The organism is Rhodococcus sp. OK611, from assembly GCF_003050885.1.
In the GTDB taxonomy this organism is placed as follows: Bacteria; Actinomycetota; Actinomycetes; order Mycobacteriales; family Mycobacteriaceae; genus Rhodococcus_G; species Rhodococcus_G oryzae.
In genome coordinates, this window is record NZ_QAOZ01000002.1 from 1 (window position 1) to 57,087 (window position 57,087).

The 57,087-nt window shown below is 70.2% G+C and carries 49 protein-coding genes (1 of these 49 only partly in view); 29 read left to right on the top strand and 20 right to left on the bottom strand.

The features are described from left to right. Window positions 1–1,280, bottom strand: a 1,280-nt coding sequence (locus C8K38_RS01860; RefSeq protein ID WP_143548369.1) for a (Fe-S)-binding protein, incomplete at its 3' end; no start/stop codon positions are given. Window positions 1,281–1,638: 358 nt separating this feature from the next. Here C8K38_RS01860 and C8K38_RS01865 point away from each other — a divergent pair. After that, window positions 1,639–2,316, top strand: a complete 678-nt coding sequence (locus C8K38_RS01865) for a hypothetical protein (RefSeq protein WP_097209999.1) — start codon at window positions 1,639–1,641, stop codon at window positions 2,314–2,316. Window positions 2,317–2,771: 455 nt separating this feature from the next. Here the strand turns inward: C8K38_RS01865 and C8K38_RS01870 are convergent, their stop codons facing one another. From C8K38_RS01870 to C8K38_RS01885, 4 genes are all read right to left on the bottom strand, one after another. Continuing rightward, on the bottom strand, window positions 2,772–4,070 hold the full coding sequence (locus tag C8K38_RS01870; RefSeq protein WP_097210000.1) for a S1 family peptidase: 1,299 nt from the start codon (window positions 4,068–4,070) through the stop codon (window positions 2,772–2,774). 141 nt (window positions 4,071–4,211) lie between these two features. Then, on the bottom strand, window positions 4,212–5,561 hold the full coding sequence (locus C8K38_RS01875; RefSeq protein WP_097210001.1) for a S1 family peptidase: 1,350 nt from the start codon (window positions 5,559–5,561) through the stop codon (window positions 4,212–4,214). Window positions 5,562–5,660: 99 nt separating this feature from the next. Continuing rightward, entirely contained in the window at window positions 5,661–6,575 is a 915-nt protein-coding gene (locus tag C8K38_RS01880) for a DMT family transporter (RefSeq protein WP_097210002.1), read from the bottom strand. Between the two features lie 32 nt (window positions 6,576–6,607). Further along, window positions 6,608–8,344: an Hsp70 family protein gene (locus tag C8K38_RS01885; RefSeq protein ID WP_179800423.1), complete on the bottom strand. Its 1,737-nt coding sequence runs from the start codon at window positions 8,342–8,344 to the stop codon at window positions 6,608–6,610. Window positions 8,345–8,515: 171 nt separating this feature from the next. Here C8K38_RS01885 and C8K38_RS01890 point away from each other — a divergent pair, with 171 nt between their 5' ends. From C8K38_RS01890 to C8K38_RS01900, 3 genes are read left to right on the top strand one after another with little or no spacing between them, the layout of a single operon-like run. Next, on the top strand, window positions 8,516–9,556 hold the full coding sequence (locus tag C8K38_RS01890; protein WP_097210004.1) for a Dyp-type peroxidase: 1,041 nt from the start codon (window positions 8,516–8,518) through the stop codon (window positions 9,554–9,556). Further along, window positions 9,553–10,356: a family 1 encapsulin nanocompartment shell protein gene (locus tag C8K38_RS01895; protein ID WP_097210005.1), complete on the top strand. Its 804-nt coding sequence runs from the start codon at window positions 9,553–9,555 to the stop codon at window positions 10,354–10,356. The genes C8K38_RS01890 and C8K38_RS01895 overlap by 4 nt, the downstream gene beginning before the upstream one ends. A 3-nt stretch (window positions 10,357–10,359) precedes the next feature. Continuing rightward, entirely contained in the window at window positions 10,360–10,875 is a 516-nt protein-coding gene (locus C8K38_RS01900) for a nitroreductase/quinone reductase family protein (RefSeq protein WP_097210006.1), read from the top strand. A 25-nt stretch (window positions 10,876–10,900) separates the two neighbouring features. Here the strand turns inward: C8K38_RS01900 and C8K38_RS01905 are convergent, their stop codons facing one another. The 4 genes from C8K38_RS01905 to C8K38_RS01920 all read right to left on the bottom strand — a co-directional run bounded on the left by C8K38_RS01905 (window position 10,901) and on the right by C8K38_RS01920 (window position 16,600). Then, window positions 10,901–11,368, bottom strand: a complete 468-nt coding sequence (locus C8K38_RS01905) for an RDD family protein (protein ID WP_097210007.1) — start codon at window positions 11,366–11,368, stop codon at window positions 10,901–10,903. Beyond that, a complete protein-coding gene (locus tag C8K38_RS01910) occupies window positions 11,365–12,138 on the bottom strand; it encodes a hypothetical protein (protein ID WP_143548370.1) in 774 nt (257 codons plus the stop codon). Before C8K38_RS01910 ends, C8K38_RS01905 begins: the two co-directional genes overlap by 4 nt. Window positions 12,139–12,245: 107 nt before the next feature. Then, window positions 12,246–14,699: a LuxR C-terminal-related transcriptional regulator gene (locus tag C8K38_RS01915; protein ID WP_179800446.1), complete on the bottom strand. Its 2,454-nt coding sequence runs from the start codon at window positions 14,697–14,699 to the stop codon at window positions 12,246–12,248. 59 nt (window positions 14,700–14,758) lie between these two features. Then, entirely contained in the window at window positions 14,759–16,600 is a 1,842-nt protein-coding gene (locus C8K38_RS01920) for an Hsp70 family protein (RefSeq protein WP_097210009.1), read from the bottom strand. Between the two features lie 370 nt (window positions 16,601–16,970). Between C8K38_RS01920 and C8K38_RS01925 the strand changes: the two genes are divergently transcribed. The 3 genes from C8K38_RS01925 (at window position 16,971) to C8K38_RS01935 (ending at window position 23,192) form a co-directional block, all read left to right on the top strand. Then, the gene (locus tag C8K38_RS01925; protein WP_179800424.1) at window positions 16,971–19,736 is read left to right on the top strand and encodes an IniB N-terminal domain-containing protein; all 2,766 of its coding nucleotides are present in this window, start codon (window positions 16,971–16,973) and stop codon (window positions 19,734–19,736) included. Between the two features lie 133 nt (window positions 19,737–19,869). Continuing rightward, a complete protein-coding gene (locus C8K38_RS01930) occupies window positions 19,870–21,723 on the top strand; it encodes a dynamin family protein (RefSeq protein WP_097210010.1) in 1,854 nt (617 codons plus the stop codon). Beyond that, window positions 21,720–23,192, top strand: coding sequence for a dynamin family protein (locus tag C8K38_RS01935; RefSeq protein WP_097210011.1), 1,473 nt, complete (start codon window positions 21,720–21,722; stop codon window positions 23,190–23,192). The genes C8K38_RS01930 and C8K38_RS01935 overlap by 4 nt, the downstream gene beginning before the upstream one ends. Before the next feature lie 24 nt (window positions 23,193–23,216). On the opposite strand, the gene C8K38_RS01940 is transcribed toward C8K38_RS01935, so the two are convergent. Beyond that, window positions 23,217–23,801: a hypothetical protein gene (locus C8K38_RS01940; RefSeq protein WP_097210012.1), complete on the bottom strand. Its 585-nt coding sequence runs from the start codon at window positions 23,799–23,801 to the stop codon at window positions 23,217–23,219. Window positions 23,802–23,847: 46 nt separating this feature from the next. Next, window positions 23,848–24,228 (bottom strand): hypothetical protein, encoded by a 381-nt coding sequence (locus C8K38_RS01945; protein WP_097210013.1) that lies wholly within the window; start codon window positions 24,226–24,228, stop codon window positions 23,848–23,850. Window positions 24,229–24,561: 333 nt separating this feature from the next. Between C8K38_RS01945 and dnaK the strand changes: the two genes are divergently transcribed. Genes dnaK through C8K38_RS01965 form a run of 4 tightly spaced genes read left to right on the top strand, consistent with a single transcriptional unit; the run spans window position 24,562 to window position 28,610 of the window. Next, window positions 24,562–26,406: a molecular chaperone DnaK gene (gene dnaK / locus C8K38_RS01950; RefSeq protein WP_097210014.1), complete on the top strand. Its 1,845-nt coding sequence runs from the start codon at window positions 24,562–24,564 to the stop codon at window positions 26,404–26,406. Continuing rightward, the gene (gene grpE / locus C8K38_RS01955; RefSeq protein ID WP_097210015.1) at window positions 26,403–26,957 is read left to right on the top strand and encodes a nucleotide exchange factor GrpE; all 555 of its coding nucleotides are present in this window, start codon (window positions 26,403–26,405) and stop codon (window positions 26,955–26,957) included. Before dnaK ends, grpE begins: the two co-directional genes overlap by 4 nt. A 34-nt stretch (window positions 26,958–26,991) precedes the next feature. Then, window positions 26,992–28,194, top strand: coding sequence for a molecular chaperone DnaJ (dnaJ, locus tag C8K38_RS01960; RefSeq protein WP_097210016.1), 1,203 nt, complete (start codon window positions 26,992–26,994; stop codon window positions 28,192–28,194). Next, the gene (locus C8K38_RS01965) at window positions 28,194–28,610 is read left to right on the top strand and encodes a heat shock protein transcriptional repressor HspR (protein ID WP_077040431.1); all 417 of its coding nucleotides are present in this window, start codon (window positions 28,194–28,196) and stop codon (window positions 28,608–28,610) included. Before dnaJ ends, C8K38_RS01965 begins: the two co-directional genes overlap by 1 nt. A gap of 89 nt (window positions 28,611–28,699) precedes the next feature. Here the strand turns inward: C8K38_RS01965 and C8K38_RS01970 are convergent, their stop codons facing one another. Further along, window positions 28,700–29,275, bottom strand: a complete 576-nt coding sequence (locus C8K38_RS01970; protein ID WP_097210017.1) for a putative immunity protein — start codon at window positions 29,273–29,275, stop codon at window positions 28,700–28,702. A 203-nt stretch (window positions 29,276–29,478) separates the two neighbouring features. Between C8K38_RS01970 and C8K38_RS01975 the strand changes: the two genes are divergently transcribed. Both C8K38_RS01975 and C8K38_RS01980 read left to right on the top strand, forming a co-directional pair. Then, window positions 29,479–30,117 carry a response regulator gene (locus C8K38_RS01975; protein WP_077040433.1) on the top strand — a complete coding sequence of 213 codons (639 nt, stop codon included), beginning with the start codon at window positions 29,479–29,481 and terminating at the stop codon, window positions 30,115–30,117. 1 nt (window position 30,118) lies between these two features. Continuing rightward, window positions 30,119–31,303 (top strand): sensor histidine kinase, encoded by a 1,185-nt coding sequence (locus C8K38_RS01980; RefSeq protein WP_097210018.1) that lies wholly within the window; start codon window positions 30,119–30,121, stop codon window positions 31,301–31,303. Window positions 31,304–31,307: 4 nt separating this feature from the next. Here C8K38_RS01980 and C8K38_RS01985 read toward each other — a convergent pair whose 3' ends face one another. After that, window positions 31,308–32,432 (bottom strand): nitric oxide synthase oxygenase, encoded by a 1,125-nt coding sequence (locus tag C8K38_RS01985; protein WP_179800447.1) that lies wholly within the window; start codon window positions 32,430–32,432, stop codon window positions 31,308–31,310. A 263-nt stretch (window positions 32,433–32,695) separates the two neighbouring features. On the opposite strand from C8K38_RS01985, the gene C8K38_RS01990 reads away from it, so the two are divergent. The 11 genes from C8K38_RS01990 to C8K38_RS02040 all read left to right on the top strand — a co-directional run bounded on the left by C8K38_RS01990 (window position 32,696) and on the right by C8K38_RS02040 (window position 45,673). Next, entirely contained in the window at window positions 32,696–33,859 is a 1,164-nt protein-coding gene (locus tag C8K38_RS01990) for a globin domain-containing protein (protein ID WP_179800425.1), read from the top strand. A 109-nt stretch (window positions 33,860–33,968) separates the two neighbouring features. After that, entirely contained in the window at window positions 33,969–35,624 is a 1,656-nt protein-coding gene (locus C8K38_RS01995) for a flavin-containing monooxygenase (protein ID WP_097210021.1), read from the top strand. 246 nt (window positions 35,625–35,870) lie between these two features. Beyond that, window positions 35,871–37,088 carry an ABC transporter substrate-binding protein gene (locus C8K38_RS02000; protein WP_097210022.1) on the top strand — a complete coding sequence of 406 codons (1,218 nt, stop codon included), beginning with the start codon at window positions 35,871–35,873 and terminating at the stop codon, window positions 37,086–37,088. A gap of 67 nt (window positions 37,089–37,155) precedes the next feature. Then, complete coding sequence (locus tag C8K38_RS02005; RefSeq protein ID WP_097210318.1) at window positions 37,156–38,013, top strand: branched-chain amino acid ABC transporter permease; 858 nt, start codon at window positions 37,156–37,158, stop codon at window positions 38,011–38,013. Window position 38,014: 1 nt separating this feature from the next. Then, the gene (locus C8K38_RS02010; RefSeq protein WP_097210023.1) at window positions 38,015–39,874 is read left to right on the top strand and encodes a branched-chain amino acid ABC transporter ATP-binding protein/permease; all 1,860 of its coding nucleotides are present in this window, start codon (window positions 38,015–38,017) and stop codon (window positions 39,872–39,874) included. Beyond that, window positions 39,871–40,611 (top strand): ABC transporter ATP-binding protein, encoded by a 741-nt coding sequence (locus tag C8K38_RS02015; RefSeq protein ID WP_097210024.1) that lies wholly within the window; start codon window positions 39,871–39,873, stop codon window positions 40,609–40,611. The genes C8K38_RS02010 and C8K38_RS02015 overlap by 4 nt, the downstream gene beginning before the upstream one ends. Before the next feature lie 255 nt (window positions 40,612–40,866). Next, entirely contained in the window at window positions 40,867–42,009 is a 1,143-nt protein-coding gene (locus C8K38_RS02020; protein WP_257017009.1) for an ABC transporter substrate-binding protein, read from the top strand. Continuing rightward, window positions 42,009–42,896, top strand: coding sequence for an ABC transporter permease (locus C8K38_RS02025; RefSeq protein WP_218840945.1), 888 nt, complete (start codon window positions 42,009–42,011; stop codon window positions 42,894–42,896). Before C8K38_RS02020 ends, C8K38_RS02025 begins: the two co-directional genes overlap by 1 nt. Further along, the gene (locus C8K38_RS02030; protein WP_108168796.1) at window positions 42,884–43,798 is read left to right on the top strand and encodes an ABC transporter permease; all 915 of its coding nucleotides are present in this window, start codon (window positions 42,884–42,886) and stop codon (window positions 43,796–43,798) included. Before C8K38_RS02025 ends, C8K38_RS02030 begins: the two co-directional genes overlap by 13 nt. Then, window positions 43,795–44,892, top strand: a complete 1,098-nt coding sequence (locus tag C8K38_RS02035) for an ABC transporter ATP-binding protein (protein WP_097210026.1) — start codon at window positions 43,795–43,797, stop codon at window positions 44,890–44,892. Before C8K38_RS02030 ends, C8K38_RS02035 begins: the two co-directional genes overlap by 4 nt. A gap of 25 nt (window positions 44,893–44,917) precedes the next feature. Then, window positions 44,918–45,673: a GntR family transcriptional regulator gene (locus C8K38_RS02040; RefSeq protein ID WP_097210027.1), complete on the top strand. Its 756-nt coding sequence runs from the start codon at window positions 44,918–44,920 to the stop codon at window positions 45,671–45,673. Here C8K38_RS02040 and C8K38_RS27340 read toward each other — a convergent pair. The 4 genes from C8K38_RS27340 to C8K38_RS02050 all read right to left on the bottom strand — a co-directional run bounded on the left by C8K38_RS27340 (window position 45,660) and on the right by C8K38_RS02050 (window position 48,161). Next, window positions 45,660–46,220, bottom strand: a complete 561-nt coding sequence (locus tag C8K38_RS27340) for an HD domain-containing protein (protein ID WP_209928446.1) — start codon at window positions 46,218–46,220, stop codon at window positions 45,660–45,662. The two genes, C8K38_RS02040 and C8K38_RS27340, sit on opposite strands and share 14 nt — an antisense overlap. Further along, window positions 46,217–47,347, bottom strand: a complete 1,131-nt coding sequence (gene tmpA, locus C8K38_RS02045) for a 2-trimethylaminoethylphosphonate dioxygenase (protein ID WP_218840946.1) — start codon at window positions 47,345–47,347, stop codon at window positions 46,217–46,219. Before tmpA ends, C8K38_RS27340 begins: the two co-directional genes overlap by 4 nt. An 80-nt stretch (window positions 47,348–47,427) precedes the next feature. Next, entirely contained in the window at window positions 47,428–47,580 is a 153-nt protein-coding gene (locus C8K38_RS27020; protein ID WP_179800426.1) for an antibiotic biosynthesis monooxygenase, read from the bottom strand. Window positions 47,581–47,609: 29 nt separating this feature from the next. Beyond that, window positions 47,610–48,161, bottom strand: coding sequence for a nuclear transport factor 2 family protein (locus C8K38_RS02050; RefSeq protein ID WP_097210028.1), 552 nt, complete (start codon window positions 48,159–48,161; stop codon window positions 47,610–47,612). A 152-nt stretch (window positions 48,162–48,313) separates the two neighbouring features. On the opposite strand from C8K38_RS02050, the gene C8K38_RS02055 reads away from it, so the two are divergent. Next, window positions 48,314–49,114, top strand: coding sequence for a mycofactocin-coupled SDR family oxidoreductase (locus C8K38_RS02055; RefSeq protein WP_097210029.1), 801 nt, complete (start codon window positions 48,314–48,316; stop codon window positions 49,112–49,114). A 2-nt stretch (window positions 49,115–49,116) separates the two neighbouring features. Further along, entirely contained in the window at window positions 49,117–49,971 is an 855-nt protein-coding gene (locus tag C8K38_RS02060; protein WP_097210030.1) for a mycofactocin-coupled SDR family oxidoreductase, read from the top strand. A gap of 68 nt (window positions 49,972–50,039) precedes the next feature. On the opposite strand, the gene C8K38_RS02065 is transcribed toward C8K38_RS02060, so the two are convergent. After that, complete coding sequence (locus tag C8K38_RS02065) at window positions 50,040–50,795, bottom strand: FAD-binding oxidoreductase (protein WP_097210031.1); 756 nt, start codon at window positions 50,793–50,795, stop codon at window positions 50,040–50,042. Window positions 50,796–50,939: 144 nt separating this feature from the next. Between C8K38_RS02065 and C8K38_RS02070 the strand changes: the two genes are divergently transcribed. The 3 genes from C8K38_RS02070 to clpB all read left to right on the top strand — a co-directional run bounded on the left by C8K38_RS02070 (window position 50,940) and on the right by clpB (window position 55,934). Continuing rightward, window positions 50,940–52,517: an AMP-binding protein gene (locus tag C8K38_RS02070; RefSeq protein WP_097210032.1), complete on the top strand. Its 1,578-nt coding sequence runs from the start codon at window positions 50,940–50,942 to the stop codon at window positions 52,515–52,517. Between the two features lie 27 nt (window positions 52,518–52,544). Next, window positions 52,545–53,240, top strand: coding sequence for an alpha/beta hydrolase (locus tag C8K38_RS02075; RefSeq protein WP_097210033.1), 696 nt, complete (start codon window positions 52,545–52,547; stop codon window positions 53,238–53,240). A 141-nt stretch (window positions 53,241–53,381) separates the two neighbouring features. Continuing rightward, window positions 53,382–55,934: an ATP-dependent chaperone ClpB gene (clpB, locus tag C8K38_RS02080; RefSeq protein WP_077040447.1), complete on the top strand. Its 2,553-nt coding sequence runs from the start codon at window positions 53,382–53,384 to the stop codon at window positions 55,932–55,934. Between the two features lie 194 nt (window positions 55,935–56,128). Here the strand turns inward: clpB and C8K38_RS02085 are convergent, their stop codons facing one another. Together C8K38_RS02085 and C8K38_RS02090 are read right to left on the bottom strand one after the other, a co-directional pair. After that, window positions 56,129–56,806, bottom strand: coding sequence for an MspA family porin (locus C8K38_RS02085; RefSeq protein WP_097210034.1), 678 nt, complete (start codon window positions 56,804–56,806; stop codon window positions 56,129–56,131). 98 nt (window positions 56,807–56,904) lie between these two features. Beyond that, a protein-coding gene (locus C8K38_RS02090) for an MspA family porin (protein ID WP_097210035.1) crosses the window boundary here: on the bottom strand, window positions 56,905–57,087 show its 3' end. 489 nt of this gene lie beyond the right edge of the window; only the last 183 of its 672 coding nucleotides appear in the window; its start codon lies off the right edge, out of view; its stop codon occupies window positions 56,905–56,907.

Consider the following 57,087-nt stretch of genomic DNA (forward strand, 5'->3'; position numbering starts at 1 on the left):
TGGTAGCGGCGCATGTCGATGATGTGGTCGACGTGTTCGATGTCGACGGGGCACTGCTCGACGCAGGCGCCGCAGTTGGTGCACGACCACAGGGTTTCGAGGTCGATGACCGGAGCCAGCTCGCCCTCGACGGTCTCGCCGACCAGCTTGCGGCCGGCCTCGGTGAGCGCGGCCTCGGGGATCTTTGCCAGCGCGGCCTCGTTGACGTTGCCGTCGGCGTCGACCAATCCGACCTCGTCGCCACCCATGTCCTTGCGGCCGCCGGCCAAAAGATAGGGCGCCTTCGCGTAGCCGTGGTCTCGCAGCGACATGATCAGCAGCTTCGGCGAGAGCGGCTTGCCGGTGTTCCAGGCGGGGCACTGTGACTGGCAGCGGCCGCACTCGGTGCAGGTGGTGAAGTCGAGCCAGCCCTTCCAGGAGAAGTCCTCGATCTGGCCGGCGCCGAGGGTGTCGGTGTCGGGGTCGACGTTGTCCATGGTCAGGGCCTTGCCCTTGGACATCATCGGCTTCGCGGCGCCGAGGGCGACGCCGCCGTCGTTCTCACGCTTGAAGTAGATGTTCGGGAACGCGGAGAAGCGGTGCCAGGCGACACCCCAGGTGATGTTGCGGCCGACCACGTACAGCCAGATCATGCCGGACATCAGCTTGACGAACGCGAAGATCGAGACCATGACCGCGCTGGCGGGCAGCAGCTTTGCGACGTTCATGGTGAAGAAGTCGGTCCACGGGTTGGCGTGGCCGTAGGTGGCGATCTTGCCTGCCTTCACCATGACCATGCCGAGGCCCTCGACGAACACGACGATCTCGACGAAGTAGGCCGGGCCGAACTTCGAGCCGCCGAAGCGCGAGAGCCGCTCGGGGATCCGCGGGTGGTTGAGCTGGCGGATCACGATCAGCACGGTGATGCCGACGATGGTGCCGATGCCGAGGAGCTCGTCCCAGAGGTGCCACATCCAGGTGTCACCGAAGATCGGCCAGTGGAACTCCGGGTTGAAGGTCTGGCCATAGGCCTCGAACCACAACAGGAAGCCGCCGAGGAAGCCGATCATCACGAGCCAGTGCGCCCAGCCCACGGTGCGGAACTTCTGCATCCGGGTGTGCGCGATGAACTCGATGATCATCTGCTTGAAGCGGGGGACGAACGGGCGCCAGCGGTCCGGGGCTGGTTGACCGAGCTGCACCGTCTTCCCCATGGTCCAGGCCCCACTCAAGAATGAGGCCCAACACACAAGGCTGAGCAGTGCGCCGATCGTGCCCAACGTGATCGTCAGGGCGTTCATGTCACGGCCTTTCCTTCTACGACGGCAACGCCAACGAACTTCTCGGGCGGAGCCTCGGGGCTTGTCACAGCTAAGTTACTCGTCGGTAGCATCCCGAGCCAACGTCGAGTCCATGGTCGCATCGCCCGGGGGTCGACGCGAGGCACAGGAGTTCTCACGCTCACCGTAATTTGTGCCCCTGTGGGGGGTTCAGTGCAGGTCAACCTAACTTCGCCGGATGACCTGCGGAGAAGTGAGCGGAACGAAAGGGTCGGCGGCCAATTGCTGCGCCTTGTTCTCAGAAGAATCACAGATTAGTGTCCACCGAGACTGTGTTGTGACCCATGTGTCAATTTTGGTTTCCAGAGGGGATTTGTAGATGAGGCTGAAGAAGTTCGCGGCGACGTCGCTGATGGCGATCGCGGCGCTGGGTGTGGGTGCGGGCACCTCGTACGCGGCACCGGCTGCGCCCGCGCCCGAGACCATCGACTGGAACTCGAAGGTCGAGGGACAGTCGGTCGTGACGACCATCGACGCGGGCGGCTTCAAGGTCTCCGGTGACGGCCAGAACATCGAGCTGCAGGACAACGCGGGCAAGGCCGTCGTCAGCCTGCCGCTGGCGTTCCAGCTCAACAGCCTTAAGTTCCCGATGGAGCAGAAGATCAGCGAGGACGGAAAGACCGTCACCCTGACCCCGATCTTCGACCTGGGCAAGGCCAAGCCGGTCACCCCGGCCGATCGCGGCGACCGTACCGTCGGCAACATCGCGATCAAGGACATCGCCTCGCCGGCCGAGAACCTGAGTGCGCAGCAGACCTTCAGTGCGCAGCTCGCGGTTGCCACCGCCTCCGGTGGTCTGATCGGCACCATCATCGGTGCAGTCGTCGGCACGTTCATCATGCCCGCCGTCGGGACCGTCGCGGGCGCAGGCATCGGTGGCATCGCCGGAACCATCCTCGTCGGTGGACCGACCCTGATCGCCGCCGGCATCGGCCTGGGCCAGACCCTGCTCGCCGAGCCGGGCACGAGCATGTACGCCGAGCACCTGCAGAAGTAGTACTCGCAGAGCAACGAAAGCGGCCCGTCACCTCTACGGAGGGGACGGGCCGCTTTCGTTTGTCGTGGCCTCGTGGATGGCGCCGCCCGAGTGGGGTCGCCGAGGTCGCGAGCGTGGAGGGTGCGGACCAGCGGTCCGCACCCTCTCAGTCGCTCAGGACGCGGTGCCCGCGTTCGTTGCGATGGTGACGATGTAGCCGAACGACTTCATCACGATAGGGAGCAGATCCTCCATGGAACTTCCTTCTGTACGCCGGCGCGAGTGCCCGGCAATGTTCTGACTGGGCCCCCCAGTCAGGTTGTCGCTGGCGCGCGCAATCCTCCCCGCCCCAGGAACAACGGGATTCTACCGTTAACCCGCGGTTCGGTGGGGTGTTACCCCGGAATGCGAAAAGGGGCCTCGAACGCGAAAGTCTGCGTCCGAGGCCCCTTTTCGTGAGGCCGTGAATCCTCGATCTAGCCCGTGCGGACCTTCAGGCCCGGGTTGGCCGCGAGGATCGCGTTGATCGGCGTCCCGTACAGCTGGGGGCTGTCACCGACCAGCGTGGTGACCACGGAGGCCAGCTCGCAGTACATCATGTCGCCCACGTTGGAGGCGCTCGAGATGCCAAGCGCCCTGGTGCCGGTCACGATGGCGCCGCCGCTGTCACCCTGCAGCGCACAGATGTTCGCGGTGAAGCCGTTCTTCAGGGTGCGGGTTCCGACGTCCACGATCTGGTTGACGGAGTTGATGGTGCCGCAGCTGAAGCCGGTGGTGAGGCCGGACTTGCACACCGGCGCCCCGACCACGGGATCGGCGGTGCCGGTGATCGGCACCGGGTTCGCGCCGGGGGCGCGCACGAAGTTGTTCTCGAACCGCTTGGTGGCGGCGTCGTCGATCTTGATCACCGAGTAGTCGAGGCCCTCGACGGTCGACTTGGCGAAGGTGCCGAAGCGATCGCCGAACGCGGCGCCGTGCGTCTCGAACGCGATCGAGGCGGCACCGGTGCCCGCGGCATCGCGGTTCGGGTCGCAGTGGCCGGCGGAGATGTTCACCGCGCGGCCGGAACCGTCCGTGCCGTTGAAGCCGAGTGAGCAGCGGAACGCACCGTCCGCGTTCTCGGCGGCGTAGGCGTCACCACCGAGGCGGGCATCGGCGGCAACCGGGCTCTCGGCGACCGGCGGCGCGGACGAGCCGAGCGCCGGGGCCAGCACGACGCGAGCGGACTCCAGGAAGTCGGGCAGCTGCAGACCCTGGCCCTCGGCGGTGTTCTGGACGCGCAACACGACGTCGTTGTTGACCGTGTCGATCGCGGCGCCGCTGATGAGACCGGACAGCGGTGCGGGGAGCTTCTCGATCCAGCTGTTCATGTGGCCGAGCTGATCGCGCAGCGCGCGCTCGCTGCGCGGCAGGTCCTTCACCTTGTAACCGGCTGCCTCGACGGCCGCGCGGGCGGCTACCTTGTCCGGGCCGTCCGCCAGACCGATCAGCGGCGAGCCGGCCGGGTCGAGCCACGCGCCCGCGAAGGACTCGGGGAACTTCCCGCGCATCGTGTTGGCGAACTCCACCAGCTTCTGCCCGGCCTCGGCCTTGTCGAGGTACTGGGCGGGGCTGAGGCCGAGATCGCGCTGGATCGCGGCAACCAGGTCGGCGGGCAGCGCGGTCGCGGGCGCCGGGGCGGCGGGCTCCGCGTGCGCGAGGGCCGCGCCGGGCGCGATCAGGAGGAGGGCCGCAGAGCCGATCATCGCGGCACGGCGGGCGCGAACGCTACGCATGGGGACCTTTCGGATTGAGGGCATGCGGGCATGACCCATCCGTTTAGGCCGGGTCAGTTGTAGCGACTATATGGGTTACGCCCGCCGTTGCCTACCGGAAACCATCGGATGATTCGGCGCCGCGGCGGCGCCGCTGATGTATCAGGGGCGCGCGTTTCCGGCCCGGACCTGCAGGTCGAGGCCGAGAGTCGCGTTCGCGTGGTTCACGATCTTCTCGATCGGGATGCCGATGCTCGCGGTGCCGCCCTCGGGCGCCAGCACGAGGTTGGCCTCCGTGCAATTCGGGGCACCGCCGGAGTTGGAGCCACTGGTGATGCCGAGGGCCCTGGTCCCGGTCAGGATGGCGCCGCCGCTATCGCCGCCGAGGGTGCAGGTGGAGCCCGCGAACCCGCGGACCAGGCGGGTGCTGCCGTCCGCCATGTGCAGCGGGGCGTCGACGCTGTCGGCGAGGACCATGCCGCAGGTGAACGTGGAGGTCTGGCCGGACTTGCAGATCGGCGCGCCGATGACCGGACGCGCCGTGCCGGTCACGGTGACGGTGGTGCCGTTGGCCCCGCGGACGGTCGGCTTGTCCAGCCCGGCGGCGGTGCCCGCCTCGTTGAGCTTGATCACCGAGTAGTCAAGGCCGCCCGCGGCCTCGCCCATCGCGGAGTGCCGGAAGGCGCCGATCTGCGTGCTGCGGGAGACATCGGCGAAATCGGGCAGGTAGACCGGGGCGCCCGCGGGCACCTTCGCGTTCTCCTGCGAGGGATCGCAGTGGCCCGCGCTGAGGTTGTAGGGGGCACCGGCGGCGTCGACGGCGTTGAAGCCGAACGAGCAGACCCCGATCTCGCCCGGGTCGATGTCGCGGGCGATCGGGCGCGGAGTGCTGATGTAGGTGTCGCCGCCCTGCGCGTGCGGGTCGACGGGCGGCTGGCCGCCGGGGCTCAGCACGACCTTCAGCCCGGCCAGCAGCGTCGGCAGGTTCAGTGCCCGGCCGATGGGGCTGTTCACCACGTCGATGACGACCCGGTTCTCCAGCACGTCGATGGAGCTGGAGTTGATCTGCGAGGAGACGTCCTTCGGCAGCCCGAGGATCCACTTGTTGACCTCTGCCAGCGAACCCTCGAGATCCTTCGCGGACACCGCGGCGAGGTGGGTTGCATAGCCGTCGCGGGCCACCCGCTGCGCTTCGGCGGTGGAGGTGACCGCGACGACGGGGACGCCGTCGACGCCCATCCAGGAACCGGCGTAGGTGGCGGGGCTGCCCTCGCGCAGCGTCTGCGCGTAGCCGGCCAGTCGCTGCGCGGCCTCGGCACGCTCGATGTACTGCTGCGGGGTCAGCTTCAGGTCGCGGGCGATCGCGTCGACGAGCTCTGCCGGCAGCTGCTGCGCGACCTCGGCGGGCGAATTCGACTGGGGTTCATGCGGTTCGGCCTGTGCAATAGCGGAGAACGGGAGCAGGGTGGCCGAGGCGAGGATTGCGGCGCGGAACGCCAGCGGGAGACGCATGAAGACCCTTCGTCGAGAGCGCGGATGTATCAGCGCTCCACCTTAGGGCAAGTGTGGCTTTGCCGCCCGTGTGCCTGATAGACCGGTTGGCGAACGCATCTATGCCGTCTCGACGCTCTCGGCCGGAGCCTTCGAGGGCTTCGGCCGGGAGCGCGAGACGGCCACGCCCGCCAGGCACAGCGCCCCGCCCGCGAGCGGGAGCAGCCCCGGCAGCTCGCCGAGGAACACCCAGGCCATGGCGACGACCAGAGCGGGCACGGCGTAGGTCGTCGCGCCCATGCGGCCCGCCGTCGTACGGGCCAGGGCGTAGGCCCAGGTCGTGAAGGCCAGGGCGGTCGGGAACACCCCGAGGTACACCATGTTCAGCGTCGCGGAGAGCGGTGCCCGGCTCGCCTCGTGGACGAGCTGCCCGGCAAACGGCAGACACGCCACCGCGCCGACGAGGCACCCGAAGGTCGTGATCTGCAGCGCGCTGCCGTGCGACAGGGCGGGCTTCTGTGCGACGACGCCGCCCGCATACGCAACGGCCGCCAACAGGCAGAGCAGGACGCCGAGGACCGAGGAGTGCCCTTCGCCGGACATCGACAGCCCGACGGCGATCGCGCCTGCGAAGGACACCGTCATGCCCGCGATCAGCCGGGGCGGCAGAGTCTCGCCGAGGAACCGGGCGCCGAGCAGGGCGATCAGGATGGGCCCGATGTTCACGATCATCGCGGCCGTACCCGCGTCGACCTCCCGCTCACCCCAGTTGAGCGCCACCATGTAGACGCCGAACCACAGGAGGCCGGACACCACGATCCCCCTCCAGGCCGCCCGCGACGGCAACCCCTCCCGCCGGATCAGCAGGACCGCACCGAGGACGAGAGCCCCGGAAAGCAGCCGACCGAGGGCGAGCGCGCCGGGGGAGTAGGCGGCCCCGGCGCTGCGGATCGAGACGAAGGCGGAGGCCCACAGGACCACGGTGACACCGGCGGCGGCGAGCGCCAGACGCGTGGTGGCACGAGTGTTGGTCATGGGGTGACCGTAGGCAATTCGCGCCCGGTGTGTCAGGCGACGGCCGCTCCGTCGGCGGGGGTGGTCGTGGTGGTCGTCGCCTTCGGGGCGGTCGTGGTCGTTGTGGTGGTCGCCTCGGTCGTCGTGGTGGGCTTGGTTGTCGTGGTCGTCTTCGGGGTGGTCGTGGTCGGCCGGTGAGAGGGGCTCGGCTGGGCGGGCGGCGTCGTGACGACGGGCGGCGGGGCCTGGGTCGTCGGGGCGACGGTGGTGGTGGGCGCGGTCGAGGCGGGGCTCGATGTCTTGCTGCTCCTGGCCGTTGTGGACGCGGGCGCCTTGGTCGTCGTGGTGGTCGGCCGAAGCGAGACGGTGACCTTGGGCGTCGCGGACGGGGCGATGACGGGGACCGCGGTCGCGGGGGCATCGGCGGAGCGCAGGCTCACCACCAGACCGACCAGCGCGACGGCGAGGATCACGCCGGCCGCCGCCGTGATCGCCGTGGTGCGTTGGAACCGGAAGCGGGGCGCCGCGGCCGTCGGTGTCGCCGCAGCAGGGGCGAGCGGCACCGGATCCGGGTCCAGCAGGACGGGGAGCACCGGACGGCCGGGGCCGGCCTCGGTGAACGCGGTCGGTGGGCCCGCGACCGAGACCGCGGGCATGATCACGGTGTCGGCGTCGCCATCGATGTCGGTGCGGACCGCCGCGACGGTGGCCGCGGCGACCGCCGTGGTGATGGCGCCGCCCGCCGTACCGCCCGCCGCGATGATCGCGGCGCCGTGCGCGCCCGTGTATCCCGGCCGGGGCGGCAGCACGGTCGGCAGGCCGACGGTCGCCTCGGCCAGTCGCGACACCAGCGGCATCGCGGATCCGCCGCCGGTCAGCAGCAGCGCGCACACGTCCGACAGCGCCAGGTCATGGGCGCCGATGGTCTGCTCCACGAGGTCGAGCGACCCGGTGATCGACGATTCCAGCAGCTCCTCGAGCTCGCTGCGCAGCAGGGTGACGGTGGCGGTGGCGCCCGCGAGCTCCACGGCGAGCTGAGTCTCGGTCGCCGTGGACAGTGCTTCCCTGGCCTCGGCGCACCGGCGTCGCAGCACCGACAGCTCGGCCCTGGTGGCCGGATCGCTCAGGTCGACCTGCCCGAGGTCGCCGGCGGCCGAGCCCAGTACGTGCTCGAGGATCGCCTGGTCGAAGGTGTCGCCACCGAAGCGGGTGGTGAAGGTCGACGGCCGGAGGAGCCCGGCATCCGTGCCCGTGCGTACCAGGGAGATGTCGAGCCCGGCGCCGCCGAGGTCGAAGACCGCGACGATCGCGTCGCCAAGCGTGCCGTGCGCCGCCTCGAGCCAGGTCACCGCGGCCACCGGCTCGGGGACCAGCGTGACCCCGGCCAGCCCGACGTGGGCGAGGGCCTCCCGCATCGACTGCGTGGTCGCGTCGGACCAGCGTGCGGGGTGGGTGGCGATGATCTCGGGCTGTTCGGACAGGCCGGGGAATGCCTCGGCCGCCTCGTGCACGAGGCTGTGCATGGCGGTGGCGACCAGGTCCTCGGCCAGGTATGCGGAGCCGTCGCCGATCACGAGTCCGGCCGGATCGCCTGCGTGCGCGGCGAACCCGGAGATGACGTCGGGCGCATCGACGGGTGAGCCGAGTATCGCCTCGCCCGCCGCCGTCAACTGCAACGTCGCGCGACGAGCGATGGTGGCAGGCTCGGCGCCGGTACGAGGACTTTCGGTGGTGTGGAGGACCGCAACGGCGTTGGTGCCGCCGACCCCCAGCCCAAGCCCCGCGGCCATGTCTCTCCCCCATCTCATTGCTGTCGCGCTCGCCGGGGGTTCGCGCGTCGCGCTGCCGGACCGACGCGCGATCTCGGGCGACAGCCTATCTATTCGCCTACGCTCGATCCGGAGAGCATCGACGCAAGCGGGGTGGTGATCCTTGGCCCTGCGCGAGGTACTGGGAGAAATATGACCGATCCCGAATCACCACCGGTGCCGCAGCCGGTCCTGGAGCCGCTCAGCGCGGCGGCCCTCTTCCTGGTGATGACGGCAGGCCCCGGCGCCGAGGACGCGGTCACCCTCCGCGATGTGGCGTCGGACGTCGGGTCGCTGGTCCGGGCGGTGGGATTCCGGGAACTCGCCGGGTCCCTGTCCTGCGTGGTGGGTTTCGGTTCGGAGTTCTGGGATCGGGTGGGGCCGGGCGCCACACCGGCCGGGCTGCATCCCTTCGTCCCGCTGCGAGGCGAGGTGCACAGCGCGCCTGCCACCCCGGGGGACGTGCTGTTCCACATCAAGGCTTCCCGCGCGGACCTGTGTTTCGAGCTGGGGCGCCTGATCCTGGCGGCGCTCGGCGACGCGGCGACCGTCGCGGACGAGGTGCACGGGTTCCGCTACTTCGACGCCCGCGACCTGCTCGGCTTCGTCGACGGGACCGAGAACCCGACCGGTGCGGGCGCGGGCGCGGCGGCCCTGATCGGGGCGGAGGACCCCGCTTTCACGGGCGGCAGCTACGTGATCGTCCAGAAGTACCTGCACGACATGGCCGCATGGGCCGAGCTGAGCACCGAGGAGCAGGAGCGGGTGATCGGGCGGACGAAGCTCGAGAACGTCGAACTCGACGACGCGGCCCTGCCGAGCAACTCGCACGTCGCGCTCAACACCATCGTCGACGACGACGGGACCGAGCACGAGATCCTGCGCGACAACATGCCGTTCGGTTCCCTCTCCGCGGGCGAGTTCGGTACCTACTTCATCGGTTACGCGAAGGACCCCGCCGTCACGGAGCTGATGCTGCGGCACATGTTCCTCGGCGATCCGCCCGGCAACCACGACCGGATCCTGGATTTCTCCCGGGCGGCGACGGGGACCCTGTTCTTCGCGCCGAGCCAGGACCTGTTGGAGGCGCTGGCCGACATCCCCGTGCCGGACGTCGAGGAAGCGGAGCCGGAAGAGGTTGCGCCGCGCGACCTGTCCCTGAAAATCGGTGATCTCAAAGGAGTGTCTCAATGACTGATTCGAGCAATCTGCACCGGAACCTCGCGCCGGTGACCGAGGCCGCGTGGGAGCAGATCGGTGAAGAGGCCGCACGCACCTTCAAGCGTCACGTCGCCGGGCGCCGGGTTGTCGACGTGGCCGGGCCGTTCGGGTACTCCTATTCCGCGCACAACCTCGGCCGGGTGCGCTCGATCACCGCATCGGACAGCAGGATTCGGGCACAGCTCCGCGAGGTGCACCCGCTCGTCGAGCTGCGCTTCCCGTTCACGCTCAGCCGCGCGGAGATCGACGACGTGGCCCGCGGGTCGCTGGACTCCGACTGGCAGCCGGTCAAGGACGCGGCCAAGGCGATCGCGTTCGCCGAGGACCGCACCGTCTTCGCCGGCTTCGAGGAGGCCGGCATCGTGGGCCTGGGGCCGTCGAGCAGCAACCCGCCGCTGTCGCTGCCCGAGGACCCGCTGCTGGTCCCCGACGCCGTCGCCTCCGCGCTGTCGGCGCTGCGACTGGCAGGCGTGGAGGGACCGTATTCCCTGGTGCTCGACGCGGATACCTACACCGCGGTGAGCGAGACCAGGGACGAGGGCCACCCGGTGTTCCATCACCTCAAGGACCTCGTCGGCGACATCATCTGGGCCCCGGCGGTGGCGGGCGGCTACGTGCTGTCCACCCGCGGCGGCGACAACCAGCTCACCCTGGGGACGGACCTGTCGATCGGGTACGACAGCCACACCGCCGAGTCGGTGACGCTGTACCTGGAAGAGACGCTGACCTTTTCGTCGTTGACGGCGGAGGCCGCCGTCGTGCTGGGACGCTGACCGATGTCGGGGTCGTCGAGGTACCGCGACGTCAACCCGCTGTACCGGGCGATGCGCGACCTCGCCGGGACCAAACCGATGGCGTGGTTCTTCGCCCGCACGCTCCACCACGTCGACGGCCCCGTCTACCGGTTGACCAAGGGGCGCAACACCTTGACGACCCTCCTCACCGGACTGCCGCTGGTCATGCTCACCACCACGGGGGCGAAGAGCGGGGCGAACCGCACCGTCCCCCTGGTGGGGATGCCGGATGGGGACCGGATCGTGGTGATCGCCTCGAACTACGGACAGCATTCGAACCCGGCCTGGTACTTCAATCTGCGCAAGCATCCCGAGGCCACGGTCACCGTCGCGGGCGGTGAGCCCCGGCAGGTGGTCGCCTACGAGGCGGAGGGGGAGGAGCGGGAGCGACTGTGGCGCATGGACCTGGAGGTCTATCCCAGCCGTGCCGCCTACAAAGAACGCGCCACCGACCGGCGGATCCCGGTGATGGTGCTCGAACCCGGGGCAGGCGGCTGAGCCCGACGACGCGAGGGCTCACCACTCAGCCGATGAGCTCGCTCGATTCCTTCCGCCAGTCGTAGACGACCCGGGTCCGCAGGACGATGTCCTGCAACGACCGTCGCCGGGGGTCGACGGCCGCCCACAGCAGGCCGACGGCGAACAGGACGCAGAGCACGGCCCGCACGGCGGCGCGGGGCAACCGGAGCAGCCGGCCCTTGGCGGTGACGACCCGCAGCCCCATCGCCACCGCGCCGACGGTGCGTCCGGTCGTGACCCAGCAGCCGGTCAGGTACACGACCGACACGGTGAGGGTGACGGTCGCCGAGGCCAGAAAAGCCGGCTCGGGGAACCGGAAGTTCTGCGGGGAGTAAAGCAATCGCACCAGGGCCAGGCCCAGGTAGGTCACGCCGATGATCGCGAGGACCACCCCGAGGTCGATCACGGCGGCGATCGCGCGGGTGATGATCCCGGCAGGCCGGTGCGGAGGTTGATCGAGGTGCTCGGTCACGGCGCCGGGTCCCCGGGGCGGCCGCCGCCGATGGGCACCTCGTCGTCCGGGCCGGGGCCGCGGCCGAACAGCTTGCCCACGAAGCCGGCGACTGCGTCGTCGGCCTGCATGCCCTGGCTCCGGACCCCGCGAACCGCCTCGGAGGACAGCGAACCCGTCGACTCCCGGATGATCTCCGGCAGGTCGACGCCCTCGATGATGTCGTTGGCGAGGCCGACGAGGTCCATCCGGGCGATGATCGCGTCGATGTCGATCCGGCGCGCCACCTCGTCGAGGTCCACCCGCGCGATCTGCCTGTTGAGGTCGACGGAGTCGACGATGCCGTCCAGGTCGAGCCTGCCGATCACGGCGTCCACGTCGAGCCGGGCCGCGATGCGGTCGACGTCGATGGTGGCGGCGATCTGGTCGAGATCGAGGGACTCGGCGATCAGGTTCAAGTCGACGTTCTCGCGCACGAGGCGGGTGAGATCGATCTCGAGCAGGGCCGCCGCGACGACCTCCCTGATCACGAGGCGAAGCAGGTCCTGGACGGTCGGGGCGGCGGTCCGCGCGACCTCCTCGCCGCGCGCCCGCAGCGCGTCCGTCGTGGCGTCGAGGCGCCGGGCCAATCCGGGCACCCGGCGCAGGGTGCCGAGGGCGAAACGGGCCGTCGCGCCCACCACCTCGGCCGCCGTGACCGCGGCGCCGATCGCCACGAAAACCACTTCTGCGCCGGGAAGGCTCGCGGGCGGCCGGCTCGGCGCGGGCGTGACGTGCTGGTCCGGTGACATGGTCCCTCCCAGATCGGGGTCTGACGCGAAGAGGTCAGGTCGTGATCATAGGTGTCACAGGTGGGTACGACACCGGTTGTGTCGGGGTCGTGACCCGGGCTCGGTGCTCAGCTCTCCGTGCCGTGACCCATCGCGCGCAGCATCGACAGCATGTCCGCGCGGGAGGTGGCGTCGAGGCGACGGCGGATCCGGGCGACGTGGTGCTCGACGGTTTTCGCCGAGATGAACAGCCGGGCACCGATGTCCCGGTAGGTCAGGCCCATCACCAACAGGTTCGCCACCTCGGCCTCGCGGTCGGTCAGGCCAGCGCTGAGTTCGCGCTCGGTCCCCGCGACGGTGCCGGGCGTCGACGACGCGGCGGGTCGCAGGGAGCGCGCGACCTGCAGCAGCGTGGTCGCGGTCCTGGTGTCGGAGGCGCGGAGCGCGGCCTCGCTGGCGAGACGGGCACCGTCCCATGGCAACCCGATGCGGTCCAGGGTGCGCGCGGACTGTTCCACCACGGTCGCGTCGATCTCACCCTGCAGCACCCGAAGCCAGGCGCGGCCCGCGGCCGCGAGGCCCGCCGCGTACGGGCTGGTCTCGGCCGCGACACCGAGGGCGTTGGCGTGCGGCAGCAGTTCCGACGGGCTTTCGGCCAGGATCGCGGCCTGCACGCCGTACCAGTGCAGGGGCGAGCCCCACAGCGTGGGTTCGCCGAGCCGGGTGAGCAGTTCGTTGGCCTGCTCGATGAGGTGCGCGAGTCGGTCGGTGTCCCGCAGTCTGGCCGCGCCCAGCCACAGTTCGCCGAGCGGGAGCAGGCTGAAGAGATCGGCCGAGTGCTCTGCGATGACGCCGTGTGCCCGCTCCCACGAGTGGGTGAGGGCGCCGATGTCACCGACGCGACGGGCCAGTCCGACCCGCAGCGCCGCGATGAACAGCGCGTCGCGCGGGGTGGGCTCGGTGTCCGTCGGCATCGCATCGAGCCGGGCCGTCGCGGCATCCAGGTCGCCGCGGATCATGGCGATCCAGGTCAGCAGCAACTCGTGCCGCTGACGGGTGATGCTCTCGCGAGGCTCGGTGTCCAGTGCCCGCTGCAGCACGGCCTGGGCCCCCGCGAGTTCGCCGCACGCGATGCCCGCCAGTGCGGTGATGGCGGCACCGCTGTCGGGTAGCAACCGGGGTCGGGAACCGTTGGCGGACAGGGACAGCCCACGGGTCAGCGAGTTGACCGCGATCGCAACCCGGCCGTCGATCGACTGTCGCAGGCCCTGCGCGAGCAGCGCTGCGCCCGCGGACGTCGACGTCGGGGGCGAGCCCGCCTGGCGGTCCGTCATCGCCTCGGCCCGCTCCGGCCGTCCCGCGGCCAGCAGCACCGTGGCCGCGATGGGTGCGTCGGAGCCAACGCGGGCCGGGCCGAGCCATTCGTAGAGATCTGCGCTGCGGCCGAGCATGCCCTGCTGCGCGGCGACGCTCGCCGCGATCCGAACGGCCGCAGCGAGTTCGGTGTCGGTCAGGTCTGCAGCCCGTTCGAGCAGGCCGTCGGTGAGCCCGACCGCGGTGTCCAAGTCTGCGCTCAGCGCCGCCGCCTCGGACCAGCGCAGGGCGAGGGTGTTCCGATCGGCGCCCGCGCGGACGGCCTCCGCGTACAGGCTCGCGGCCAGCGGCGGCTCGGCGTGTTCGGCGGCGCTGCAGAGGAACTCGGCCAGCTCCGGATCCGTCACGCCCGCCTCGCCGTAGGCGCGGGCCGCGGGGAGATCGAGGGCGCCGTCCGCCAGCTTCGCGCGCAGCGAGTCGGCGTGCAGCCGGGCCAGCCGCTGCGCTCCGAGCGCGGCGGCCAGCGGTTCGCGGGCGACGGGCAGGAGGGTGTGGGTGACCAGTCCGGTGCCGCGCGCCCGGTCGATCAGGTCCTGGGCCACGGTCGGGTCGACGGACAGCACCCGGACGAGTTCGACGGGATCGGGCCCCGAGCCGATCGCGGCGATCGCCAGGGTGCACAACAGGTCCGCGTCGAGCTCCGCGAGCCGGGGGCGCAGGTGTGCGGCCGTCGCTGCGTCGAGGGCCCGTTCCAGAGCGGGCTGGGTGCGCGGCTCGGTGGGGTCGAGGCGGGACAGGGCGCCGAGCGTCGCGTCGACGCTCTGCACGCCGCCCCCGGTGATCCGCAGGATCGCGGCGGCGAGACCGATAGGAAGTCGCACGCCCAGTGTCGATTCCGCGCGGACGACGATGTCCCGCGCAGTCATCGGGTCGAGGGGCAGTGAGCCGAGCGCATCGCCGAGCGAGCGCAGGGCGCGGCTGTGCGGCCGCGGTTCGGTGGCGACGATCACGGTGATGTCCGGGCGGTGCGCGGCCAGGGTCAGCGCGTCGACCGCGGCGTCGGGCAGCCGATGGGCGTCGTCGACGACCAGCGCGCCGCCGGGTTCGACGTCCGCGCCCGCCGTCGAGGCGACGGCGGTCCCGTTGGCACGCAGCTCGTCTCGGATCGTGGCGAGCAGGGTCGATTTGCCACTGCCAGCAGTTCCGCGGATCAGCATGTGCGGGGTGCCCGTTCGCGCGGCGGCGAGGAACGCCTGTGCCCCGGGCATTCCGGCGAGGGTGGCCGCAGCGGTGCCGGTTGGTTCGGAGGTCAGCACGGTCACGGTTCCTACTGCCCGCCGCCGAGCAACCCGCCGACGCCCTGGCCGACGCCGCCGACGACGCCGCCCAGACCGCCGAGCACGCCGCCGACGCCGTTACCGACACCCTCCACCACGCCGCCGACGCCGTTTCCGACACCGGTGGCGGCGCCGCCGACGCCGTCGACGAAGTCGTTCGCGATCTGGCCGCCGCCGTCACCCTGCGGGGGCGCGGGCGGGGGCGTGTACCCGCCGCCCGCAGGAGGCGCAGTTGGGGGCGGGGGTGTCCCGCCGCCAACGGGTCCCGGTGCAGGCGCCGGGGCGGGTGCGGCGGCGGGGGAGCCGGGTGCCGGGGCGGGTGCCGCGGCGCCGCCCGAATTGGCGGAGACCTGCCGCGCGGTCGAACCGGCGTCGGATCGGATGGGCGCGCCGGTGGGGTCAAGACGGACGGGGGAGTCCCCGGTGGTCGGGCTGACCACGCCGTCGACGACGGGCAGCACGGTGCCGTCCGGTGCGACCGTGGTGGTGACGCTGTGGCCGCTGGTCGTGGCACCCCGGCTGGTGTCCGCGTTGGACGGCGTCAGCGCGCCGGTACCGAGCGAGAGCCCGCCTGCGGCCAGGATGGCGATCGCGGCGGCCGCGGCGGCGACGATCGCGGCCTTCTTGGGGGTGGAGAGCGATGCGCCCCTGGAGGCGGGCCGGACGCCGGGACGCGGACCCGCCGACGCGGGCGGCACCGGCGCGACCTCCACGACGGTGGTCGCGGCGGCCGCGGCGGCCGGAACCACCGCGAGCGGCACCGTGTGGGCGCCCTCCGCGGCGGCGAGGAGCGCGGCGCCCTGTGCCGCGGTTCGCTCGGGATGGGCGTCGGCGACGACGGGCAGCCGCAGTTCGGCGGAGAGCAACTCGGCGACCAGCGGCATCGCCGAGCTGCCACCGATGAGCAGGACCTGACCCACGTCGGACAGGTCGACGCCCGCGTTGCGCAGCGTCTCCCGGACCAGTTCGACCGAGTCCGCCAGCGGCTCCCGGATCAGGTCCTCCAGCTCCGCACGCACCAGTCGGACGTCGCTGTGCACGCCGGGCAGGTCGATCCCGATGACCGTCTCGGTGTCCGAGGACAGTGCCTCCTTGGCTGCGCAGCAGCGGGCCCGCAGTTGGGCGAGGGCGTTCATGGTGTCGGGGTCGAAGGGGTCCAGTTCGCCTGCCTCGCCCACGACACCGTCGAGCACGTACCGCAGCGTGAGGTGGTCGAACTCGGATCCGCCGAAGTCCTCGGACCGCATCGGCTTCCCGATGATCCGAGGAGTGTCGCCTGCGTGAACGAGCGTCACGTCGAGGCTGGTGCCGCCGAGGTCGTAGACGAGCACGAGGTCGTCGGAGGTGCCTGCGTAGTCGCGGGATCCGTTGCGCTGCAGCCATGTGACCGCGGCCTCGGGCTCGGGGACGAGCGTGACCCCGCCCAGGCCGGCGCGGTCGAGCGCGGAGCGCAGCGCGTCCACCGTGTGGCCCGGCCAGACCGCCGGATACGCCGCCGCCACGGCGGGGAACTCGGCGAGTTCGGCAGAGGACGCCTCGATCAGGCACTGCATCGCGGTGACGACGAGGTCCTCGCCGGTGTGGGTCGAGCCGTCGTCGGCGACGAGCGCGACGGGGTCGCCGACGCGGGTGGCGAAACCGGAGATGACGGTTCCACGTGGAACGTCCCCCTCGTGCCTGCTGGGCACGCCGAGAACCGCGGGGGCGTCCCCGCCGAGCGCCAGGGTCGAACTCGCCGTGATCGACGGTCCCTGCGCGTCCGCGTCGTGCTCGAGGGCGGTGACCGCCACCGAGTTCACGGCGCCGACGGTGAGTCCGAGTCCAACAGTCATCGAAGTGTTCTCCCGTGCTCGCCCCGCGGCTTCCGCCGCCGGAGTGGCTGACAATTCTCCCGTTGGCCGGAGCCAGGGGCGGGTGACGATTTCCCGGGTTCTGAGCCGGGGGTGGGGGCCGAATGTGGCCCCCGCTGTTGCCCACTGTGTCGGGTCACGCGCGTGAAGCGTTACCGATTCGGCGACAAACGCGCAGATGGGGGAGGTATCCCCTATCGGGCGGGGATCCCCTATCGGCCCCACCCCCCACGTGCTCCGCGAGGCAGGGGAGTTCACCCCGTTGGGGCGGGGTGTCCGCGTACCTAGCGTTGAGGGCAATCGTTTCGCGTCGTCTATCGCGATCCGTTCGACCAGACCTCAGGAGATCGACATGACCACCAACGCTCTTCTCGACTTCATCCTCAGCCTCCTGCGTGATGACGAGGCGAGGGCGCTGTACTGCCAGAACCCGGACGCGGCGTTGGCCGCCGCCGGGCTGGGCGGCGTGTGCGCCGCGGACATCTCCGCAGTGGCCCCGTTGGTCGCCGAGTCGGGTCTGTTCGCCGGCGCCGCAGGTGAGTTGACGAGCATCGTGAACGCGGGGCTCGACACGGCCGTCGGCGGTGCACTCGGTGGCGGCCTCGGTGGTGGCCTCGGACTGGGAGGTGGCCTCGGTCTGGGTGGCGGCCTCGCGGCAGGCGCAGGCGCGGGTCTGGGGCTCGGTGGCGGACTCGGTCTCGGTGGCGACATCGACCTGGGAGCCGATCTGAGCGCGGCTCTGAGCGCGGCGCTGGGGGCTGCTCTGCAGATCGGCGGACAGATCGGCGCCGATCTCGGTGCGGCCATCGGTGCGGCCCTCGAGGCATCGCTCGGCCTGGGCGGCGCCGTGGACGTGAACGCGGACCTGGGCCTTGGCGGTGCGCTCAGCGGTGCGCTGGGTGGCGCGCTCGGAGTCGGCGGAGACCTGGTGGCCGAGCTCGGCGGCGCGCTGAACGCCGCGTTGAGCGGGGTGACCGACCTGGACCTGGGCGGGGCGCTCGATCTCGGCGCGGTGCTGGGCGGTGCCCTCGGGGTCGGTGGCGACCTCGGCGCCGACCTGGGTCTCGCGCTCGGTGGGGTGCTCGGTGCCGCGTTCGGTGCGGAGGGTGCACTCGGTGGCGCCTTGTCCACCGCGCTCGAGGGCGGCCTCGATCTCGGCACCGCGCTGGGCGGCACCCTCGGCGGCGCACTCGGCCTCGGCGGCGAACTGACCTCCGGTCTGACCGGTGCGCTCGACGCGGCGCTCGGTGCCGGCGGCGGCCTTGACCTCGATGGCCTGCTCGGTCTCGGTGGCGGCCTGACCTCCGGTCTGACCGGCGCGCTCGATGCGGTGTTGGGTGCGGGCGGTGGCCTTGACCTCGACGGTGTGCTCGGTCTCGGTGGCGGCCTGACCTCCGGTCTGACCGGTGCGCTCGACGGGGTGCTGGACCTGGGCGGCGGCCTCGGTGGTGGCCTGGACCTGGGCGGCGAACTCGGCGCCACGCTGAGCGCGGCGCTGGGCGGGGCGCTCGGAGCGGGCGGCGATGTCGCCGCCGATCTCGGTGGCGCGCTGGGTGGCACGCTCGGCGCCCTGGTCGGTGCGGGTGCGGGTGCGGGCCTGGATCTGGGCGGCGTCCTCGGTGCGGGCGGGGAGATCGGCGGGGACCTCGGCGCCACACTGGCCGGTGCGCTCGGCGGTGCGCTCGGGGTGGACGGCGGCCTCACTGCCGGGCTCGGTGCGGCGCTGGACGCGGCGCTCGGCGCCGCGGGCGGCCTCGACCTCGGTGCGGAGGGTGGCCTCGGCGGATCGCTCAGCACCGCGCTCGAGGGCGTGCTCGGCGCGGGCGGGGAGATCGGCACGGACCTGGGGGCTTCGCTGGGCGGGGTGCTCGGCGCGGCGCTCGGTGCGGGCGGCGATCTCGGTGGGGAACTCGAGGCGGCGCTCGGTGGCGCGGCGGGTGGCACCGGTGAGATCGACCTCGGCGGCGCGCTCGGCACGGTGCTCGGCACCGCCCTCGATCTCGACGGCGGCCTCGCAGGCGGGCTGGGCACGGCCCTCGAGGGTGCGCTCGGGGCGGGCGGCGCGCTCGGCGGAGACCTCGACCTCGGCGGTGCCCTCGGGGGTGCGCTCGGTGGCGGCCTCGACCTGGGCGGCGCGGTCGACGGACTTCTCGGTGCGGGCGGCGCCCTCGATCTGGGCGGCACTCTCGACGGCCTCCTCGGCGCGGGCGTCGGCCTCGACCTCGGTGTCGGCGCGGACCTCGACGCCGGCCTCGATGCGGCAGCGGGCCTCGGCGGCGGACTGGACGCGGTCGCGGGCCTCGGTGCGGGCCTGACCAGCGGCCTGGCCGGCGGTCTCGGTGGCCTGTTCGGTGCGGGTGCCGGCCTCGGCGGCAGCCTGACCGGCGCGCTGGACGGTGCCGCGAACGCGGGCGCGGACCTGGGCGGCGCGTTGTCGGGTGCGGCGAACGCGGGTGCGGAGCTGGGTGGCGGCCTGACCGGTGCGCTCGATGGCGCCGCGAACGCGGGTGCTGAGCTCGGCGGCGGCCTGACCGGTGCGCTCGATGGCGCGGCCAACGCGGGTGCGGAGTTCGGCGGCGGCCTGACCGGCGCACTGGACGGTGCGGCCAACGCGGGCGCGGAGCTGGGTGGAGCCCTGTCGGGTGCGGCGAGCGCTGGCGCAGACGTGGGCGGCGCACTGTCGGGGGTCGCGAACACCGGTGCGGAGCTCGGTGGCGCCCTCTCGGGTGCCGCGGGAGCGGCCACGGACCTGACGACCGGCCTGGACGCCGTCGCGGACCTCGGCGGCGCGGTCACCGGTGCGGTCGATGCAGGCATCGGGGCGGGCGTTGGCGGCGCGACGTCGGCGGGCGGCGAGCTCGGCGGCACCTCCGACCTGGTCGGCGGGATCAGCTCCGGCCTCGGAGGTGCCACCGCGGCCACCGGGAACGCGTGGTCGTCGCTGGACGCCTCGAACGCCTTCGGCAATGAGGTCACCACGACCCACGAGGCGGACGGCGGCCTGTTCGGCGATGGGCTCGGCGGCATCGGCGGCGGGCTCTTCGGAGACGCGGATGCGACCGGCGCCGCCGAGATCGGCGGCGAGGCGGCCGCGCACGCGGATCCGCTGCTGCCCTGATCGATCTGTAACGGAGCCGGCCCCGTACGCGCTATTGCGTGTGGGGCCGGCTCCGTGCTGGATACAGTGAAATCGCTCGCCGCGAGCGCCCGTTCGGGCGCCCGCGGCGCAGATTGGATTGTGGGTCGGGTTCATGGACAACGCAGCTGCTTCGGCAGTCGAACGCACCGCCGCGGGACAGGCAACGGCCGCGGACATGGTGGCGCTGCTCGAGCGGACCGGGGTCATCGCCCGGACCGCCGGGCGAGCCGATCTGGTGGACCGCCTGGAGCTGGCCAAGACCAGGGTGCTGGATCCGCGGATGCGGATTGTCGTGGTCGGCCCGCTCAAGCAGGGCAAGAGCCAGTTGGTGAACTCGCTGCTCGGCCTGACCGTGTGCACGGTCGGCGACGACGAGACCACCGCGGTGCCCACGGTCGTGCAGAACGCGCAGACGGCGAGCGCGGAGTTGGTCCTCGCCGAGCCGGGAGCCGACGCCGTCAGGGTGGCGGTGCCGCTGGAGGAACTGAGCGCCGTCACGCCGTCGACGCCGCTGGCCGGCGGACGCGAGGTGCTGCGGGTCGAGGTGAACGTGCCGAGCCCGCTGCTCGCCGACGGGCTGGTGCTGGTGGACACCCCAGGCGTCGGCGGGCACGGAAACCCACACGCGGCAAGCACTCTCGGCCTACTTCCCGCTGCCGACGCGGTCCTGGTGCTCTCGGATGCCAGTCAGGAGTTCACCGAACCGGAGGTCGCGTTCCTTCGGCAGGTCCTCGGCCTGTGCCCGGCCGTGGCCTGCCTGATCAGCAAGACCGATCTGTACCCGCACTGGCGGGAGATCGTCGAGGCGGACCGCGGGCACCTCGGCCGCGCCGGGCTCAGCGTGCCGTTGATCCCGGTGTCGTCGGCGCTGCGCTCGCACGCGGTGCGACTGCAGGACGAGGAGCTGAACGTCGAGTCGGGGTTCACCGACCTCTACGCGTTCCTGCGCGAGCAGGTGGTGGCAAGGGGAGACCTCACCACCCGCCGCGCGGTGGCGCTGGACGTGCACTCGGTCACCGAACACCTGACCCTCGCGCTCGGCAGCGAGCTTGCCGCGCTTCGTGACCCGGCCAAAGGCGCTGCGGCCGTTGCGGAGCTGCAGAAGGCCAAGGTCGCGGCCGAGGAGCTGCACAAGCGCACCTCGCTGTGGCAGCAGACCCTGTCCGACGGCGTCACCGACCTGGCCGCCGACATCGACCACGACCTGCGGGACCGGCTGCGCCGCGTCACCCGCCAGGCCGAGGAGTCCGTGGACGAGGGCGACCCCGGCAAGGACTGGGCGGAGCTCGGCGAGTGGCTCGAGCAACAGGTCGCGACCTCGATCGGCGACAACTTCGTCTGGGCGCACGACCGCGCGATCTGGCTGGCCGAGGTGGTGGCCGGGCACTTCGCGGAGTCCGGGTCGGTGGACCTGCCGCACCTCGACGTCGCCGACCTGGGCGGGGTCCTCGAGCCCGTCAGCTCCCTCGCCGACCTCGAATCGGGGAGCATCGGCATCACCCAGAAGATGCTCGTCGGCATGCGCGGCTCGTACGGCGGCGTGCTGATGTTCGGGCTGATCACCACGCTGATGGGGATGGCCCTGGTGAACCCGATCTCCGTGGGCGCCGGGCTGGTGCTGGGCACCAAGGCCTATCGGGAGGATCGCGAGCAGCGGATCCTCAAGCGCCGCAGCGAGGCGAAGGTCGCGATCCGGCGGTTCGTCGACGATGTCAGCTTCCAGGTGAACAAGGAGTCAAAGGATCGGCTGCGGCTGATCCAGCGACTGCTGCGCGACCACTTCACCGCCATCGCCGAGCAGACCCTGCGCTCACTCAACGACTCGCTGCGCGCCGCGCAGGAGGCCGCGAACCTGGCCACCGCCGAACGTACCCAGCGCGCCGCCCAGATCGAGCGGGACATGCGCGCGCTGAGCGAGCTCAAGGAGCTTGCGGCACAGATGCTCCCGGTGGAGATCGAACGGTGAGCGCGGGCGCGCTGGCGCAGGCGCGGGCACTGATCGGTGCGGCACGTGAGGTGTATGCGGGCGATCCCACGGTACGCAGGCAACTCGACGAGTGCGCCGAGCGGATCGATCAGCCGCTCCGGGTCGCGCTCGCCGGGTCGTTGAAGGCCGGTAAGTCGACGCTGCTCAATGCGCTTGTGGGACAGGACATCGCACCGACCGACGCCACGGAGTGCACCCGTGTCGTCACCTGGTACCGGCAGGGCCCGACGCCGACGGTCACCGCGTGGCACCACGGCGACCAGTCCTTCAACGTGCCCGTCCAGCGGCGAGAGGGCAGCAGCCTCACCTTCGACCTCGGCGCGATGACGGCCGCGGAGGTGGACCGGCTGGACGTGGAGTGGCCGGCGCGGGCGCTCACCAACACCACCATCATCGACACCCCCGGCACGTCCTCGCTCTCGCGCGACGTCTCCGCCCGCACACTGGAGATGCTGACCCCGGAGGACTCGGCCTCCGGGGCGGATGCCGTGGTGTACCTGCTGCGCACCCTCGCCGCCACCGACGTCGCATTCCTCGGTCAGATCGGCTCGCACGTCGGCGGCGAGTCCGGACCCCTCGGGGTGGTCGGGGTGGTCTCGCGCGCGGACGAGGTGGGCGCGGGCCGCCTCGACGCGATGATGTCGGCCAAGGAGGTCGCGTCCCGCTTCGCCACCGAGCTGGAGCTGACGGGGCTGTGTCAGGCGGTGGTCCCGGTCGCCGGGCTGCTCGCGCTCGGCGCGCGCACGCTACGGCAGCGCGAGTACGAGGCCTTCCGCGCGCTGGCCGAGGTTCCGCCCGAGGACCTGCAGCTGGCGATGCTGTCCGCGGACCGGTTCTCCCGCCCGGACAGCCCGCTGCCGGTGGACGCGCACACCCGCGCCCAGTTGGCGCACCGTTTCGGGTTGTTCGGAATCCGGCTGGCGGTCACGCTGATCAAGCTCGGCACGCCCGATTCGCCCAGTCTCGCAACGCAGCTCGTCGAGCGCAGTGGCCTCCACGAGCTGCGGCAGGTGATCGACGTGCAGTTCGGTCAGCGCGCGGATCAGCTCAAGACACACTCGGCCCTGCTCGCGCTCACCCGCGTGCTCTCGGCCCACCCCCGCGCCGAGTCCGCGCCGATCCTCGCCGCGGCGCAACGACTGCTCGCCGATGTGCACGGCTTCCAGGAGTTGCGGCTGCTCGGGCGATTGCGCTCGACCCGGCCGAACCTGTCCGACGATGATGTCGCGCAGCTGCAGCGGCTGGTCGGCGGGTTCGGCATCGGGCGCAGCGAGCGGCTCGGGCTCGACCCCGACGACGGCGTCGCCGCGGAGCGGGCCGCGGCCCTTGCGGCGGTGCGCAAGTGGCGGACCTGGGCCGAACATCCGCTGCTGGATCAGTTCACCGCGCGCGCCTGCGGGATCGGCGCGCGCAGCGCGGAGGGCGTGCTCGCCGAGCTCTCGGGCTAGGCGTCCGGCCGCGGGTCGCGGCGGTCAGTGCCGCAACCAGCGACTCATAGCGGGCGCGAAAAGCGCTGCGACGCCGATGGTCACGAGTCCGGCGTAGACGAGTGGGGCCCACTCCAGCACGCCGCCGGAGGCCTCGCCCGCGTCGACCATGAGCGACAAGAACACGATGGCCGCGGCGACGGAGACGACGCCGACCAGGGCGAGGGCGATTCGGGCGGCGCTGCGACGCCCACCGAGCAGGTGCAGACAGATCAGTCCGGCGGCCAGCAGCAGTGCGGCGGCCGACGCGCAGCCCAGCAGGGTGACCGAGACGGTGTCGGCGATGTCGCGGTGGGCGGTGCGCGGCCGTTCGGCGGACAGCGCGGACTCCAGCGCGTCGCGGACCGCGGTCAGCTCGAGCGCGGTGGCGGCACCGATGCCGATCAGGACGGCGAACGAGCCGATCCAGGCGGACCGGGCGACGGTGAGAGCGCGCGGCGGGGCGTCGGTGGGCGCGGGGCGCAGCGGGGTGGCGGCAAACTCCGGGCGCGGTGGCTGCGGGCGGTGCGGCGGCTGCGGCGGTGCGGCCTGGGGCGGGACTCCGAACTCCTGCTCGCCTGCGTTGTCCATGCCTGGATCGTAGGCGTCCGGCTAGGGGTTCCCCGCGGATCCCGGACTAGGCGTCGTACTGCCACTGGTGATCGGCGGGCGTGCACATGATCTCCCTGCCCTCCGGCGTCTGCGACCTCTCGTCGAGCGCGGGGTCGCATGGCGACCCGAATTCGTGGACGCCGACGATCCCTCCGTTGGTACCCGACCAGACGCCCCCGTCGGGGCCGCGCCGGCAGGAGAGCTGTTCGCCGGTGTCCCCGTCGACGCCGACTCGATTCTCCGAGCATCCTCCGCCCTTGGATCCGACGATCGGATCGGCGGCGGGCGGGTGCGGACCGGGGTGTGCGACGGCGGCGCCCCCGAGCCCGAGCCCGAGCGCGGGCAGGGCGATCAGTGCGGCGACGGCGGCGGTGCGGATGGCCGCGGTGATTCGGTTGGTGGACATGACGGCAGACCGTTCGTGTGGTTGGGGGTGCGGCCGAGGCTCGCAGGACACCTTCAACGCTAAGACCGGACCCCTCGCCGCACCATCACCACACGGGACGGGAACTCGCCGGAGAAAGTTCGTGCGCCAGGGAACAAAACGCGAACCGCCCCCGTTGACCACTTCGACAGCCTTGAGTGAACCAGACTCAAGTTCGAGCTTGACTCCCACGCCGATGGGTTGCAAACTTGAGCGTGTAGCACTCACTTAGGGTGAGATGGCCAAGAAATGCCAGCACAACCAGCCCCGGCGCCTAACGTCGCCGGGGGTGCTGCGACAAGTAGGAGGAACACTATGGCTCGTGCGGTCGGAATCGACCTCGGGACCACCAACTCGGTCGTGTCTGTGCTCGAAGGCGGCGAGCCCGTAGTGGTCGCCAACTCCGAGGGCTCGCGCACCACCCCGTCGATCGTCGCCTTCGCCAAGAACGGTGAGGTGCTGGTCGGCCAGCCCGCAAAGAACCAGGCGGTCACGAACGTCGACCGCACCATCCGCTCGGTCAAGCGCCACGTCGGCACCGACTGGAACGTCGAGATCGACGGCAAGAAGTACACGTCGCAGGAGATCAGCGCGCGCACGCTCATGAAGCTGAAGCGCGACGCCGAGGCGTACCTCGGTGAGGAGATCACCGACGCCGTCATCACCGTGCCCGCGTACTTCGAGGACGCGCAGCGTCAGGCCACCAAGGAAGCCGGCCAGATCGCCGGCCTCAACGTGCTCCGCATCGTCAACGAGCCCACCGCGGCCGCGCTGGCGTACGGCCTGGACAAGGGCGAGAAGGAACAGACCATCCTGGTCTTCGACCTCGGCGGCGGCACCTTCGACGTGTCCCTGCTCGAGATCGGCGACGGCGTCGTCGAGGTCCGCGCGACCTCCGGCGACAACCACCTCGGTGGCGACGACTGGGACGAGCGCATCGTCTCCTGGCTCGTCGACAAGTTCAAGGCGTCCAGCGGCATCGACCTGACCAAGGACAAGATGGCCCTGCAGCGTCTGCGCGAGGCCGCCGAGAAGGCAAAGATCGAGCTGTCCTCCTCGCAGAGCACCTCGATCAACCTGCCGTACATCACCGTGGACGCGGACAAGAACCCGCTGTTCCTCGATGAGCAGCTGACCCGCGCCGAGTTCCAGAAGATCACCTCCGACCTGCTCGACCGCACCCGTGCGCCGTTCCAGGCCGTGATCAAGGACAGCGGTATCTCGGTCAAGGACATCGACAACGTCGTGCTCGTCGGTGGTTCCACCCGTATGCCCGCGGTCTCGGACCTGGTCCGCGAGCTGACCGGTGGCCGCGAGCCCAACAAGGGCGTGAACCCGGACGAGGTCGTCGCCATCGGCGCAGCCCTGCAGGCCGGCGTGCTCAAGGGCGAGGTCAAGGACGTGCTGCTCCTCGACGTCACCCCGCTCTCCCTCGGCATCGAGACCAAGGGTGGCGTGATGACCAAGCTCATCGAGCGCAACACCACCATCCCGACCAAGCGCTCGGAGACCTTCACCACGGCGGACGACAACCAGCCGTCGGTGCAGATCCAGGTGTTCCAGGGTGAGCGCGAGATCGCCTCGCACAACAAGCTCCTGGGATCCTTCGAGCTCGCGGGCATCCCGCCGGCCCCTCGCGGCGTGCCGCAGATCGAGGTCACCTTCGACATCGATGCCAACGGCATCGTGCACGTGACCGCGAAGGACAAGGGCACCGGCAAGGAGAACACGATCAAGATCCAGGACGGCTCCGGCCTGTCCAAGGAGGAGATCGAGCGGATGGTCAAGGACGCCGAGGCGCACGCCGAGGAGGACAAGGCCCGCCGCGAGGAGGCCGAGGTCCGCAACCAGGCCGAGTCGCTGGTGCACCAGACCGAGAAGTTCATCAAGGACAACGAGGACAAGGTGCCCGCTGACGTCAAGGAGAAGGTCGAGGCCGCCATCGCGGAGGCCAACACCGCCCTTGCCGGCACCGACATCTCCGCGGTGAAGTCCGCCGTGGAGAAGCTCGCCACCGAGTCCCAGGCCCTGGGCGAGGCGATCTACAAGGCGCAGGCCGATGAGTCCGCGGCAGGCGCCGACGGCGCCGCCCCGAGCCAGGGCGACGATGTCGTCGACGCCGAGGTCGTGGACGAGCCCTCCGATCAGGACAAGAAGTGACCGAACGGGACGCCGACCGCGAACCAGTAGTCGACACCGAGACCCTGGCCGCCGCTGATGCGGCGGCCGGGGCCGCGGCCGACACCGAGGACACCGTGGACGAGCTGCTCACGCTGACCTCGGAGCTCGAGAAGGCCAGCACCGAACTGGGCTACGCGAAGGCGGAGATCGCGAACATCCGCCGGAATTCGCTCGTCCGCATCGACCAGGCGGTCGCGGCGGAGCGGGCCTCGGTGGTCGGAAAGTTCCTCGATGTGGTGGACGACCTCGACCGGGCCCGCGCGCACGGTGACCTGGAGTCCGGCCCGCTGAAGGCGCTGTCCGACAAGCTCGCCGGGGTGCTGGAGGGTCTCGGTCTCGCGGCGTTCGGCGACGAGGGCGACGCCTTCTCCCCGGAGCTGCACGAGGCCGTGCAGGTCGAGGGCGACGGCGACCATCCGGTGCTCGGGACGGTCCTTCGCAAGGGCTACCGCCTCGGCGACCGGATCCTGCGGACGGCGATGGTGACGGTCACGGACGGCGCGCCTGCGCCGGACGGGGCCCCGGAGTAGTTACACAGGAAGCAACGAGAGGAGGAGACGCCCGGTGAGTGAGCGGGAGTGGATCGAGAAGGACTTCTACAAGGAGCTGGGCGTCTCCTCTGATGCTTCGGCAGACGAGATCAAGAAGGCCTACCGGAAGCTGGCGCGGGATCTGCACCCCGACGCCAACCCCGGGGACACGGCGGCCGAGGAGCGGTTCAAGGCCGTGAGCGAGGCGAACGCCGTGCTCTCGGATGCCGCCAAGCGCAAGGAGTACGACGAGGCCCGCCGGCTGTTCGCCAGCGGCGGCTTCGGTCGCGGTGGTTTCCGCCCCGGCGCCGAGTACAGCACGGCGGGCGGCGGATTCGGGGGCGGCGAGTTCAACATCGGTGACCTGTTCGGCGGTGGCACCAGTTACACCTCCGGCGGTGACGGCGGCATCGGCGACATCTTCGGCGGCCTGTTCGGCGGCGGTCGAGGTGGCGGCACGCGGACCGGTGCGGGCACCCGCCCGCAGCGGGGCAGCGACGTGGAGGCCGAGACCACCCTGCCGTTCCGCGAGGCCGCGACGGGCGTCACGGTGCCGCTGCGGCTGACCAGTCCGGCGTCCTGCATCACCTGCCACGGCAGCGGTGCGAAGCCGGGCACCAGCCCGCGGGTGTGCCCGCGCTGCAACGGTTCCGGAATCGTCAGCAGGAACCAGGGCGCGTTCGGGTTCAGCGAGCCGTGTGACGACTGCCGCGGCACCGGCTCGATCATCGACGACCCGTGCACCGACTGCCACGGCACCGGAGTGCAGAACCGCACCCGCAACCTCACCGTCCGGATCCCGAAGGGCGTGAGCGACGGGCAGCGGATCAGGCTGGCCGGGCAGGGCGAAGCGGGCCTGCGCGGCGCGCCGTCGGGCGACCTGTACGTCACCGTGCACGTCAAGGCGGACAAGGTGTTCGGCCGCAACGGCGACGACCTGACCGTCACCGTGCCGGTCAGCTACGGCGAACTGGTGCTCGGCACCACCGTTTCCGTACCCACCCTCGAGGGCCGGGTCGGTGTCAAGATCCCGGCCGGCACCGTGGACGGCCGGATCCTCCGGGTGCGCGGTCGCGGGGTGCCCAAGCGCAGCGGCGGTGCGGGCGATCTGCTCGTGACCGTCAAGGTCGCGGTGCCGCAGGATCTCGACGAGACCGCCACCGAGGCGCTGCAGACCTATCTGTCGGCCGAGAAGGCCAGCGGATTCGATCCGCGTGCGGGCTGGGCGGGTGCGTGATGACCGCGCCCCGGGGACCAGGCCACAGCCGGTCTGACGTGCCCGCGGACCCGGACGCCCAGGTCTTCGTGATCTCGGTGGCCGCGGAACTGGCGGGCATGCACGCCCAGACGCTGCGGACCTACGACCGGCTCGGCCTGGTGACCCCGCACCGCACCACCGGTGGGGGTCGCCGCTACTCGCCCCGGGACGTGGCACTGCTGCGCGAGGTGCAGCGGCTTTCCCAGGACGAGGGCGTCAACCTGGCGGGCATCAAGCGGATCATCGAGCTGACCAATCAGGTGGAGGCGCTGCAACGGCGGGTCACCGAGATGGCCGCCGAGATCGCCCAGGTGCACGCCAGCTATCGGCGGGACCTGGTGCCGATCCCGCGCAACAACGCACTGGTCGTCTGGAAGCCCAGGCACGAGCGCTGATCCGCCCTGTCGCGCAGTCGAGCGCAGGGCGATCGGTTCGGCGGCGTTGAACGATGCAGGGCCGGGCTCCGTTTGATGGCGACGATTGGTTAGCGATCGGTCGCCAGTCGTCGCAATGATGCGTCCAGGTCCCGTACTAGCGCTCCGACACGGCCGCGACCGCTCGGGGCGTTCGGGTAACGCGTCAGGACGCTCACCACGACGGGGCTTGCCAGATCTTCTGCCTTCTCGATGTATTCGGCGCCGACGCTGTGGTCGTCGCATGCATCGAGCTCAAAGGCTCGAGCCGCGTGGGCGGCCGGTCCGAGGATGTGCAAGACCTGAGTCGCTTTTGCCAGCGGATGCAGGAACGCCGCACTGGCCGCGGCAACGGCAGCCCGCGCAGCAGCGCTCGCCGCAGCGCTCGCCGCAGCCTGTCCTGCATCACGTGTCTCTTGATAGGCCCGGTTTGCCGCCCACGCGTTGTCCCGGATCGCCTTGGTCCGCTTGGCTCCCTCCACGAACGTCTGCGCAGCGTCGATCGCTGCACGTGGGCGCCGATCGTCAGGGTGTTCACGTTCGAAGATGGCCAAGGCGGGCTCCGCGCAGGTCACGGCAAAGCGCGTGATCTCGCGCAGTTCAGCCATGCTGAGTTCTATCGTAAGTTTCTCGTCGGCCACATTCATGACACTCAACCGTATCGTTGAACTGTCCGTTGAAGCTTTCCAGTGATATTGGCAGGACAGTGACGCAAAACCTTCAATATGGTCGGCGACTCAGGCGACAGGCCTTTGGCCCGGCCGCTGCGCCGGTATCCGGCGAATTGCCAGATCGCGGTCGGAGCCTCGTGAGACAGTGAGCCATGGCCGGTCTCGGGTCGTGGTGAGCGATGGTCGAGAAGGTACGCGTCGTGGTCGCCGACGATCATCCGCTCTTTCGTGACGGCGTCGTCCGGGCGCTCGTCGGGAGCGGCGCCGTCGAGGTGGTGGGGGAGGCCGACGACGGGGCCGCCGCGCTGGCGTTGATCAGGGAGCATCGACCGCAGGTCGCGCTGGTCGACTACCGGATGCCGCAGCTCGACGGGAGTCAGGTCGCGGCCGCCGTGCGCCGCGACGAACTGGGCACCCGGGTGTTGCTGCTCTCCGCGCACGACGAGTCCGCGATCGTGTACCACGCGGTGCAGGAGGGCGCGGCCGGGTTCCTGCCGAAGGAGTCGACGCGGGCCGAGATCGTGGCCGCGGTCCTCGACTGCGCGAAGGGTCGCGACGTGCTCCCCGCCGGCCTGGCCGCGGGCCTGCTCGGCGAGGTCCGGCGGCACGCCGAGCCCACCGGTCCGGCGCTGAGCGCCCGCGAGCGGGAGGTGCTGGCGGCCATCGCCCGCGGGTTGACGATCCCGGCAATCGCGGGGGAGCTGTTCCTGGCGCCGTCCACGGTGAAGACCCACGTGCAGCGGCTGTACGAGAAGCTGGGGGTGAGCGATCGCGCGGCGGCGGTGGCCGAGGCCATGCGCCGGGGATTGCTGGAGTGACGTGGCGGGCCGTGATCGGGACCGTGTCGTCGAGCGGTACGCGACGGAGGCCGTGCGGGTCACCGCCGTCCTTCGGCTCCCGCTGATCGCGCTGATCGCGCTGCTGGGTCCGGTCGTCCGCATCGAGCACTGGATGCCGACGCTGTTCCGGCTGGTCCTGCTGGGGTACGCCGTCGCGGCGGCGGTGTGGCTCGCGGTGGTGCTGCGCAGGCAGGTGCGGCCGTGGGCGGGCTGGGCGTCCACCGGCGTCGACATCGCGGCGCTGCTCGCGCTCTGCCTGGCGTCCGGCGGCGCGACCTCCTCGCTGCTACCGGTGTTCTTCCTGCTGCCGGTGGCGGTGGCGTTCCAGTACCGGCCCGCGCTGACCGCCTCCCTCGGCACCTGCACGGCCGTCGGCTACCTGTTGGTGTGGATCTTCTACGCGGTCCGAGACGACCTCGTCGACCTGCCGGGAGTGGTGTTCCTGTACTTCGGTTTCCTGTTGTGGCTCACCGCCGCGACCACCGCGCTGTCCTTCGTCCTTATGCGCCGCTCGGGGACCGTGATCTCGCTGCTGGACGTGCGCCGACGCCTGGTCGCCGAGTCGATGGGGGCGGAGGAGCGCGAGCGCAGGCGACTGGCCGAGCACCTGCACGACGGCCCGCTGCAGAACGTCCTCGCCGCCCGGATGGACCTCGAGGAGGCGATCGAGCGCGACCGGGACCCCGCACTGGTGGCCGCGGAGGCCGCGCTGCGCGAGACCGCCACCCAGCTCCGTTCGACGGTCACCACGCTGCACCCGCAGGTGCTCGAGCAGCTGGGCCTGACGGCGGCGCTGCGTGAGCTGGCCGACGGGCATGGCCGCCGCGGCGGCTACGAGATGCGGGTGCGGCTGGAGGAGGTGGGCAGGCCGGACTGTCAGTCGCAGCTCTACCGGGTGGCAAGGGAGGCGCTCGGCAACGTCGACAAGCATGCGCACGCGCGCCGGGTCGAGGTGCTGCTGGCCCGCACCGCCACGGCCATCACCCTCGAGGTGGCCGACGACGGTGTCGGCTTCGACCCGGACGACCTGCCCGCGCGGGTCGCCGAGGGGCACATCGGGCTGGCCTCGCAGTTCCTCCGGATCGAGAACCTGGGCGGGACCCTGGAGCTGACGTCGGCGCCGGGGGAGGGCACCCGTGTGGTGGCGACGGTCCCCTCGTCCTGATGGATCAGATCGGGCAGCCGGAAGCCGGTGTCCTGCTGACGAAGTTCGGCCGGACATCGAGATCGGGGTCGTCGTAGAGCCGGTGGAAGGTCGGCGTCAATGCCGCGGACATCGGTGGGTTGATCCACGACCAGTCCGTCGGGCAGGTGCGCCCGGCCTTCTCCTCACGGCCGACGAAGTCGAGGAACTGCTTGGCCACCGTGTGGTGGTCGACCATGATCACCCCCGCCTCCCGGTAGCTGTGGATGACCGCCCGGTTCAGCTCGACCAGCGCCCGGTCCTTCCATAGCGTGCGGTCCGAGCTCATGTCGAGCCGCAGCTTCTTGGCGATGGTCGGCAGCATGTCGTACCGGTCCTCGTCGCTGAAGTTGCGGGCACCGACCTCGGTGCTCACGTACCAGCCGTTGAACGGCGCGCAGGGGTAGGTGAGCCCGCCGATCTCCAGGTCCATGTCGGACACCGCGGGCACCGCGTGCCACTTGAGGCCCAGCTTGGCGAACCACTTGTAGTTCGGGTGCTCGAGCGGGACCTCGAGAACCAGGTCCTCGGGCACCTCGAACCACTGCAGCGGCTCGTCGGGGACCGAGATCAGCAACGGCAGCACGTCGAACCGGGTGCCCTCGCCCTTCCAGCCCATCTTCGTCACCTGTTCGGTGAGTGCGACGTGCCACGGGTCGCCGGTGATGCTGCCGTCCTCGTTGCGGTACCCCGCGTAGCGGATGAGCTGGGGGCTGAGGATGCGGAACTCCCGGCCGTCCGGGAGCGGTCGCGGGCCGATGGTGATCACCGACTGCAGCGCGCCGCCGTTGGTGGCGACCCGCAGGTGTTCCCAGCACGCCTCGGCCAGTTCCGCCGCGGTCACCGCGTGGCGGGCGTCGATCAGCTTGAGGGTGCGCCAGTGATTGCGCCCCACACAGCGCGCGTGGTTCCGCCAGGCGAGCTTCGCCCCGATCAGGAGTTCCTCGGCGGTGTGCTCGTAGCGCCCGGTGAGCGCGAACTCGTCGAGTGCCGCGGTGTGCCGTTCCGCGGGCAGGTGCGCCAGCTCCGGTTGCGCGAAGAACTCGGTGCACTCGCGCAGCCGCCGCTCCAGGTCCTCGGTTGTCGACGTCCGGGCGCTCGCGGCCGAAATGTCGCGGAGCCCTTCCTCTCCGGAGGCTATGACCACGGTGACGGAACTCCATTCTGCCGCCCCCGCGGCGGCCTCACATCGACGAAGACCCTAGTGTGAGAACCGTCAGTCTGCGAGTTGAACGGACGTTCTACTAGTACGTGTTTCGGATGTGGCGATTCCTCGCTAGACTTCCCCAAACCCAACGGCAACCAGCCGGAGGGGCCACGCGACCTGCAGAGGACACCGCAGGCCGCGTTTGTATGCGGAACGGGGACTCTGCAGTGGATTCAACGGCTATTTCGCTTGTCCGAACGACCTTCAAGGCCGTGGCGGCAATCGACGACGGACCGGCTCGGCTGACGCAGTCGTTCTACTCCGTGTTGTTCGCGAACAACCCCGACGTCCGCGAGTTCTTCCCCGCCGCCATGGAGGCCCAGCGAGAGCGGCTGGTCCACGCGATCGCCTACGTCATCGACCAGCTCGACGACCCTGAGCCGGTTCTCCTGTTCCTCGCCCAGCTCGGCCGCGATCACCGCAAGTACGGCGTGGTCGACGCGCACTACACCGCCGTCGGCAACGCGCTGATCTTCGCGCTCAAGAACTTCGCGGGCAACGAGATGTGGACCGACGAGGTCGACAACGCCTGGCGCGAGGCCATCGCCCTGATCGCCTCGGTGATGATGGAGGCCGCGAACGCCGAGACCGGCCCCGCGACCTGGACCGGCACCGTCGTCGAGCACAAGCAGGTGCTCCAGGATGTCGCGGTGGTCCGGCTGCAGCTGGACCGGCCGATGGAGTACGGCGCCGGCCAGTACGTGAGCGTGACCGTCCCCGGCCGTCCCCGCATGTGGCGCTACCTCTCGCCCGCCATCCCGGCGAACCCCGAGGGGCAGATCGAGTTCCATGTCCGGCGCGTCTCCGGCGGCTGGGTGAGCCCGGCGATGGTCGGCCAGACCAACCTCGGCGACACCTGGGTGATGGGTTCCCCGCTCGGCGCGCTCGGCGTGGACCGCACCCAGAACCGGGACATGCTGATGATCGGGTCGGGAACGGGCATCGCCCCGCTGCGCGCGCAGCTGATGGAGATGGCGATGCGCGCGAACAACCCGAACGTGCACGTGTTCGTGGGCGGCAACTACCCGTGCGACCTGTACGACATCGAGACCCTGTGGCAGCTGTCGCTGACCAACCCGTGGCTGACCGTCATCCCGGTCTCCGAGGAGGACACCAACCCCTGGTTCCACCTCGACCCGATCCCGTCCCCGCCCGCCGGGATGTACAAGCGGATCACCGGCAAGGTCAGCGCCGTCGCCGCCGATTTCGGTGACTGGTCGAACCACGACATCCAGATCGTCGGGTCCGCCTCCACGATCCAGACCGCGAAGTTCCGGCTGCAGGCCAAGGGTGTCCCGGTCGAGAACATGCGGCACGACCCCCTGTACTGATCCGGGTCAGGGCATCGCACCGCCCGGTCAGCGGGAGAGGCGGTAGGCCACGGTGACGCCGCCGCAATAGCGTCGCTGGAGAGAGAGTCTCCAGCGAAAGGCAGTCACCGTGAACGCCCAGTCAGCTTCGTCCGCAGGGACCGCTTCCCCTCAGGCCGACACAGCAGCCGACGTCGACGTGGTCGTCGTCGGCGCCGGCTTTGCCGGGCTCTACGCGCTCCATCGGCTCCGAGGAGCAGGGCTCACGGTGCGGGTGTTCGAGGCGGGCGACGGGGTCGGTGGCGTCTGGTACTGGAACAGGTACCCCGGCGCGCGCTGCGACGTCGAGAGCGTCGACTACTCGTACTCGTTCTCCGAAGAACTGCAGCAGGATTGGGACTGGAGCGAGAAGTACGCCACCCAGCCGGAGATCCTGCGCTACGTCAACCATGTCGCGGACCGCTTCGACCTGCGCCGCGACATCACCTTCGGCACCAGGGTGACCGACACGGTGCTCGACGAGCAGACGCTGCGCTGGCAGGTCAGCACGGATGCGGGCGAGACGATCTCCGCCCGGTTCGTCATCTTCGCGGTCGGCCCGCTGTCCAATGCGAACATCCCCGCCATCGAGGGCCTCGACGAGTTCCAGGGCGGGGTCTATCACACCGCGCACTGGCCGCACGAGGGCGTCGACTTCACGGGCAAGCGGGTCGGCGTGATCGGGACGGGATCCTCCGGCATCCAGACGATCCCGTTCATCGCGGAGCAGGCCGAGCAGCTGCACGTGTTCCAGCGCAGCGCGAACTACAGCGTGCCCGCGGGCAACGTGCCGCTCGACGAGGAGACCAGGCGCGCGCAGAAGGCGGGCTACGCCGAGCGACGCAGGCTCTCGTTCCTCAGCGGCGGCGGCTCCCCGCACCAGGCGCACCCCAGCAACGCCCTCGAGGTCTCGGAGGAGGAGCGGCGCGAGGCCTACGAGAAGCGCTGGCAGCTCGGCGGGGTGCTGTTCAGCAAGACGTTCCCGGACCAGGTGCTCGATGCCGACGCCAACGCCACCGCCAGGGAGTTCTGGGAGGGCAAGGTGCGCGCGGTCATCGACGACCCCGAGGTCGCGGAGCTGCTGATCCCGAAGGACCACGCGATCGGCACCAAGCGGATCTGCACCGACGCCAACTACTACCAGACCTACAACCGCGCCAACGTGAACCTGGTGAACCTCAAGGCCACCCCGATCGCCCGCATCGACGCGACCGGCGTCAACACGACCGGCGAGCGCTACGAGCTGGACGCCCTCGTGCTGGCCACCGGGTTCGATGCGATGACCGGTTCGCTCGAGAAGGTGAACATCGTCGGCCGCGACGGCCGGACGTTGAACCAGGCGTGGGCGGAGGGCCCGCGGACCTACCTCGGCCTCGGCACGGACGGGTTCCCCAACCTGTTCAACCTGACCGGGCCGGGCAGCCCGTCGGTGCTCGCGAACATGGTGCTGCACTCGGAGCTGCACGTGAACTGGGTCGCTGACCTGATCGAACACCTCGACACCCACGGCGCCGTCGCCGTCGAGGCGACCGCCGATGCGGTCACCGCGTGGGGACGCGAGTGCACCGATCGGGCCGCGTCCACGCTCATGACCACGGCGAACTCGTGGTACCTCGGCGCCAACATCCCCGGTAAGCCGCGGGTGTTCATGCCGTTCGTCGGCGGCTTCGGCGCCTACGGCGAGATCATCGCCGAGGTCGCGGCCGCCGGGTACAAGGGATTCGAGCTCATCGAGGCGGGTGCCTGACCACACCGTCCCGGTGCTGATTGGGACACGTCCAAGTCGACGGCGTCCAGGTCGAGGGCACTGAAAGACGCTGGGCGCCAGACGGTGGCGCCCAGTGTCTAGTCGTATCCGCAGGACCTTTTCTGAAACGTGTTGCAATTCAATCCGTTTCGTTATCTGGATCACAGTGTCGGGCTTGACGTTACTTAGATCACACCCTTACGCTCCCCCGAGCAACTGCTTGCTTATCCGAACGAGGAGACCTGCATGAAGAATCGGCATTCTGCCCTCGTGGCGGCGCTCGCTGTGTCGGCGGTCGCGCTCGCGGGCTGCTCCGGATCGAGCTCCGGCGCCGATACCGGATCGGACGGTCCCTATCGGGTTCTCGTCACCGGCGCCATCAGCGGTCAGGGTGCACTGGCTGCGAACTCCCAAACTTCGATCCTCTCCGCGAAGGCGGGCGTCGAGGCCGTGAACCAGGCCGGTGGCATCGGCGGTCGTCAGGTCGAACTCACCGTGGCCGACGACGGTGGCGACGCCACGCGGGCGGTCTCGAACCTGCGCGAGGCCGTCGCCTCCGGCAAGAAGCCTGACCTGTACCTGAATTCGGGGCCGTCGACGGTGTCCGCCGCGACCCTGCCGATCCTCAAGCAGAACAAGATCTTGTCCTTCAACATCGGGCCGACCGCGGAATCGTCGGACCCGAACGAGTTCCCGCTCAATTTCGACCTGGCATCGGGCCCCGACGAGAACGCCGCCACGATGGCGCGGTACATCAAGGGCAAGGGCTACCAGTCGGTGGGAACCATCCACGGCAGCAGCGCCTACGGCGAGGTCTTCGGGGAGGCGATGGAGGACGCGCTCGGCGCTGAAGGGGTGAGCAGCACGGGATCCGAGGAGTATGACGTCGCCGCGCTCGACATGACGGCGCAGCTCCAGGCGCTCAAGAACAAGGGAACCCAGGCCCTCGTCATCGATGCCTACGGCGCACCGCTCGGCTATCTGCTGAACAGCCTTCAGCGGCTCGAATGGAACATCCCTCTGATCGGCAACACCTCGGTTTCGGGCACGTCGCTCGTGTCCAAGCCCGCGCCGGAGGGTGTGCTGGGCACTCCGCCCACCGCGAACCTGGTGATGCACGTGCTGTCGAGCACCGTCTACAACCCGGACGATGCGGCCGTCAACACCATGGTCGAGAACATGAAGGCGCTCGGCGACATCCCCTCGACGCTGATTCTCGCGGACAACTACGACGCGCTTCCGCTCGTGGTGGCGGCGGCGAACAAGGTCGGATCGTCAACCGACCCGGAGGCATTGGCCGACGCACTGGAGAACCAGGAGGTTCTCGACACCGCGAAAACCGCCTTCGCGCCTGCCTACCACTACACGGCGGAGTCGCACGCGTCGAAGCCCGGCGACGCGGCCTACGAGTTCGTTCCGCCGAGCAAGTTGCTCAACGGTCAGTACGGCAATCCGGCCGCCTGATCGATCCCTGATTGCTGACGGTGCGGTCGCCCTGGCGGTGGCCGCACAGTCGTGAGGAGTGGAGCAGATGACCATTCTCTGGTCGGGCCTCGCACTCGGCGCCGTATACACGCTGGTTGCGATCGGCTACAACATCGTGTTCGTCTCGTCCAACACCTTCAACTTCGCGCAGGCGCAGCTGATGATGGTCGGCACCTTCGTCGCGTACACCGGCCTGGTCACGCTGAAGCTGCCCGTCCTCGTCGTTGCCGTGATGGCGACCGTGACGGTGATGATCCTCGCCGGGCTCGAGGAGGTGATCGCGGTCCGGCCAGTGAAGGACCACCAGAACCAACTCGTCACCACCTTGGGGGTCGCGACCCTGATCAGCGGTGCGACACAGCTGATCTGGGGCAGCGAACCGTTGACCGTGCCGTTCTTCGGTTCCAACGAGCCGATCACCCTGCTCGGTGGCCGCACGTATCCCGTGGAGATCGCGCTGCTGGTCCTCGCGATCGTGCTGGTGGTGCTGCTCGGTCAGTTCAGCAAGCGGACCGTGACCGGGCTTGCGCTGCTAGGTATCTCGGAGGACCGCGAGGCAGCGATGCTGCGGGGCGTGAACGTCCGGGCGCTCGCGCTTGCTGCGTTCGCCGCGTCCGGCGCCCTTGCCGGTTTCCTCGGACTCTTCGTGGGGCCCAAGACTTTCGCCGTCGCCACGCTCGGGTCGGCGCTCGCGATCAAGGGCTTCGTTGCGCTGGCCATCGGTGGGTTCGGATCCCTGCCTGGCGCGCTGGTCGGCGGGCTCACGGTCGGCCTGGTCGAGTCCTACGCCGCCCTGGAACTGGGTAGTGAGTACAGCAACATCGCGGTGTTCGTGGTGCTGATCGTGATCCTCATGGTTCGGCCGGCGGGTCTGTTCGGTCGAGTCCGGGAACGGGTGGTGTGAGATGCAGATCTGGCGTTCCCTCCGTGCGGTGCCGAGCTGGATCTATCCGCTCGCCCTCGCCATCCTCGTGCTGTTCCTGCCCGCGCTCGGGATCGACTTCGCGCTTATCAGGCAGGTGCAGCTCGCCTGCATCCTCGCGCTGGTGGTCAGTGGGCTGAGCCTGAGCCTCGGTTACGCCGGTGAACTCGCGCTCGGCCAGGCCGCCATGTACGCGGCCGGTGCCTACACGGCCGGACTGATGTCCATCGCGGGCTACACCGACATCGTGCTGCAGCTCGTCGCGGCGGGCCTGGTCGCGCTGGCGGTCGGCGTCGTGACCGGTATCCCCGGTCTGCGGCTGGGCAGTTGGTCGCTGGCCATGACCTCGTTCTTCCTGGTGCTGCTCGTGCCCGACATCATCGCGGTGTTCGGCGAGACCACCGGCGGGCGCGGCGGGCTCATCGGAATCGAGCCGGCCACCCTTTTCGGCCACGTGCTCGACCCCGAGAACAACGAGTTCTATCTGGTAATCGTCGTGGTGACGATCGCCTGGTTCGCGGTGATGCGCAACCTCGTGGTGTCCCGCCACGGCATCGCCTTCCGCACCCTCAAGCAGAGCCCGGTGCTGGCCTCGTCGGTCGGCGTCTCGGTGTTCCGGATGAAGCTGCTCGGCTACGCGATCGGCGCCCTCCCCGCCGGGCTCGCGGGTGCCCTGTTCGCGAACATCGACATGTTCGTCACGCCGGAGGCGTTCGGGTTCACCTTCGCCACAGCGGTTCTCGCGGCCTGCATCCTCGGTGGCGCGGCGAGCGTCTACGGGGCGTTGATCGGCGCGGCGATCATCCAGTTCGGTCCCAACCAGGCCTCGGACTTCCAGGAGTACGCGCTGGTCTTCTACGGCGGTTTCCTCATCGTCGGTGGCGTGCTGCTCAGCGGCGGTCTGGCGAAATTCGGGAAGGCGGCGATGGCGCGGCTCGACCGGGCGGCGGGATTGGCCGGCACCCGTACCCCCGATCCGGCCGCGGACGGGCCGAGACCGGCGATGGACCTGATGGAGGGCCGGATCCTCGTCGTCGACGGTATCTCCAAGGCGTTCGGTGGTAATCAGGCGCTGAACAACGCCTCGCTGAGCGCCGAGCCGGGTCAGGTGACCGCGCTGATCGGGCCGAACGGTTCGGGCAAGACCACCATGCTGAACATGATCTGCGGGTTCTACAAGCCAGACTCCGGCCGGATCCTGATCGGGGACAACGAGGTCCAGGGCCTGTCCCCGGACCGTGTCGCCCGGGTCGGTGTCGCCCGGACCTTCCAGACCCCGAACATCCCGGAGCACATCACCGTGCTGGAGGCGGTGGCCTCGGGGCGGTACAGCACCGATCGGGTGTCGATGGTCGCCACCGTGCTGCGGCTGCCCAGCTACCGCAGGGTGCGCGCCGCCGACCTCGCCGAGGCGCAGCGCGCCCTCGAGATGGTCGGGATGTCACACCTGCGCGACGAGACGGCCACCGCGCTGCCCCTTGGCATGCGCAGGCTCCTCGAGGTCGCGCGGTCCGTGGTCGCCGAGCCCCGGGTGCTGCTGCTCGACGAGGTCGCCTCCGGCCTGGACGAGAACGAGGTCGAGCGGCTCGCGGACCTGATCCGCGACCTGCGCGACGCCGGCGCCACGGTGGTGTTGGTGGAGCACAACTTCCGGCTCGTCCTCGAGCTCGCGAACCGCATCGTGGTGCTCGCCCAGGGAGCCGTCATCGCGGACGGCAGCCCCGCCGAGATCGAGCAGAACCCGCGGGTGCTCAGCGAGTACCTCGGCGTCAGCGTCGAGGAGACCGGTGCCCGCACCATCGCCGACGAAGAGGCCGCACTGTCCACGGAGGTGAAGTCATGACCGCAGGCGCCACGACACCGCTACTGAGCGTGCGGAACCTGGAGTCCGGATACGGCGACCTGCGGGTGGTCTGGGACGTCTCGCTCGACGTCTGGCCAGGCAAGGTGACGGCCCTGCTGGGTCGGAACGGTGCGGGCAAGACCAGCACCCTGCGCGCCATCTCCGGGCTGAACAAGATCTCGGCGGGCTCCGTCGAGTTCGACGGGCAGGACATCTCCAAGGTCCCGGCCCACCAGCGGGTCCGACGTGGGATCGCCTACGTCCAGGAGGGCAAGCGGGTCTTCCACCGCCAGACCGTCGAGCAGAACCTCATCCTCGGCGGCTACGTCCGCAAGATGCGGCGGTCCGCGCTCAAGCAGGAGGTCGCGCGGATCTATGACCTGTTCCCGATCCTCGGCGAGAAGCGCGGCCTGCTCGCGGGCTCGATGTCGGGTGGCCAGCAACAGATGCTGGCCATCGGGCAGGCGCTGATGGCCGAGCCGACGCTGCTGCTCCTCGACGAGCCGTCAGGCGGCCTGGCCCCGGTGATCGTCAACGAGGTGATGGAACGGGTGAGCGTGCTCAAGGAGGCCGGGCTCGCGGTGCTGCTCGTCGAGCAGGCGGTCGAGGCGGCGATGAGCGTGGCCGACCACGTCACCGTGCTCGACATCGGACGGGTGGTGATGGACGCCGACGCCGGTGACATCGACGACCTCGCGGTCCTGCGGGACGCGTACTTCGGGCGGGTCGGCGGCTAGGGCCGGTCTCCTGGACAGCAGGGTGAGGATGTTGTCGACGGTCTCGGGGGCATTGGGACTCCTCCGGGACCGCCGTCAACGTTGTGGCGGCGGAGGCATTCCCGGACCGCGGGCCGGGTCACAACCAGGCATTCAGGTTGTGTTCACCTGGCCGCCCCGATCGGTCTCTTGGCTATACAACTTGTGCACGCAGAGTCTGACCTGCTCGGCCAACCGGCCGCAGCGGATGGGCACTCTCACCCTGGAGTCGGACACGTGCGCAGAACATCGATTCGCAACGCGGGCATCATTCTCGTCGCGGGGGCCGTGGTCCTCGGCTCGGCCGCCTGCACCAAGAAGGCTGATGCGACCGCGTCACCCGCCGCCGCGGCCACCGCCACGTCGGTCGCCGACGTCGGCGGGATGGAAGCGCTGATCGCCGCCGCCAAGGCGGAAGGATCGCTGAATCTCATTGCTCTGCCCCGCGACTGGGCAGGCTACGGCGATCTCATCGACAACTTCGGCGCCAAGTACGGCATCTCGGTCACCGTCGACAACCCGGAGGCCAGCAGCGCCGACGAGGTCAACGCGATCAAGTCCCTCAAGGGGCAGGACCGCGCGCCCGACGCGGTCGACGTCGGCACCGCGTTCGCCATCAGCGGTGCCGAAGAGGGGCTCTACGCGCCGTACCGGGTGGCGACCTGGGACGGCATCCCCGAGACGCAGAAGTCGCCCGACGGCACCTGGTACGCGGACTACGGCGGATACATCTCGATCGGCTGCGACGCCGCGAAGGTGGCAGTGTGCCCGGCTTCGTTCGCGGACCTGGCCAAGCCCGAGTACCGGGGCAAGGTCGCGCTGACCGGGGATCCCCTCAAGAGCAACTCCGCCCTGATGTCCGTCTGGTCCGCGGCCCTGGCCAACGGGGGTTCGGTCGACAACATCGCGCCTGGGATCGACTACTTCGGCAAGCTCAAGGCCAGCGGAAACTATGTCCCCGTGAAGGCGACCGCGGCCACGATCCAGTCCGGCGAGACCCCCATCGTCGTCGACTGGGACTACCTGAACGCGGCGAAGACCAAGGACCTCGCGAACGCCGGGGTGCGCTGGAGCGTCGCCGTCTCCAATGACGCGACGATCGGCTCGTACTACGCGCAGGCGATCAGTGCGACCGCACCGCACCCGGCAGCCGCGCGTCTGTGGCAGGAGTACCTCTACAGCGACGAGGGCCAGAACGGCTACCTCGCGGGTTACGCGCGCCCGGCGCGCCTGCCGGCCATGCAGGCCGCGGGAACCGTCGACCCGGCGCTCGCCGAGCACCTGCCCGCGGTGAACGTCAAGGCCGAATTCCCCACGGATGCACAGGCAACCGCGGCGAAGAACACCTTGACGCAGACGTGGGCGAGCACGGTCCAGTAGTGCGATCCGGGACTGCCGCGCGCCGCGCGCGCCTGCCGTGGAGCTGGTTCGGTCTGGTGCCGTTCTTCGGCTACGTGAGCGTCTTCTTCCTGCTGCCCACCGCGGTCATCGCGTACTCGGCGTTCCGGGTGCGCGGCGAGGGCGGCGCCAGCACTTTCGGCGTCGCGAACATGTCCGCCGCGCTCGGCGGCGCCTACCTGGACGCGTTGTGGAACAGCGCGACGATGTCGCTGGTGTGTGCGGTGATCGCTGCCGTGCTCGGGATGGTGCTCGCGTACGCGGTGGCCACCAGCCGGGGCGGGCTGCTGCAGAAACTGGTCTCCACCAGTGCCGCGGTGCTCGCGAACTTCGGTGGGCTGCCGCTGGCGTTCCTCTTCGTCGCGGCGATCGGTAACGCCGGCGTGCTCACCGTCTTCGTGCAGGAGCACCTGGGACTCTCGCTTCGCGACGACCTGGGGTTGGACCTGTACTCGCGGGGCGGGGTGCAGTTCGTGTACCTGTACTTCCTGATCCCGCTCATGGTGCTGGTCATCACCCCGGCGATCGAGGGCCTTCGCCCCGAGTGGCGGGAGGCGGCCGAGGGGCTCGGTGCGCGTGGCTGGCAATACTGGCGTCACGTCGCGGGCCCGGCCCTGCTGCCGCATTTCCTCGGCAGCATCGCGCTGCTCTTCTGCACCGCCTTCTCGTCGTACGCGACCGCTGAGGCGCTCACCAACGGCACGCTGGCGATCACGCCGCTGCGGATCGACGGCGCGCTGTCCGGAAATGTCCTTGCCGGGCAGGAGAACCTGGGGGCGGCTCTTGCCCTGTCCATGATCGTGGTGGTGGTCCCGCTGACCCTGCTCTACCAACTGATGCAGCGGAGGAGTTCGCGATGGTTGCAGTGATCGGCGCGCCGGTGGCACCGAGCACGGTGACACCAACTGCTGGGGCGCCGGCGCCCACCGCCGCCCCGCCGCAGTCTCTGGGCCGCGTGCGCCGGGACGGGCCGCCGGTGCGTTTCTGGCGCGGGGTGGTCCTCGGGCTGGCGGGCCTGTACTTCCTCGGTCCGGTCCTGGTGGCGTTCTGGTTCACTGTGGACGGCGCCGACGGTCCGAGTCTGGCGGCGTACACCCGCATCTTCACGGCGACCGGCTTCGTGGACGCGATGACGAGTTCGCTGCTGCTCGGATTGATCTCGGTGGCAATCACTTTGGCGCTGATGGTGCCGACGATGCTGCTGGTGCACCTGCGGCTGCCGCGGGCGCGGCCCTACGTCGAGGTGTTCTCGCTGCTGCCGCTGGTGATTCCGCCGGTGGCCCTCGTCGTCGGCGTCCGTGGTGTGCTCGGCTGGGGCAACGGCAGCGAGTTCGTCGAGGTCTCTGCCGTGTTCACCGCATTGCAGGACAAGTCCCTGCCCCTGGTGCTCGCGCTGATGTACGTGGTGATCGCCCTGCCGTTCACCTACCGCAGCCTCGATGCCGGGCTGCGTGGCTCGAAGGTGACCGTCCTGGTCGAGGCGGCGCTGAACCTGGGGGCGCGCTGGCCGACGGTGCTGTGGCGCGTCGTGCTCCCGGCCCTGCGGACGTCGCTGCTCAACGCGGGCTTCCTCGCCTTCGCGTTGGTGATGGGCGAGTACACGATCGCGAAAATCCTGATCTTCCCGACCTTCCCGGTGTGGCTCGCCCAGTCCGGCGCCACCGACGGCCAGCTGCAGGTCGCCTTGGCCCTGCTCAGCCTGGCAGTCACCTGGGCGCTGCTGCTGATCGTGGTGGCGGTCGCGGGCCGAACACGAAAGGCAAAGCCATGACGAATCCGAGCGTCCGAAACGAGACCCCGCCTCGCGCCACCGTCAACGGCGGCGGCACGGCCGTCAGCTTCGTCGGCGTCCGGCGCACCTTCGGCGCCGTGAACGCACTGGACGGGCTGGACCTCGACGTCGCCCCGGGCGAACTGGTGGCGCTGCTCGGGCCGTCCGGTTGCGGCAAGACCACCGCTCTGCGGATCCTCGCCGGTTTCGACCAGCCGGACAGCGGGCAGGTGCTGGTCGGCGGTAGCGACGCGGCGGGCCTGCCTGCCAACCGCCGCGACATGGGGATGGTCTTCCAGTCCTACAGCCTCTTCCCCACCATGACTGCCCAGGACAACGTGGCGTTCGGCCTCGGGTTGCGCGGCCGCGGCGGCGGACGCCGGGGCGGCGGGCGGCTGGCCCGGGCGCGGGAGCTGCTCGACCTGGTCGGCCTCGCCGACCACGTCGCCAAGTTCCCGCATCAGCTCTCCGGCGGACAGCAGCAGCGGGTGGCGTTGGCGCGGGCGCTGGCGATCGCCCCCCGCGTCCTGTTGCTCGACGAGCCGCTCTCGGCGCTCGACGCCAAGGTCCGGTACCAGCTGCGGGAGGAGATCCGCCGGATCCAGCTGGACCTGGGCGTGACCACCCTGCTGGTCACCCACGATCAGGAGGAGGCCCTCGCCGTCGCGGATCGGGTTGCGGTGATGCGGGCCGGCCGGCTCGAGCAGTGTGCGCCCCCGAGCGAGGTGTACCGCCGTCCGGCGACGCCCTTCGTCGCCGAGTTCGTCGGCACGATGAACCACATCCCGGCGGTCGCCGTTGACCGTGGCACCGTCCGCGTGGGCGAGCAGACCCTGGTCTGTGACGGAGCGTGGCCCGGGCCGGGCCCGGTGACCGTACTGGCGCGTCCCGAGGCGGTGCTGGTGCACGAGGCCACCGAGGGCGACACAGTCGTCTCGGCAGCGACCTTCTACGGAGCGTCGACGAGGCTGCGGCTGGCACGGCCGGACGGGGCGGAGTTGCTCGCCGACGTCGCCAGCCATCGCGGTGGGGCACTGACGCCCGGCACCCGAGTGCACGTGTCCCTGCTCGACCGCCCGGTGCTGCTGGCGTGAGCCGCCAGGTCGGTACGGTGGTGAGATGAGTGCGGGAGCAAGCGATCTGCCGCTCTACCGGTCGATTGCCGCGGACATCCAGACCGCGATCGAACGCGGTGACTTCGCAGGCGGGGCCACGATGCCGTCGGAGAACGAGCTGACGGCGCGGTATGGCGTCTCCCGTGGGACCATCCGCCAGGCCTTCGCGTTCCTGCGCTCCACCGGGGTGGTGTCCTCGCGACGGGGTGCACGGCGGCAGGTCCGGAGCGGCCCGAAGGTGCAGTCGATGACCGAGCTGGTCAGCTTCTCCCGGTGGGCGCGGGGCCTCGGCGAGACGCCGAGCAGCCGGACGCTGGGCGCTGCCGCGGTGCCGGCGTCCGGGGCGGTCGCGGACAAGCTCGGAGTCGCCGAGGGCGCCAACGTCTTTCACGTCGAACGCGTTCGGCTGTTGGGGGCGGCGCCGACGATGCTGGAGAGCACCTACTACCCGGAGTCGCTCGCGCCGCTGATCGCCGCGATCGACCTGGACGCCGAGTCGATCACCGACCGCCTGGCGGACCACGGCATCGTCTTCGCCGACGCCGAGCACGCCATCGACGCCGTCGCGGCGAGACCCCGGGAGGCCGAGCTGCTCGGCCTCGCTCCCGGAGCGCCGCTGCTGCGGACGGTCCGGCGGACCACCGACCCTGTCGGCGAGGTCCTCGAATGCTCGATCGACCTGTACGCAGGCGAGGCCGTCGCGTTCGTGGTCCGCAACTCGCTGGCCGCCGGGGCGACCAGCCGGGTCAGTTCCCGCTGAGGGTTCGGTCCAGTGCGTCGATGTCGACGCGGAAGTCCGCGAGGGTGACCGCGGGCGCATCGGGGTCCTTGCCCAGGTCGTCGAACCGGCGTAGCAGGCAGGCTTCCTCGGCGTAGGGCTCGGCAGCGAACGCCGCGACCTCCGCCTCGTCCATCACCCCGCCCTGCACCGCCATGGTGAACTTCGAGGCGTCGGAGAGCTTGTCGTAGTAGGTGGGGTCGGTGGCGCACAGGTAGCGCTTGGCCGCGACATGCAGCCTCACCGGCTCGGTCACCGCATCGTCGAACCAGGTGGTCAGCCACTCGGCTGCGACGGCGTCGTGGTGGTTGTCGTTGCCCGACATGAGTTCTCGGCCGCTGATCGCGCCTGAGAAATGGCCGACGTCGTGCAGCACCGCGGCTACCACCAGCTCGGTGGGGGCGCCCGCCGCGCGTGCGGCCCGCCCGGTCTGGAGCATGTGCTGGGCCATGGACACCTGCTCGCCGAGGTACTCCTGCCCGCCCTCTCCGTCGAACAGCGCGGTCAGGGCATCGTAGGCGTGGGTCATCGGATCTCCCGGTAGGTCTCGATGGTGCTCAGCAGTCCGTCCAGGTCCGCGTAGGTGCCCTGGAGGTGTCGGTCACCGTTGGCGGCAAAGGCGGTGCGCGCGTGCAGCAGTCGGGTGTTGTCGAAAATCAGGCAGTCGCCGGCGCCGAGGTGGAAATCGAGCCGGGCCTCGGGTGCGTACAACAGCTCGGCGAAGGCGCGGTAGGCGCGGTAGAACTCGCGCGCGAGGTCGGGACGTAGGCGCGGCACCGCCATCGAGCGGTTGTTGAAACGAATCTCGCGGATGCGGCCGGACTGGTCGAGGGAGATCAGGGGCGTGACCGCGCTCAGGTGGGCGTCGGGGGAGTCGAAGCGGTACGTCACCGCGGTGCCGGTGAGGATCTCGAAGGCGCGGGGGTCGCGCTGGCGCAGGGTTGCCGCGGCCGCGAAGCCGTCGACAAGGCCTGACTCGCCGCCGACCGAGGCGTTGTGCAGGCAGTGCAGGAGCTGGAGCGTCGGCACCGGGTCGCGGTACGGATTGTCGGTGTGGGGGCTGATCGCGAGGCCGGTGAAGGCGAGGTTCACCGCGTTCTCCTCGACCCGCACGTCGAAGAGCCTGCCGTAGTTGGTTTCCCGGACGAAGCCGAACGTCTCGGCCACCTTGGTGACCTGACCTGGCTCGGTCGGCACCCCGCGCAGCAGCGCGAATCCGCATCCCACCACCTCGCGCAGTGCCGGCGTCGGCTCTGCGAGATAGCCGGCCCAGTCGTGGGACCGCAGCGGCGACACCTCGGCGGCCGTACGCCACAGCCGCTTGCCCTGCTCGGTACGCGAATCGGCCAGCGGCGCAGGCGCGTCCGCTGCGATCAGCGCGTCGAGCTCGAAGGTCGACCGGTGGCCGTCGGGGGCGAACTCGACCTCGACGCGGTCGCCGCGGATCCGGGCGTCGCGGACCCGGAGTTCGGCGGGCAGGTCGACGATGTTGAACAGTCGCTGACCGCTCACGGCGTCGCGGCTGGCGGGGTCCGTGCACGCGTCGCGGAGCCACACCGCGGCAACCTCGACCACCTTGCCGTCGACCGTCAGACGCAGGTCGCCGTCGACGACCGACGCGTCGATTGCCCTCTTCTCGATAACTTGGCTGTACATGTCTTCGAGGTTGGCATGGTCGGGCGTGCCGGTCGACAACGCCGGGGTGAACAGTGGGTGGCGGATCAGAGCGTGGCGGATCAGGCGAGTGCGGACGCGTGGTTGGACTCCCAGAGCTCGTAGGTGACGCAGCCGGGCTCGGCGAGCGTCGGCTCGACGAGTGCGAGCATGGCGAGCGCCGCGCGGTCGGCCGCGGCCGGGGCTACCTTCACGCGGATGAAAGCGGTGTGCACGGTGTGTCTTTCAGGTCGTCGTTGTGGTCTCAGGTGGAGACGTGGACCATGTCCACGTACTTGCGCGGCAGGTCCTCGAACGCGATCTTCGTGACGCTCACCGGGCCGGATTGGTAGGAGTCCTCGCCGCCGATGAGCCCGTCGGCGTCCACCGGCCACAGGATCAGCTGTCGGTTCACCACCAGGTAGTCGGCGCTCTCGTCGTCGACCTCGATGCCGACGGATGCGGCATACGCGCCGGGGTAGATCTGCTTGAGGAATCCCTCGGTGACCACGCAGTGGTCGTCCACGACCAGCCGGTCGAGCGCGAACTCGAGCACGTTCGTCTGGGTCCCGATGAACCAGCTGTAGTACGTCCGAACGGCGTCCGTTCCCTTGGGGCCGACGTCCTTTCCGGCGTTCCAGAAGTGGTAGGCGGGGTCCGGGGTGAGGGTGCCCATCAACCGGTCGAGGTCGGGCTCCTCCTCGGCCTGCATGTGCTCCAGAACGGCACCGAGCACCACGCGATGTCGCGGGTTGGTCGTGTCGGCCAGTCGGCTCTGCAGCATCTCCCAGGTGCGGGTCGGATCGATGATCGCCATGTGGGTCTCCAATCGTCGGGTCGATCGAATACTGCCCCGGACGCCCACCGCGACAGGCGGAGTTCGTGCGGACCTCCCGCTGCGCGGGAGAGCTTGTGTCGGCCATGAGGAGTGCCCCTTAGCGTCGGCTGCAGACGTGGAAGGAGACACCGATGTCTCGTATGGCGGGCAAGGTCGCGCTCATCACCGGCGCCGGTAACGGAATGGGGCGCAGCCATGCGGTCCGTCTCGCCGAGGAGGGCGCGGACATCATCGCGCTCGACCTTCCCGGCGCGGCGGCCGACCTGGCCGAGACCGCCCGGCTGGTGGGCGAGGCGGGGCGGCGTGCGGCGGTCGGGGCAGCGGACGTCCGCGACCTCGCCGCGGTGCAGGCGGGCGTGGACGCGGGCGTGGCCGAGCTGGGCCGGCTCGATGTCGTCGTCGCCAATGCGGGCGTCTGCGACAACCCGGGCCCGGCGTGGACCATCGACGCCCCGGTGTGGCAGCGCTCCCTGGACATCAACCTGACCGGCGTCTGGCACACGGTGAAGGCCGCGGCCCCGTCGATCGGCGCCGGCGGCGGGTCGGTCGTCATCGTCAGCTCGACCGCGGGCATGAAGGCCGTCGCGGGCGCCGCCCACTACTCGGCGAGCAAGCACGCGGTGATCGGGTTGATGCGGACCCTCGCAAACGAGTTGGGGCCGAGGTCGATTCGCGTCAACGCCCTGCTGCCCGGCGCGGTCGGTACCGCGATGACGCTGAACCCCGCCACCTTCGCCCGGCTACGGCCCGACCTGGCGGACCCCACCGCGGAGGACGTGATGGAGGTGCTGGCGCGCAACCATCTGCTGCCGGTGCCGTGGGTGGAATCCGCCGACGTCAGCAACGCCCTGCTCTTCCTGGTATCCGACGAAGCCCGGTACATCACCGGAACCGAGCTGGTGGTCGACGCCGGCCTGACACAGAAGGTGTGACGATGACGCGAGCGGGGACTACTCCGAGCGGACGGGTGGCGGGCAAGGTCGCGCTGGTGACCGGCGCGGCCCGCGGCATCGGCCGGGCGCAGGCACTGCGGTTCGCGCAGGAGGGCGCCGACGTGATCGCCGTCGACCTGTGCGGGCCGGTCGACACGGTGGTCACGCCGCCGTCGAGCGCGGCGGACCTCGCCGAGACCGCGGCACTCGTGCGCGAAACGGGCGGGCGGATAGAGACTTTCGAGGTGGACGTGCGCGATCGGGCGGCGCTGTCGTCCGCGGTGGACGCCGGCGTCGCGGCGTTCGGCGGCCTCGACATCGTCTGCGCCACCGCGGGGATCACCTCCTCGGCCCCGGCGCTCGATCTCGACGAGCAGACCTGGAAGACCATGCTCGACGTCAACCTGACCGGGGTGTGGCAGACGTGCGCGGTGGCGGCGCCGCACCTGATCGAGCGGGGTGGCGGGTCGATGATCCTCACCAGCTCGATCGCCGGGCTGCGCGGCCTGGTCGGTGTCGCCCACTACACCGCCGCCAAGCACGGCGTCGTCGGGCTGATGCGTTCGATGGCAAAGGAATTGGCGCCGCACCGGGTTCGGGTCAATACCGTGCACCCCACCAACGTGGACACCCCGATGATCCAGAACGACGCGGTGCGCGCGAAGTTCCGCCCCGATCTCGACCGGCCGCCGACGCGCGAGGAGTTCGCGGAGTCGGCCGCGACGATGAACATGCTCGCGATCCCGTGGATCGAACCGGTGGACGTCGCGAATGCCGCGCTCTTCCTGGCGTCCGACGAGGCGCGCTACATCACCTCGGTGTCCCTGCCTGTCGACGCAGGCAGCACCAGGCGCTAGGCGGCTCCGCCGCCCGTGCGCGGTTGACGAGGGTGTGGACTCGTCAACCGCGCACGGGCGCGGAGCGCCTATTCGAACTGGATCGCGCCCGCGGGGGTTCCGCTGTCGATGAGCGAGCGCAGGGTGAACCGCACCATGGCGGGGGAGCCGCAGACCAGCACCTGGTGGTCGGTGTAGGCGCCGTACGAGCTGACGACCTCGGCGAGCGTGCCCGCGATGATGTCGTCGGGGCCGAAGCCGATGTCGACGCGGGTCCGGTCGTACCACTCGTCGGCCCACTCGGGGTCCTGCACGTACTCCACGACCGGAACCACGGTCAGCCAGTCCAGCTGCTGGGCCAGGATCCACAGCATGTCCGAGCCGTAGAGGTCGCGGGGATGACGGCCGCCGATGAACAGGTACACCCGCGGCGGCCTCGGTCGCCGCGCGAGCTCCAGGATGATCGAGCGGAACGGGGCGAGTCCGGTGCCGCCCGCGACCATCACGACGTCCCGGCCGGAATCGTCGACCGACAGGCGTCCGCTCGGTTCGCTGATCTGCCACTGGTCGCCGGGGGCGGTGTCGCCGACGATCGCGCTGCTGATCCAGCCGGCGGGCACCGTCCGGACGTGGAACTCGAGCTTGCCGTCGAGCGAGGGCGGGAGGGCGGGGGAGTACCGCCGCGAGACCCGCGGGTTCTGCGGCACGGTCACCGAGACCGACTGCCCCGCGGTGAACGGGACGAACTCGCCCTCCAGCCGGACGACCGCGAGATCGGTTCGCAGCCGATGGTGCTCCACCACTGTCGCGGTCCACACCTGCTGTTCGACACCCGTGTTCTGCATGACCAGAGGGTATCGCGACGGGTTTGGCACCTGCACAAATGCAATTGCCACTAGAACATGTGTCAGTTTGCGTTCTAATGTGAGGCGTGCCACGTGCACGGCCGCGGCCCGCCAGCCGTGACCCCCAGTCAGAGCGGAGAAAAAATGACCACCGATGAGCTCGCCGACCTGCACCGCCCGCAGTACACCGCGGACCTGCTGATCACCGCGCTGGAGCGCAACGCGGACCGCCCCGCGCTCTACCTCGGGGATGTGGTGCTCACCGGTGGGCAGATGCGCGACCAGATCAGCTGCTTCGTGCAGGCGCTGCAGTCCCTCGGCATCGGCACTGGCTCCACGGTCGCGATGCTCTCGAAGAACCGTCCCGAGGTGCTCATCAGCGTCGGGTCCACGATGATCCTCGGCTGCCGCAACACCGCGCTGGCGCCGATGGGATCGCTCGACGATCACCGCTACATCCTCGAGGATTCCGAGATCGAGACGCTGATCTTCGATCCCACTGCGTTCGAGGCGCGCGCGGCGGAGCTCAAGGCCTCGGTGCCGTCGCTGAAGAACTTCTTCTCGCTCGGCCCGTCCGAGGTCGGCGTCGACCTGCTGGCGCTGGTGGGGGATTTCACCGCCGGGCCACTGGTCGCAGCGAAGGTGTCCGGTTCCGACCCGAGCAGCATCGTCTACACCGGCGGCACCACCGGCAAGCCGAAGGGCGTGATCAACACGTTCCAGTCGGGCGTGACGCTGCCGCAGATCCAGATGGCCGAGTGGCAGTGGCCGGACGAGATGCGATTCCTCGCCTGCACCCCGCTCTCGCATGCGGGCATGGCGTTCTTCGTGCCGACGCTGATGCGCGGCGGCGCGCTGGTGGTGCTGCCCGCCTTCGAGCCGGGTGCCGTCCTCGAGGCGATCGAGAAGCACAAGATCACCGTGACGATGCTCGTGCCGACGATGATCTACATGCTGCTCGACCACCCGGACCTGGCCAAGCGGGACCTCTCCAGCCTGCAGACGCTGTACTACGGCGCGGCGGCTATGTCGCCCACGCGCCTGGTCGAGGGCATCGAGAAGCTGGGCCCGATCTTCTTCCAGTACTTCGGTCAGTCCGAGTGCGGCATGACCATCACCGTGATGCGCAAGGAGGAGCACGACCCCGCCAACCTCGAGCGGCTGGCCTCCTGTGGGCGTCCGGTGCCGTGGCTGGACGTGCGCCTGCTCGATGACGACCTGAACGAGGTGCCCCGCGGCGAACTCGGCGAGATCTGCGTGCGCGGCCCGCTGGTGATGCAGGGCTACTGGAAGAAGCCGGCGGAGACCGCCGAGGCGCTGCGCGGCGGCTGGCTGCACACCGGTGACGTCGCCCGCGCGGACAAGGACGGATTCCTGTACATCGTCGACCGCAAGAAGGACATGATCATCACCGGCGGCTTCAACGTCTTCCCCCGGGAGATCGAGGACGTCATCTCCGGTCATCCCGCGGTCGCCTCGGTCGCCGTTGTCGGTGTGCCGGACGAGAAGTGGGGCGAGGCCGTGAAGGCCTGCGTGGTGCTGCGCGAGGGCGCGACGGTGGAGGTCGCCGAGCTGGTCGAGCGGGTGAAGGCCGCGAAGGGTGCGGTGCACGCGCCCAAGACGATCGACTTCGTCGACGCGCTCCCGCTGACCCCGCTGGGCAAGCTGGACAAGAAAGCACTGCGGGCGCGCTACTGGGAGGGCGCGGCGCGCGCGGTATAGCGGCGATCGCGGGCGTAGCGTCGGCCCATGGCCACCTACGTCCTGATCCCCGGAGCCGGATCCGACTCGTCGTACTGGCAGTTCGTGGTGCCGCTGCTGCGCGCTGCCGAGCACGACGTGGTGACGCCGGACCTGCCGTGCGACGACGATTCGGCCGGGCTCGCGGAGTACACCGATGTGGTGGTCGACGCGATCGGCGACCGCACCGGGCTGATCCTGGTGGCCCAGTCGATGGCCGGGTTCACCGCGCCGCTGGTGTGCGAGCGGGTACCGGTGTCGCTGATGGTGCTGGTCGCGGCGATGGTCCCGGTTCCGGGGGAGGCGCCGGGCGACTGGTGGGCGAACACCGGGCAGAGGGCCGCCCGCCGCGCGCAGGACGTGGCGGACGGCCGTGACCCCGACGCCGAGTTCGATCCGGTCACGGTCTTTCTGCACGACGTGCCGCCGGAGCTGATCCCGGTCGTGATGGCGGACGGGGCGCGGGAACAGTCCGAGACGCCGTTCCTCGCACCCTGGCCGCTACCGGCGTGGCCGGACGTGCCGACGCGGTTCCTGCTGTGCCGCCAGGACCGCATGTTCCCCGCGGAGTTCCAGCGCCGGGTGGTGCGGGATCGGCTGGGGATCACGCCCGACGAGATGGACGGCGGTCACCTGCCCGCGCTCGCGCACCCGGCGGAGCTGGTGGAGCGGCTCGAGCGGTACCGCGTCGGCCTCGGGCTGTGACCAGCGCCACCACATCAGCCCCAAGATTCTCAAACTTGAGCGGAACAGACTCAACCTTCCGAGCGTTGGAACATGTGACAACGCCGAGTGGCCCTGCATAGGCTCGACGGCAACGACCGACGTCTTCCGAAGGGGTGACCAGTGGACTCGTTTTCTCCGACCACCAAGACTCAGGCGGCACTGACCGCCGCTTTGCAGTCTGCTTCCGCCGCGGGCAACCCGGACATCCGTCCGGCGCACCTGCTCGCCGCGCTGCTCGACCAGACCGACGGCATCGCCGCCCCGCTGCTCAAGGCGGTGGGCGTCGACCCGACCGCCGTGCACCGCGAGGCCCAGGCGATGGTGGACCGGTTGCCACAGACGACCGGCGCGACCACCACGCCTCAGCTCGGCCGCGAGGCGCTCGCCGCGCTCACCGCCGCCCAGCACCTGGCCACCGAGCTCGACGACGAGTACGTCTCCACCGAGCACGTCCTGGTCGGGTTGGCCTCCGGGGACTCCGACGTCGCGAAACTCCTTGTCGGCCACGGGGCCACCCCGCAGGCGCTGCGCGAGGCCTTCACCGCCGTGCGTGGTAGCGCGCGCGTGACCAGCCCCGACCCCGAGGGCACCTATCAGGCGCTGGAGAAGTACAGCACCGACCTCACCGAGGCCGCGCGCGCAGGCAAGCTCGACCCGGTGATCGGCCGGGACACCGAGATCCGACGCGTTGTACAGGTTCTCAGCCGCCGCACCAAGAACAACCCGGTGCTCATCGGCGAGCCGGGCGTCGGCAAGACCGCGATCGTCGAGGGCCTCGCCCAGCGCATCGTGGCGGGCGACGTCCCGGAGTCGTTGCGCGGCAAGACCGTCGTCTCCCTCGACCTCGGTTCGATGGTCGCGGGCGCCAAGTTCCGCGGCGAGTTCGAGGAGCGGCTCAAGGCCGTCCTCGACGACATCAAGAACTCGGCTGGTCAGGTGATCACCTTCATCGACGAGCTGCACACGATCGTCGGCGCGGGTGCGACCGGCGAGTCCGCCATGGACGCAGGCAACATGATCAAGCCGATGCTCGCCCGCGGTGAGCTGCGGATGGTCGGCGCCACGACCCTCGAGGAGTACCGCAAGTACATCGAGAAGGACGCCGCCCTGGAGCGCCGCTTCCAGCAGGTGCTGGTCGGGGAGCCGTCGGTGGAGGACACCGTCGGCATCCTGCGCGGCCTCAAGGAGCGCTACGAGGTGCACCACGGCGTGCGCATCACCGACTCGGCTCTCGTTGCGGCCGCGACACTCTCGGACCGCTACATCACCTCCCGGTTCCTGCCGGACAAGGCGATCGACCTGGTAGACGAGGCGGCGTCACGGCTGCGCATGGAGATCGACTCCAGGCCCGTCGAGATCGACGAGGTCGAGCGCACGGTGCGGCGGCTCGAGATCGAGGAGATGGCGCTCGAGAAGGAGACCGACGAGGCGTCCAAGGCCCGGCTGGTCAAGCTGCGTCAGGAACTCGCCGACGACCGCGAGAAGCTGGGTCAGCTGAGCACCAGGTGGCAGAACGAGAAGCAGGCCATCGATTCCGTCCGCGAGATCAAGGAACAGCTCGAAGCGCTTCGCGGCGAGTCGGATCGGGCCGAGCGGGACGGCGACCTGGGTAAGGCGGCCGAGCTGCGGTACGGCCGGATCCCGGAACTGGAGCGCAAGCTCGAGGCCGCGGTCGAGGCGTCCGGCGGTGCCAGCGACGGCGACGTGATGCTCAAGGAGGAGGTCGGGCCCGACGACGTCGCCGATGTCGTGTCCGCGTGGACCGGTATCCCGGCGGGCCGGATGATGGAGGGCGAGACAGCCAAGCTGCTCCGGATGGAGTCGGAGCTGGGCAAGCGGGTGGTCGGACAGGACGAAGCGGTGATTGCGGTGTCCGATGCCGTCCGTCGCGCGCGGGCCGGGGTCGCCGACCCGAACCGGCCGACCGGCTCGTTCCTGTTCCTCGGCCCGACCGGCGTCGGCAAGACCGAGCTGGCGAAGGCGTTGGCGGACTTCCTGTTCGACGACGAGCGGGCGATGGTCCGGATCGACATGTCCGAGTACAGCGAGAAGCACTCGGTGGCGCGGCTGGTCGGTGCTCCTCCGGGGTACGTCGGCTACGACCAGGGCGGTCAGCTCACCGAGGCGGTCCGAAGGCGGCCGTACACGGTGGTGCTGTTCGACGAGGTCGAGAAGGCGCACCCGGACGTGTTCGACATCCTGCTGGCGGTTCTCGACGAGGGGCGCCTGACGGACGGTCAGGGTCGGACGGTCGACTTCCGCAACACCATTCTGATCCTCACCTCGAACCTGGGCGCCGGTGGCACCAGGGAGCAGGTGATGGATGCCGTGCGGCACGCGTTCAAGCCGGAATTCATCAACCGGCTCGACGACGTGGTGATCTTCGATCCGCTCTCGGAGCAGCAGCTGGAGTCGATCGTCGACATCCAGCTCGGGCAGCTGGCGAAGCGGCTCGCGGCCCGCAGGTTGAGCCTGGAGGTGTCGGGGCCCGCGAAGGAATGGTTGGCGCACCGCGGATACGACCCGCTGTACGGGGCGCGGCCGCTGCGCCGGTTGATCCAGCAGGCGATCGGCGACCAGCTCGCGAAGCTGTTGCTGGCCGGGGAGATTCACGACGGCGACACTGTGCCGGTGAACGTCTCGGTCGACGGCGATTCGCTCGTCCTGGGATAGAGGTGTGACACACACGACTGTGCGCGAGGTTCGAAGAGGAACCTCGCGCACAGTCGCGTTGTGGCCGGGTCGGGGTGCCGCGACTCATGGACCGGGGGGCAGGCCAGGAGCCGCGGCGCCGTCGAGCTCGGCGCCACCCGGGCTCGGTCGCGTGAGGGGCGCGGCCGAGTGGACCGGGTGCGTTGGGGGTGGGATCAGCCGATGCTGAAGGGCTGGCCCCAGAGGGTGACGTTGCTGGTCACGCTGGCAGTGCTGACGGTGACCTTCACGTAGGAGCGGGCCTGGGCGTAGCCGGCGCAGCCCTCGACGCCGATGGTGGAGTCGGCCCAGGTGACGCTGCCGCTCTTGCCCTTGAAGGTGTTGGCGCCGGTGTGCAGCTCGCCGCCGAAGTCGTCGGCCTTCTCCAGGTCGAGGAGTTTGACGTTCTTGGCCTGGCCGGGGGCGATGGACAGGTTGCCCGCGCTCTTGGCGGTCTGCTTGACGCTCTCGCCGTCCCAGTTGGAGGACATGCCGGTGTCGGCGCCGCCCTTGCCGCCGAGGGTCAGCTGGCAGGCCACCACGTAGCCGGGCTCGATCCGCCCGCCCTCGGCGCCTGCGCCGGACAGTTCCACCTTGGTGGAGCCAGAGACCCACACGTTGCGGTGCAGCGGGGTCGATCCCATCGATGGGGAGATGTTGGCGGTCTCGCCGGTGCGGCTGACCGTGACGACGGTGCCGTCGACGAGGGTCTCGGTGATCGAGCCGTCGGGCAGCGGGACGAAGGTGTCGGCGTTCGCCGCGCCCGCGGAGAAGAAGCCGAGGGCGATGGCGGCGACGCTGCCGGCGCTCGCGATCTTGAGCCCGCGACGCAGGCCGGTGGTGTTGACGTTCATGAATTCCCCTCTGAGGGTTCAGGTATCGAGTTCAGGCGTGGACTGTGCGCGTGTCGTACCCCAGTCGGGGTGCAACACGCGCACGGGCGGCGCAGCCGCTATCCGATGCTGAAAGGCTGGCCGTACAGGGTGGTCTTGGAGTAGTCGTTTCCGACGATCTCGACCACGGTGTAGGAGCGGGCCTGGGCGAAGCCGCCGCAGTTCTGGATCTCGAGCTGGGTGTCCTGGTACTGGACGGCGTACTTGCCGTTCTTCTTGATGTCCTTGCCCGCGACACCGAC

What these genes read in the sequence shown, in the direction of transcription:
- C8K38_RS01865 (WP_097209999.1), top strand. Translation starts at nt 1,639, where the DNA reads ATGAGGCTGAAGAAGTTCGCGGCGACGTCGCTGATGGCGATCGCGGCG.
- C8K38_RS01870 (WP_097210000.1), bottom strand. Translation starts at nt 4,070, where the DNA reads ATGCGTAGCGTTCGCGCCCGCCGTGCCGCGATGATCGGCTCTGCGGCC.
- C8K38_RS01875 (WP_097210001.1), bottom strand. Translation starts at nt 5,561, where the DNA reads ATGCGTCTCCCGCTGGCGTTCCGCGCCGCAATCCTCGCCTCGGCCACC.
- C8K38_RS01880 (WP_097210002.1), bottom strand. Translation starts at nt 6,575, where the DNA reads ATGACCAACACTCGTGCCACCACGCGTCTGGCGCTCGCCGCCGCCGGT.
- C8K38_RS01885 (WP_179800423.1), bottom strand. Translation starts at nt 8,344, where the DNA reads ATGGCCGCGGGGCTTGGGCTGGGGGTCGGCGGCACCAACGCCGTTGCG.
- C8K38_RS01890 (WP_097210004.1), top strand. Translation starts at nt 8,516, where the DNA reads ATGACCGATCCCGAATCACCACCGGTGCCGCAGCCGGTCCTGGAGCCG.
- C8K38_RS01895 (WP_097210005.1), top strand. Translation starts at nt 9,553, where the DNA reads ATGACTGATTCGAGCAATCTGCACCGGAACCTCGCGCCGGTGACCGAG.
- C8K38_RS01900 (WP_097210006.1), top strand. Translation starts at nt 10,360, where the DNA reads ATGTCGGGGTCGTCGAGGTACCGCGACGTCAACCCGCTGTACCGGGCG.
- C8K38_RS01910 (WP_143548370.1), bottom strand. Translation starts at nt 12,138, where the DNA reads ATGTCACCGGACCAGCACGTCACGCCCGCGCCGAGCCGGCCGCCCGCG.
- C8K38_RS01915 (WP_179800446.1), bottom strand. Translation starts at nt 14,699, where the DNA reads ATGCCCGGGGCACAGGCGTTCCTCGCCGCCGCGCGAACGGGCACCCCG.
- C8K38_RS01920 (WP_097210009.1), bottom strand. Translation starts at nt 16,600, where the DNA reads ATGACTGTTGGACTCGGACTCACCGTCGGCGCCGTGAACTCGGTGGCG.
- C8K38_RS01925 (WP_179800424.1), top strand. Translation starts at nt 16,971, where the DNA reads ATGACCACCAACGCTCTTCTCGACTTCATCCTCAGCCTCCTGCGTGAT.
- C8K38_RS01930 (WP_097210010.1), top strand. Translation starts at nt 19,870, where the DNA reads ATGGACAACGCAGCTGCTTCGGCAGTCGAACGCACCGCCGCGGGACAG.
- C8K38_RS01940 (WP_097210012.1), bottom strand. Translation starts at nt 23,801, where the DNA reads ATGGACAACGCAGGCGAGCAGGAGTTCGGAGTCCCGCCCCAGGCCGCA.
- C8K38_RS01945 (WP_097210013.1), bottom strand. Translation starts at nt 24,228, where the DNA reads ATGTCCACCAACCGAATCACCGCGGCCATCCGCACCGCCGCCGTCGCC.
- dnaK (WP_097210014.1), top strand. Translation starts at nt 24,562, where the DNA reads ATGGCTCGTGCGGTCGGAATCGACCTCGGGACCACCAACTCGGTCGTG.
- C8K38_RS01965 (WP_077040431.1), top strand. Translation starts at nt 28,194, where the DNA reads ATGACCGCGCCCCGGGGACCAGGCCACAGCCGGTCTGACGTGCCCGCG.
- C8K38_RS01970 (WP_097210017.1), bottom strand. Translation starts at nt 29,275, where the DNA reads ATGAATGTGGCCGACGAGAAACTTACGATAGAACTCAGCATGGCTGAA.
- C8K38_RS01975 (WP_077040433.1), top strand. Translation starts at nt 29,479, where the DNA reads ATGGTCGAGAAGGTACGCGTCGTGGTCGCCGACGATCATCCGCTCTTT.
- C8K38_RS02000 (WP_097210022.1), top strand. Translation starts at nt 35,871, where the DNA reads ATGAAGAATCGGCATTCTGCCCTCGTGGCGGCGCTCGCTGTGTCGGCG.
- C8K38_RS02005 (WP_097210318.1), top strand. Translation starts at nt 37,156, where the DNA reads ATGACCATTCTCTGGTCGGGCCTCGCACTCGGCGCCGTATACACGCTG.
- C8K38_RS02010 (WP_097210023.1), top strand. Translation starts at nt 38,015, where the DNA reads ATGCAGATCTGGCGTTCCCTCCGTGCGGTGCCGAGCTGGATCTATCCG.
- C8K38_RS02015 (WP_097210024.1), top strand. Translation starts at nt 39,871, where the DNA reads ATGACCGCAGGCGCCACGACACCGCTACTGAGCGTGCGGAACCTGGAG.
- C8K38_RS02030 (WP_108168796.1), top strand. Translation starts at nt 42,884, where the DNA reads ATGGTTGCAGTGATCGGCGCGCCGGTGGCACCGAGCACGGTGACACCA.
- C8K38_RS02035 (WP_097210026.1), top strand. Translation starts at nt 43,795, where the DNA reads ATGACGAATCCGAGCGTCCGAAACGAGACCCCGCCTCGCGCCACCGTC.
- C8K38_RS02040 (WP_097210027.1), top strand. Translation starts at nt 44,918, where the DNA reads ATGAGTGCGGGAGCAAGCGATCTGCCGCTCTACCGGTCGATTGCCGCG.
- C8K38_RS27340 (WP_209928446.1), bottom strand. Translation starts at nt 46,220, where the DNA reads ATGACCCACGCCTACGATGCCCTGACCGCGCTGTTCGACGGAGAGGGC.
- tmpA (WP_218840946.1), bottom strand. Translation starts at nt 47,347, where the DNA reads ATGTACAGCCAAGTTATCGAGAAGAGGGCAATCGACGCGTCGGTCGTC.
- C8K38_RS02050 (WP_097210028.1), bottom strand. Translation starts at nt 48,161, where the DNA reads ATGGCGATCATCGATCCGACCCGCACCTGGGAGATGCTGCAGAGCCGA.
- C8K38_RS02055 (WP_097210029.1), top strand. Translation starts at nt 48,314, where the DNA reads ATGTCTCGTATGGCGGGCAAGGTCGCGCTCATCACCGGCGCCGGTAAC.
- C8K38_RS02060 (WP_097210030.1), top strand. Translation starts at nt 49,117, where the DNA reads ATGACGCGAGCGGGGACTACTCCGAGCGGACGGGTGGCGGGCAAGGTC.
- C8K38_RS02065 (WP_097210031.1), bottom strand. Translation starts at nt 50,795, where the DNA reads ATGCAGAACACGGGTGTCGAACAGCAGGTGTGGACCGCGACAGTGGTG.
- C8K38_RS02070 (WP_097210032.1), top strand. Translation starts at nt 50,940, where the DNA reads ATGACCACCGATGAGCTCGCCGACCTGCACCGCCCGCAGTACACCGCG.
- C8K38_RS02075 (WP_097210033.1), top strand. Translation starts at nt 52,545, where the DNA reads ATGGCCACCTACGTCCTGATCCCCGGAGCCGGATCCGACTCGTCGTAC.
- C8K38_RS02085 (WP_097210034.1), bottom strand. Translation starts at nt 56,806, where the DNA reads ATGAACGTCAACACCACCGGCCTGCGTCGCGGGCTCAAGATCGCGAGC.